At 67.0% G+C, this 56134-nt stretch carries 58 protein-coding genes and 1 other RNA gene (2 of these 59 cut by a window edge); 33 read left to right on the top strand and 26 right to left on the bottom strand.

Translation table 11 applies throughout. The features are described from left to right. Positions 1-620: the 5' portion of an SAM-dependent methyltransferase gene (locus ACFMRZ_RS14435; protein ID WP_400179555.1), read on the bottom strand. It extends 190 nt beyond the left edge of the window; the window shows 620 of its 810 coding nt (coding positions 1-620); it begins with the start codon at positions 618-620; the stop codon falls past the left edge of the window. Positions 621-881: 261 nt separating this feature from the next. On the opposite strand from ACFMRZ_RS14435, the gene trpB reads away from it, so the two are divergent. Together trpB and ACFMRZ_RS14425 are read left to right on the top strand one after the other, a co-directional pair. Next, a complete protein-coding gene (gene trpB / locus ACFMRZ_RS14430; RefSeq protein ID WP_280367312.1) occupies positions 882-2132 on the top strand; it encodes a tryptophan synthase subunit beta in 1251 nt (416 codons plus the stop codon). A 10-nt stretch (positions 2133-2142) separates the two neighbouring features. Beyond that, positions 2143-3210: a threonine aldolase family protein gene (locus ACFMRZ_RS14425; RefSeq protein WP_400179554.1), complete on the top strand. Its 1068-nt coding sequence runs from the start codon at positions 2143-2145 to the stop codon at positions 3208-3210. A gap of 8 nt (positions 3211-3218) precedes the next feature. Here the strand turns inward: ACFMRZ_RS14425 and ACFMRZ_RS14420 are convergent, their stop codons facing one another. The 3 genes from ACFMRZ_RS14420 to ACFMRZ_RS14410 all read right to left on the bottom strand — a co-directional run bounded on the left by ACFMRZ_RS14420 (position 3219) and on the right by ACFMRZ_RS14410 (position 5436). Beyond that, entirely contained in the window at positions 3219-3818 is a 600-nt protein-coding gene (locus ACFMRZ_RS14420; RefSeq protein ID WP_280273968.1) for a metallophosphoesterase, read from the bottom strand. After that, entirely contained in the window at positions 3815-4495 is a 681-nt protein-coding gene (locus tag ACFMRZ_RS14415; protein ID WP_400179553.1) for a DNA polymerase beta superfamily protein, read from the bottom strand. Before ACFMRZ_RS14415 ends, ACFMRZ_RS14420 begins: the two co-directional genes overlap by 4 nt. A 155-nt stretch (positions 4496-4650) precedes the next feature. Then, positions 4651-5436 (bottom strand): maleylpyruvate isomerase N-terminal domain-containing protein, encoded by a 786-nt coding sequence (locus ACFMRZ_RS14410; RefSeq protein ID WP_400179552.1) that lies wholly within the window; start codon positions 5434-5436, stop codon positions 4651-4653. A gap of 149 nt (positions 5437-5585) precedes the next feature. Here ACFMRZ_RS14410 and ACFMRZ_RS14405 point away from each other — a divergent pair, with 149 nt between their 5' ends. After that, a complete protein-coding gene (locus ACFMRZ_RS14405) occupies positions 5586-6803 on the top strand; it encodes an oxygenase MpaB family protein (protein WP_400179551.1) in 1218 nt (405 codons plus the stop codon). Positions 6804-6806: 3 nt separating this feature from the next. Here the strand turns inward: ACFMRZ_RS14405 and ACFMRZ_RS14400 are convergent, their stop codons facing one another. Further along, complete coding sequence (locus tag ACFMRZ_RS14400) at positions 6807-7205, bottom strand: hypothetical protein (protein WP_400179550.1); 399 nt, start codon at positions 7203-7205, stop codon at positions 6807-6809. Positions 7206-7323: 118 nt separating this feature from the next. On the opposite strand from ACFMRZ_RS14400, the gene ACFMRZ_RS14395 reads away from it, so the two are divergent. From ACFMRZ_RS14395 to ACFMRZ_RS14385, 3 genes are all read left to right on the top strand, one after another. Then, complete coding sequence (locus ACFMRZ_RS14395; RefSeq protein ID WP_400179549.1) at positions 7324-8085, top strand: DUF6319 family protein; 762 nt, start codon at positions 7324-7326, stop codon at positions 8083-8085. A 224-nt stretch (positions 8086-8309) separates the two neighbouring features. Next, positions 8310-10055, top strand: coding sequence for a sodium:solute symporter family protein (locus ACFMRZ_RS14390; protein ID WP_400179548.1), 1746 nt, complete (start codon positions 8310-8312; stop codon positions 10053-10055). 12 nt (positions 10056-10067) lie between these two features. Then, positions 10068-10313, top strand: a complete 246-nt coding sequence (locus tag ACFMRZ_RS14385) for a hypothetical protein (protein ID WP_280273961.1) — start codon at positions 10068-10070, stop codon at positions 10311-10313. 24 nt (positions 10314-10337) lie between these two features. Here the strand turns inward: ACFMRZ_RS14385 and ACFMRZ_RS14380 are convergent, their stop codons facing one another. The 3 genes from ACFMRZ_RS14380 to ACFMRZ_RS14370 form a co-directional block, all read right to left on the bottom strand. Then, the gene (locus ACFMRZ_RS14380) at positions 10338-11141 is read right to left on the bottom strand and encodes an NAD(P)H-binding protein (protein WP_400179547.1); all 804 of its coding nucleotides are present in this window, start codon (positions 11139-11141) and stop codon (positions 10338-10340) included. Between the two features lie 5 nt (positions 11142-11146). Continuing rightward, positions 11147-12064, bottom strand: a complete 918-nt coding sequence (locus tag ACFMRZ_RS14375; RefSeq protein WP_400179546.1) for an NAD(P)H-binding protein — start codon at positions 12062-12064, stop codon at positions 11147-11149. A gap of 219 nt (positions 12065-12283) precedes the next feature. Continuing rightward, positions 12284-12853, bottom strand: coding sequence for a TetR/AcrR family transcriptional regulator (locus ACFMRZ_RS14370; RefSeq protein ID WP_400179545.1), 570 nt, complete (start codon positions 12851-12853; stop codon positions 12284-12286). Between the two features lie 34 nt (positions 12854-12887). On the opposite strand from ACFMRZ_RS14370, the gene ACFMRZ_RS14365 reads away from it, so the two are divergent. Further along, positions 12888-13691 carry a DMT family transporter gene (locus ACFMRZ_RS14365; RefSeq protein WP_400179544.1) on the top strand — a complete coding sequence of 268 codons (804 nt, stop codon included), beginning with the start codon at positions 12888-12890 and terminating at the stop codon, positions 13689-13691. Positions 13692-13949: 258 nt separating this feature from the next. Here ACFMRZ_RS14365 and ACFMRZ_RS14360 read toward each other — a convergent pair whose 3' ends face one another. From ACFMRZ_RS14360 to ACFMRZ_RS14340, 5 genes are all read right to left on the bottom strand, one after another. Beyond that, positions 13950-15434 carry a PepSY-associated TM helix domain-containing protein gene (locus tag ACFMRZ_RS14360; RefSeq protein WP_400179543.1) on the bottom strand — a complete coding sequence of 495 codons (1485 nt, stop codon included), beginning with the start codon at positions 15432-15434 and terminating at the stop codon, positions 13950-13952. A 643-nt stretch (positions 15435-16077) separates the two neighbouring features. Then, on the bottom strand, positions 16078-16659 hold the full coding sequence (locus tag ACFMRZ_RS14355) for a hypothetical protein (RefSeq protein WP_400179542.1): 582 nt from the start codon (positions 16657-16659) through the stop codon (positions 16078-16080). 80 nt (positions 16660-16739) lie between these two features. Beyond that, entirely contained in the window at positions 16740-18347 is a 1608-nt protein-coding gene (locus ACFMRZ_RS14350; protein ID WP_280369796.1) for an acyl-CoA synthetase, read from the bottom strand. 198 nt (positions 18348-18545) lie between these two features. Beyond that, positions 18546-20198: an acyl-CoA synthetase gene (locus ACFMRZ_RS14345; RefSeq protein ID WP_400179541.1), complete on the bottom strand. Its 1653-nt coding sequence runs from the start codon at positions 20196-20198 to the stop codon at positions 18546-18548. 117 nt (positions 20199-20315) lie between these two features. Further along, positions 20316-21686, bottom strand: coding sequence for an FAD-binding oxidoreductase (locus ACFMRZ_RS14340; RefSeq protein ID WP_400179540.1), 1371 nt, complete (start codon positions 21684-21686; stop codon positions 20316-20318). A gap of 212 nt (positions 21687-21898) precedes the next feature. On the opposite strand from ACFMRZ_RS14340, the gene ACFMRZ_RS14335 reads away from it, so the two are divergent. Both ACFMRZ_RS14335 and ACFMRZ_RS14330 read left to right on the top strand, forming a co-directional pair. Further along, a complete protein-coding gene (locus tag ACFMRZ_RS14335; RefSeq protein WP_400179539.1) occupies positions 21899-22534 on the top strand; it encodes a hypothetical protein in 636 nt (211 codons plus the stop codon). A gap of 88 nt (positions 22535-22622) precedes the next feature. Next, a complete protein-coding gene (locus ACFMRZ_RS14330; RefSeq protein WP_400179538.1) occupies positions 22623-24053 on the top strand; it encodes a serine/threonine-protein kinase in 1431 nt (476 codons plus the stop codon). 316 nt (positions 24054-24369) lie between these two features. On the opposite strand, the gene ACFMRZ_RS14325 is transcribed toward ACFMRZ_RS14330, so the two are convergent. Beyond that, entirely contained in the window at positions 24370-25266 is an 897-nt protein-coding gene (locus ACFMRZ_RS14325) for a phosphotransferase family protein (RefSeq protein WP_400179537.1), read from the bottom strand. Next, the gene (locus ACFMRZ_RS14320; RefSeq protein WP_400179536.1) at positions 25263-26588 is read right to left on the bottom strand and encodes a helix-turn-helix domain-containing protein; all 1326 of its coding nucleotides are present in this window, start codon (positions 26586-26588) and stop codon (positions 25263-25265) included. The genes ACFMRZ_RS14325 and ACFMRZ_RS14320 overlap by 4 nt, the downstream gene beginning before the upstream one ends. 432 nt (positions 26589-27020) lie before the next feature. On the opposite strand from ACFMRZ_RS14320, the gene ACFMRZ_RS14315 reads away from it, so the two are divergent. Continuing rightward, complete coding sequence (locus ACFMRZ_RS14315) at positions 27021-27566, top strand: hypothetical protein (protein ID WP_400179535.1); 546 nt, start codon at positions 27021-27023, stop codon at positions 27564-27566. Between the two features lie 12 nt (positions 27567-27578). Next, positions 27579-27776 carry a hypothetical protein gene (locus ACFMRZ_RS14310; protein ID WP_400179534.1) on the top strand — a complete coding sequence of 66 codons (198 nt, stop codon included), beginning with the start codon at positions 27579-27581 and terminating at the stop codon, positions 27774-27776. A gap of 78 nt (positions 27777-27854) precedes the next feature. On the opposite strand, the gene ACFMRZ_RS14305 is transcribed toward ACFMRZ_RS14310, so the two are convergent. After that, positions 27855-29096 carry an acyl-CoA dehydrogenase family protein gene (locus ACFMRZ_RS14305; protein ID WP_280272840.1) on the bottom strand — a complete coding sequence of 414 codons (1242 nt, stop codon included), beginning with the start codon at positions 29094-29096 and terminating at the stop codon, positions 27855-27857. A gap of 27 nt (positions 29097-29123) precedes the next feature. Further along, positions 29124-30515: an acyl-CoA dehydrogenase family protein gene (locus ACFMRZ_RS14300; protein WP_400179533.1), complete on the bottom strand. Its 1392-nt coding sequence runs from the start codon at positions 30513-30515 to the stop codon at positions 29124-29126. A gap of 145 nt (positions 30516-30660) precedes the next feature. Between ACFMRZ_RS14300 and ACFMRZ_RS14295 the strand changes: the two genes are divergently transcribed. Continuing rightward, entirely contained in the window at positions 30661-31251 is a 591-nt protein-coding gene (locus ACFMRZ_RS14295; protein WP_400179532.1) for a class I SAM-dependent methyltransferase, read from the top strand. Between the two features lie 26 nt (positions 31252-31277). Here the strand turns inward: ACFMRZ_RS14295 and hisN are convergent, their stop codons facing one another. The 3 genes from hisN to ACFMRZ_RS14280 form a co-directional block, all read right to left on the bottom strand. Beyond that, positions 31278-32063 (bottom strand): histidinol-phosphatase, encoded by a 786-nt coding sequence (hisN, locus tag ACFMRZ_RS14290; RefSeq protein WP_400179531.1) that lies wholly within the window; start codon positions 32061-32063, stop codon positions 31278-31280. A 54-nt stretch (positions 32064-32117) separates the two neighbouring features. After that, the gene (locus tag ACFMRZ_RS14285) at positions 32118-32924 is read right to left on the bottom strand and encodes an SDR family oxidoreductase (RefSeq protein ID WP_400179530.1); all 807 of its coding nucleotides are present in this window, start codon (positions 32922-32924) and stop codon (positions 32118-32120) included. 347 nt (positions 32925-33271) lie between these two features. Next, entirely contained in the window at positions 33272-33859 is a 588-nt protein-coding gene (locus ACFMRZ_RS14280; protein WP_400179529.1) for an NADPH-dependent FMN reductase, read from the bottom strand. A gap of 331 nt (positions 33860-34190) precedes the next feature. On the opposite strand from ACFMRZ_RS14280, the gene ACFMRZ_RS14275 reads away from it, so the two are divergent. From ACFMRZ_RS14275 to ACFMRZ_RS14200, 16 genes are all read left to right on the top strand, one after another. Next, positions 34191-35048 carry a helix-turn-helix domain-containing protein gene (locus ACFMRZ_RS14275; RefSeq protein ID WP_400179528.1) on the top strand — a complete coding sequence of 286 codons (858 nt, stop codon included), beginning with the start codon at positions 34191-34193 and terminating at the stop codon, positions 35046-35048. Between the two features lie 114 nt (positions 35049-35162). Then, positions 35163-36281, top strand: coding sequence for a peptide chain release factor 2 (gene prfB / locus ACFMRZ_RS14270; RefSeq protein WP_280272847.1), 1119 nt, complete (start codon positions 35163-35165; stop codon positions 36279-36281). 144 nt (positions 36282-36425) lie between these two features. Further along, positions 36426-37277, top strand: a complete 852-nt coding sequence (locus ACFMRZ_RS14265) for a mechanosensitive ion channel family protein (RefSeq protein ID WP_280272848.1) — start codon at positions 36426-36428, stop codon at positions 37275-37277. 298 nt (positions 37278-37575) lie between these two features. Further along, complete coding sequence (gene ftsE, locus ACFMRZ_RS14260) at positions 37576-38265, top strand: cell division ATP-binding protein FtsE (protein ID WP_280272849.1); 690 nt, start codon at positions 37576-37578, stop codon at positions 38263-38265. Further along, positions 38265-39170 (top strand): permease-like cell division protein FtsX, encoded by a 906-nt coding sequence (gene ftsX / locus ACFMRZ_RS14255; RefSeq protein WP_280272850.1) that lies wholly within the window; start codon positions 38265-38267, stop codon positions 39168-39170. Before ftsE ends, ftsX begins: the two co-directional genes overlap by 1 nt. Before the next feature lie 76 nt (positions 39171-39246). Further along, positions 39247-41385 carry a DNA helicase RecQ gene (recQ, locus tag ACFMRZ_RS14250; protein ID WP_400179527.1) on the top strand — a complete coding sequence of 713 codons (2139 nt, stop codon included), beginning with the start codon at positions 39247-39249 and terminating at the stop codon, positions 41383-41385. Positions 41386-41453: 68 nt separating this feature from the next. After that, positions 41454-41708: a hypothetical protein gene (locus ACFMRZ_RS14245; RefSeq protein ID WP_400179526.1), complete on the top strand. Its 255-nt coding sequence runs from the start codon at positions 41454-41456 to the stop codon at positions 41706-41708. Positions 41709-41787: 79 nt separating this feature from the next. Continuing rightward, positions 41788-42033, top strand: a complete 246-nt coding sequence (locus ACFMRZ_RS14240; protein WP_400179525.1) for a hypothetical protein — start codon at positions 41788-41790, stop codon at positions 42031-42033. A gap of 303 nt (positions 42034-42336) precedes the next feature. Continuing rightward, positions 42337-42984 carry a slipin family protein gene (locus ACFMRZ_RS14235; protein ID WP_280360807.1) on the top strand — a complete coding sequence of 216 codons (648 nt, stop codon included), beginning with the start codon at positions 42337-42339 and terminating at the stop codon, positions 42982-42984. 84 nt (positions 42985-43068) lie between these two features. Next, positions 43069-43542 carry an SsrA-binding protein SmpB gene (smpB, locus tag ACFMRZ_RS14230; protein WP_187687280.1) on the top strand — a complete coding sequence of 158 codons (474 nt, stop codon included), beginning with the start codon at positions 43069-43071 and terminating at the stop codon, positions 43540-43542. Positions 43543-43653: 111 nt separating this feature from the next. Then, positions 43654-44024: a transfer-messenger RNA gene (gene ssrA, locus ACFMRZ_RS14225) on the top strand. A gap of 177 nt (positions 44025-44201) precedes the next feature. Further along, positions 44202-44570: a type II toxin-antitoxin system RelE/ParE family toxin gene (locus tag ACFMRZ_RS14220; protein WP_400179524.1), complete on the top strand. Its 369-nt coding sequence runs from the start codon at positions 44202-44204 to the stop codon at positions 44568-44570. Continuing rightward, on the top strand, positions 44567-44896 hold the full coding sequence (locus ACFMRZ_RS14215) for a helix-turn-helix domain-containing protein (RefSeq protein ID WP_400179523.1): 330 nt from the start codon (positions 44567-44569) through the stop codon (positions 44894-44896). Before ACFMRZ_RS14220 ends, ACFMRZ_RS14215 begins: the two co-directional genes overlap by 4 nt. Positions 44897-45048: 152 nt before the next feature. Beyond that, entirely contained in the window at positions 45049-45777 is a 729-nt protein-coding gene (locus tag ACFMRZ_RS14210; RefSeq protein ID WP_400179522.1) for a dual OB domain-containing protein, read from the top strand. Next, positions 45774-46388: a DUF488 family protein gene (locus ACFMRZ_RS14205; protein WP_400179521.1), complete on the top strand. Its 615-nt coding sequence runs from the start codon at positions 45774-45776 to the stop codon at positions 46386-46388. Before ACFMRZ_RS14210 ends, ACFMRZ_RS14205 begins: the two co-directional genes overlap by 4 nt. Beyond that, entirely contained in the window at positions 46385-46825 is a 441-nt protein-coding gene (locus ACFMRZ_RS14200; RefSeq protein ID WP_400179520.1) for a DUF488 family protein, read from the top strand. Before ACFMRZ_RS14205 ends, ACFMRZ_RS14200 begins: the two co-directional genes overlap by 4 nt. Before the next feature lie 141 nt (positions 46826-46966). On the opposite strand, the gene ACFMRZ_RS14195 is transcribed toward ACFMRZ_RS14200, so the two are convergent. After that, positions 46967-47281: a hypothetical protein gene (locus ACFMRZ_RS14195; RefSeq protein WP_400179519.1), complete on the bottom strand. Its 315-nt coding sequence runs from the start codon at positions 47279-47281 to the stop codon at positions 46967-46969. A gap of 164 nt (positions 47282-47445) precedes the next feature. On the opposite strand from ACFMRZ_RS14195, the gene ACFMRZ_RS14190 reads away from it, so the two are divergent. Both ACFMRZ_RS14190 and ACFMRZ_RS14185 read left to right on the top strand, forming a co-directional pair. After that, positions 47446-48411 (top strand): helix-turn-helix transcriptional regulator, encoded by a 966-nt coding sequence (locus tag ACFMRZ_RS14190; protein ID WP_400179518.1) that lies wholly within the window; start codon positions 47446-47448, stop codon positions 48409-48411. 11 nt (positions 48412-48422) lie between these two features. Continuing rightward, complete coding sequence (locus ACFMRZ_RS14185) at positions 48423-49256, top strand: 2OG-Fe(II) oxygenase (protein WP_400179517.1); 834 nt, start codon at positions 48423-48425, stop codon at positions 49254-49256. Here ACFMRZ_RS14185 and ACFMRZ_RS14180 read toward each other — a convergent pair. Both ACFMRZ_RS14180 and ACFMRZ_RS14175 read right to left on the bottom strand, forming a co-directional pair. After that, positions 49244-49939, bottom strand: coding sequence for a DUF899 family protein (locus ACFMRZ_RS14180; RefSeq protein ID WP_280272856.1), 696 nt, complete (start codon positions 49937-49939; stop codon positions 49244-49246). The two genes, ACFMRZ_RS14185 and ACFMRZ_RS14180, sit on opposite strands and share 13 nt — an antisense overlap. A gap of 99 nt (positions 49940-50038) precedes the next feature. Beyond that, positions 50039-51232 (bottom strand): hypothetical protein, encoded by a 1194-nt coding sequence (locus ACFMRZ_RS14175; RefSeq protein ID WP_400179516.1) that lies wholly within the window; start codon positions 51230-51232, stop codon positions 50039-50041. Between the two features lie 243 nt (positions 51233-51475). Here ACFMRZ_RS14175 and ACFMRZ_RS14170 point away from each other — a divergent pair, with 243 nt between their 5' ends. Both ACFMRZ_RS14170 and ACFMRZ_RS14165 read left to right on the top strand, forming a co-directional pair. After that, positions 51476-52087 (top strand): TetR/AcrR family transcriptional regulator, encoded by a 612-nt coding sequence (locus ACFMRZ_RS14170; RefSeq protein WP_400179515.1) that lies wholly within the window; start codon positions 51476-51478, stop codon positions 52085-52087. A 14-nt stretch (positions 52088-52101) separates the two neighbouring features. Next, a complete protein-coding gene (locus tag ACFMRZ_RS14165; RefSeq protein WP_280272859.1) occupies positions 52102-53700 on the top strand; it encodes an MDR family MFS transporter in 1599 nt (532 codons plus the stop codon). A gap of 64 nt (positions 53701-53764) precedes the next feature. Here ACFMRZ_RS14165 and ACFMRZ_RS14160 read toward each other — a convergent pair whose 3' ends face one another. Continuing rightward, entirely contained in the window at positions 53765-54343 is a 579-nt protein-coding gene (locus ACFMRZ_RS14160) for a TetR/AcrR family transcriptional regulator (RefSeq protein ID WP_400179514.1), read from the bottom strand. A gap of 78 nt (positions 54344-54421) precedes the next feature. Here ACFMRZ_RS14160 and ACFMRZ_RS14155 point away from each other — a divergent pair, with 78 nt between their 5' ends. Further along, on the top strand, positions 54422-54880 hold the full coding sequence (locus tag ACFMRZ_RS14155) for a cupin domain-containing protein (protein ID WP_400179513.1): 459 nt from the start codon (positions 54422-54424) through the stop codon (positions 54878-54880). A 54-nt stretch (positions 54881-54934) separates the two neighbouring features. Here the strand turns inward: ACFMRZ_RS14155 and ACFMRZ_RS14150 are convergent, their stop codons facing one another. Both ACFMRZ_RS14150 and ACFMRZ_RS14145 read right to left on the bottom strand, forming a co-directional pair. Continuing rightward, a complete protein-coding gene (locus tag ACFMRZ_RS14150) occupies positions 54935-55696 on the bottom strand; it encodes a 3-hydroxyacyl-CoA dehydrogenase (protein ID WP_280272862.1) in 762 nt (253 codons plus the stop codon). Positions 55697-55970: 274 nt separating this feature from the next. Further along, positions 55971-56134, bottom strand: partial view of an SRPBCC family protein gene (locus tag ACFMRZ_RS14145; RefSeq protein ID WP_280272863.1) — the end only. 268 nt of this gene lie beyond the right edge of the window; only the last 164 of its 432 coding nucleotides appear in the window; its start codon lies off the right edge, out of view; its stop codon occupies positions 55971-55973.

Here is a 56134-nt window from a genome sequence, read left to right as displayed (position 1 = left end):
TGGTCGCCGAGGCGGGCGGCATCCTCCGGGCGCTGTGCCGAGGTCAGGTGCGAGATGGCCACGTGGCTGCCCGCCGGCACCGCCTCGCGCAGTGCCGTCACCCGCTCCCTCGGCAGGTCGGCGTCCTGCAGCAGATGCAGCACCGCGACCAGCAGCAGCCCCACCGGCTCGGTGAAGTCGATCAGGCCGGAATCTTCGGTCCGGGCGAGCAACTCGTCCGGCTTGCGCAGGTCCGCCTGGATCGCGTCGGCGCGGTCGTTGCCCACCAGGATGGTGCGCGCGTGCGTGACGGCCACGGGATCGATATCGACGTAGAGCACTCGGATGGCGGGATCGATCGCCTGCGCCACCTCGTGCACGTTGCCCGCGGTCGGGATGCCCGAGCCGACGTCGAGGAACTGCCGGATGCCGCGGTCGGCGAGGAAGCGCACCGCCCGGCGCAGGAATGCCCGGTTGCTCAGGGCCAATCGGGGCAGGTCGGGCACGAGCCGCTTGCCCGCTTCCGCGGCGAACCGGTCGACCTCGAAATTGTGCGACCCGCCCAGCAGGGCGTCGTACATCCGAGCCGGACTCGCCCGGCTCATGTCCACGCCCTCGGGCGCCCACGCCGGCCTCTCCACTGGCAACCCCTCTTGTGCCTGCTCCCCGGGCCGCCCCCGAGCGGGCGGTCCGGGCCCTGCGGATGCTGTGTGAACGTTCACCCGCACGGGTGTACTGCGCATATTAGCCCGCGTTCCTGTGAGCCGGATCGGCGCGAAGGTCAGCCTTTTAACTTCACTAACAAACTGTTAACTATTTCATTGCCAACAGGGCATAGCGCCGGTCGCCCGGGTAAGACAGAGTGCACGATGTGGGTTCGGCAGTGAGACGTGTTGGTATTGATGGTTGTTGATCACGGCGTGGCGCAGGAATCCTGCGAGCCCGCTTCGCTCCCGGACGAGCAGGGACGATTCGGCCGCTTCGGCGGACGGTATGTACCCGAGGGACTGATGGCCGCGCTGGCCGAACTCGATGTGGCCTATCGGCAAGCGTGCGCGGATCCACGGTTCGGCGTCGAACTGGGGGAGTTGCTGCGCGACCGCGTGGGCCGCCCCACGCTGCTGCACCGGGCGCCGCGTTTCGCGGAATCGCTACCGGCGCCGGGCATCCGGGTCTATCTGAAGCGCGAGGACATGACCCACACCGGCGCACACAAGATCAACAATGCGCTCGGGCAGGCACTGCTGGCCCGGCGCATGGGCAAGACCCGGATCGTGGCGGAGACGGGCGCGGGCCAGCACGGCGTGGCGGTGGCGACGGTGTGCGCGATGCTCGGATTGTCCTGTGTGGTCTACATGGGCGCGCACGACATGCGGCGGCAGGCGTCGAACGTGCTGCGTATGCAGCTGCTCGGGGCGCAGGTGCGGGCCGTGCACGCCGGGCGGCGGCGGTTGAAGGACGCCGTCAGCGAGGCGGTCCGGGACTGGGTCACCAACGTGGACACCACCCACTATCTGTTCGGCACCGCCGCCGGTCCGGCGCCCTACCCGCGGATCGTGCGGGACTTCCAGACGACGATCGGCGTGGAGGCCCGGGCACAGATTCTGAAAGCCGAAGGGCGGCTGCCGGATTACGTGCTCGCCTGCGTCGGCGGCGGCAGCAACGCCATCGGGCTGTTCCACCCCTTCCTCGACGATCCGCAGGTCCGGCTGATCGGGGTGGAAGCGGCCGGGCGCGGCATCGAAACAGGTTGGCACGCGGCCACATTGAGCGTCGGCACGCCCGGTGAGATGGACGGCTCGTTCAGCTACCTGCTCCAGGACGAGGACGGCCAGATCGCCGGGACGCACAGCATCGCGGCGGGGCTGGACTATCCGGGTGTCGGCCCGGAACTCAGCCACCTCAAGGACAGCGGCCGGGTGAGCTACCCCGCGGTGACCGATGCCGTCGCCCTGCGCGGGATGGACGCCCTCACCCGCACCGAGGGCATCATCACCGCCCTGGAGTCCGCCCACGCCGTGGGTCACCTGATCGAGCTGGCCGAACGCGGTGCGCTGCCCGCCGGGGCGGTCGTGCTGGTCTGCCTGTCCGGACGCGGCGACAAGGATCTGGAGATAGCCGCACAGCAGCTGGGTATCGACGCCCCGCACTAGTCTGGACGGGGTGACCGACGCACTTCGCCGACACGACACCACCGCGCGCGCCTTCGCCAGCGACAACTGGGCCGGTATCCATCCGGACGTGCTGACGGCCCTGGCCGCGGCCAACGGCGGGCACCAACCCTCCTACGGCACCGACGAATACACCACCGCGCTGCGCCAGATCTTCGCCCGCCATTTCGGCGACGCCGCGCAGGTCTATCCGATGTGTACCGGCACCGGTGCCAATGTCGTTGCGCTGCAAGCGTTGCTGCCGCGCTGGGGCGCGGTGATCACCGCCGAGTCCGCGCACGTCAACTCCGACGAATGCGGCGCCGCGGAGAAGGTGGCCGGAATCAAGATCTATCCGGTGATCGCGCCCGGCGGCAAACTCACACCCGAACTCGTCGACACGCAGGCGTGGGGCCGCGGCAACGAGCACCGGGCCCAGCCGCTCGCGCTCTCGATCACGCAGACCACCGAGCTGGGCACCTGCTATTCGGTCGAGGAGATCCGGGCGCTCTGCGACCACGCGCACGGCCTGGGCATGCTGGTGCACATGGACGGCGCCCGGCTGTGCAACGCGGCGGCGATGCTCGGCCTGGGGTTGCGCGAGTTCACCACCGACGCCGGGGTGGACATCGTGTCCTTCGGCGGCACCAAGAACGGCCTGATGCTCGGCGAGGCGGTGGTCGTCCTGCGGCCGGACCGCATCCACGACATCACCTACCTGCGCATGCTGACCACGCAGCTGGCCTCCAAGATGCGCTTCCTCTCGGTCCAATTCGAGGCGCTGCTCGGCGGCGACCTGTGGTTGCGAAATGCCCTGCACGCCAACGCCATGGCCACCCGGCTGGCCACCGCGGCGCGGGTGGCGGGAGTGGAGATCGCCTATCCGGTGCAGTCCAATGCCGTCTTCGCGATCCTGCCCCCGGACGTCACCGCCCGCCTGCGCCGGCGCTTCCCGTTCCACGTCTGGGACGAGGACACCGGCGAGGTCCGCTGGATGTGCGCCTTCGACACCACCCCGGCGGACGTGGACGCCTTCGCCGCCGCCCTCGCACAGGAGATGAGCGCTGCGCCCGCCGGCTGAGCGTCGGGTCAGGCCGCGGCGCCCGCGAGGACGTCCGCCACCCACGCCAGCGGCACCGGTTTCAGACCGTGCGCGTCCAGCCCCACGTGGATCTGCCGCCCCCGCACCCGGTCGCGGCTGTGCGTGTGGCCGTGCAGCAACCAGCGACCGGCATTGTCGCCCGTGGCGGGCAGCCGCCACTCCTCGAACCGGCTCTCCGGGCTGTGATCGCCATCCCCGCTGCCCTGGAACGGGAAGTGCGACAACAGGATCCGAGTGCCACCGACCTTCCGGATGGCGGACTGCTGCACGCTGTCGAACGCGGTGTCGAGGTAGATGCGCTGCCACCGGTGCGCCTCGCTGCGCATCGGGTGGCAGCCGTCGTGATTGCCCGTGATCAGGTGCTTGCGACCCGGCCGCCGCGACACCCAGTCCAGCGCGGCGAGTTGCGCCTGCTTGCCGCCGACGGAGATGTCGCCGAGCACCCACACCGGATCGTCGGCGCCGATCAGCCGGTCCCAGTGGGCCGCCAGCGCGGCATCGTGTTCGGGCACCGACCCGAAGCCGCGCAGCTCGGCGAGGAGCCGGTGCCCCACGTGCAGGTCGGCGGTGAACCACACCTCGCTCATGAGTCCTCCCGGTCCAGGTGCGCGCGGCGGATGCGTTGCAGCAGATCCTCCAAGGGTTCCTCGTCCGGCCGCTGCGGCAGCGCGCTCACCGCGGCGTCGAAGCGCGACTCGTAGGCGGCGAGCAGATCCCGTGCCGCCCGCGCCTCGGGATCGCTTGCGACACTGCGGCCGAAGGCGAAGTACGGCTCCGGATCCGGCACCCGGATCGGCAGCGTACCGGTGGTGTAGAGCCGATAGCCCTGCCGCAGCAGCCGCATCGTGTGGCGTGCGTGCTTCTCCCGCCGCGCGGCCGCGCCACCGCGAGTGAGCAGCCGCAACTGTGAACTCGCGTAACCGAAGAACGCGTCCCGCACTCGCCGCGCGGACGGGAAGCAGCTCCGCAACGCGACCAGCTCCGAGCCGAATTCGGTGGTGGCCGTGTACTCGTCGAGCCACAGCAGCTCCATGGCCGTCGGGTTGCACGACAGCATCAGACCCATCGCCTTGCCGACCTCGTGGTAGGTCGCGTCCGCGCCGTCGCGCCCCTGCCTGGTCGAGCGCTCGCGGCTCGGCGGGTGCAGGCCGAGCAGGGTCCGGGTCGGGGCCGCGAAGATCCCGGCGTAGTCGACATCGCTGGCGGGCGTGCTCAGGCCGTAGGCGGTCGAGCCGACGACGCCCTCGAGTAGCAGGTCCTTCATGCTGGTAGCCCCCGATGAATCCGATCGCCGTCCGACGCCCGAAGCACGCAATACCCCGGTCGGACGGGCCTCGGCGCCTCCTCCGTCGCCTCGGCCATACCGACTGTAGCGTTCGTTGTCGCGGATCGGCATCCGATTATCCGGCGGTCGCGGTCTCACACCAGATTTATGGAATCCAGCACTCGCGTGCCGAGTTCGACGTCACCCGTGACGGCGACCGCGCACGTCCGCCAGGCCAGGCGGCGGGTGCTCCACAACGGGAATTCCTCTGCGAGAGCGGCGATTCGGGCGGCGGTCGTGGTGATCGGGCCGGGCCGCACCCGGATCCGCCCGCCGCGCGGCTCCAGACACCAACTGCCGCCGCCCGGGCCGGTGAGGGTGAGTGCGACGGGGGAGTCCAGCCAGCTCAACGCTTCTCGATGGGAGCGTTCCAGCAGCACGGTGAGCCAGGTCAGCAGCGAGGCCATGCGGCGCGGGTCGGTGGGCGGGATCGGGCGGTCGAGGGCCACCGCGAGGTCGTGGCGCACGTGGGTGTGCCAGTCGAAGACGAGCATGGCGGGGACGAGACCCAGTGGGTACCAACCCAATTCGCCGACGCGGAACGGAATCCGGTCGATGCCCGGCGCCGTCAGCACCGTCAGGGCGGCGCACCCGCGACCGCTCCACTTGGTGAACTCCGACGTCACGTGCTTGGTCGAATGCGAGCGCCGGACGTCTACCAGTTGCGTGTTCAGGCGTTCGAGATCGCGGGTGGTCGCGAGCGCGAACGCGGTCGGCGTGACGATCGCCCGCGCGGTGACGGTCAGGTGGATGAGCACGTCGGCAACCGACCATCCCGGCGCCGTGCTCGGGGCGGCCAGATCCGCCACGCTCAGCTCCGCACAGAAGTCGAGCACGGCCTGCCGCTCGTCGCGCAGCGCGAGCAGGTGCCGCGAACTCATCGCGTGCCCTCCCCGACCGCCGAACACTTCATGAACAGCGCACGCTACCGCGTGGGCGGGCAACCGTCGCGCGATCGCACTCTTGACGCAATGAGAGAAATTCGAGTAACTTCTCTCATAACCCGGCGTCAGCTCGAAGGAGAGCAGCGATGAACCCAGCCGTGCCGCACCGGCATCCCGATACGCCGCGCCAGGTTCCGGGCCTGCGCCCGTTCGCGCGGCTGATGCGGATCGGCAATCCCTCCCCGGGGCAGTGGCAGGCGCTGGGTGCGGCGCTGCTGGTCGGCGACGAGCCGATGGACCGTGTCGTCGACTGGATGTACGCCGAGGGCATGGAGCGCACTCGCCCGCTGTTCGAGCAGGCGTTGCGCGAGGGCATCGACGCCGTGCCGCGGGCGCCGGAACCGTTGCGCGAGTTCTTCCTCCGATACGAGCCGGTGCCGGACTGGGTGGACTGGGATCAGATCCGCCGCGCCGAGCGGGTATTCCGGATGGGCGGCACCGACGGGCTCTACATCGCGCGGGACGTCTCGCTGCTGGGCGGCTACCTGGCCTCCGGATTCAACAAGACCCTCATTCGCACGGGCGCGCTGGAGAAGGGCCCGGCGAAACGCTTCGCCGAGACTCTGCAGTGGGCGCTCGACGTCACCTCCGACGACGGCATGCGGCCGCTGGGTATCGGCTATCGCTCCACCCTGCACGTCCGGCTGATCCACGGGTTCGTGCGGCGGCACGTCGCCGCGCTGCCGGACTGGGACACCGACGAGTGGGGTGTGCCGATCAACCAGACCGATATGGCGGCCACCCTGGTCGGCGCGCTGATCGCGCCGTTCATCGGGGCCATGCCGATGGGCATCGTCCCCGTGCGCGCCGATCTCGAGGCCGGGGCACACCTCGCCCGCTACGTCGGCTGGCTGATCGGGGTGCAGGACGAATGGCTGCCGGACGGGTTCCGGGACGCGGTGCGCATCCTCTACCACTGCATGACGGCCATCACGAACCCCGACGAGACCACTCCGCAGCTGGCGATGCCGATGGGTGACGATCCGCTCGGCTGGCACTACCGCAATTTCCCGGCGCTGCGCGGCCGTATCGCGCGGGCGCAGCACCTGTCGGTCGCCAGTACTTTCCTCGGCGCCAAAGCGATGCGGCAGCTCGGCCTGCCTCCGTACATGCCGCCGTGGTATCCGCTGCTGCGAATCCCGGTGAACCTCACCAGAAGTGGCGCCGCGCTGCTGCTGCCCGGCGGCACTGAACGCGCCGCCGCCCGCGGCCGCCGCGAGCAGGAGGCGTTCCTGCGGCAGCTGATCGGCGAGCGGCCCGCGGTCATCGGCGACTCGGCGAAGCATGTGAGCCACGCCGCCTGAGTTTCAGCGCAGGAGCGGATATACCTGCGACCCGCCGTCGCCGGCGACGGTCTCCAGCCGGGTGAACACCCCGGCTTCGGGCGCGGACAGCCGGACCGCCACCGGCGTCGATTGTTGCTGTCCCGAGGCGCAATTCGGGTCACAGGCGCCCAGACGCTGGATTCCCGCGCCGTGCGCCGAGCCGGAAGTCCAGCTTTCCCAGCGGATATCGGTGACCGCCAGGTTGCCGTCGGCGCAGGTGACGATGATTTCGGCGGGTTCGGTGTGTGGCCGGGAGGTGCAGTCCCGGACGTGTGCGGCCCTCGCGCCGCCGGATTGCGGTGCGGCGGACTGCCCTCCGTCGGCGGCACATCCGGCGACGGCGAGTGCGGCGGCTACGGCCGCGACGCGAAGCGAGCGCATACGATTCTCCTGTGGGTCGAGATCGGCGGTCCGACAATATTGCCGGGCGATGTGGACTTGTCGGTGGCATGGGGCATGCTCATGGCACGCAGATGTCCACTAGCGCCCGGAGAGCACCATGTCGTCCCGTCGAACCAAGTCGCAACCCTTGTCGGACATCGAGATTCGGCAGATAGCCGCCGAGATCTCCGACGGCCACCCGCCGATGGTGTGGTTCACCGCGGATGCGGTGGGTGTGCCGGAGGGTCGTTCGGGCAAGGTGGTCGCACTCGGTGATCCCGCCGAGGGCGATTTCCTGCAGGTGCGCCCCACCGGCTCCAAGGATGTGCTGTCGTTCTCGCCGACCGAGGTCACGCTGACCAAACCGGTCCGCGCGAAACCGCCGGCCACGAAGCAGACCGCCAAGAAGACAACGGCAACCAGGAAGGACACCGCAGTGAGCATGCCGTCGACCGTCAACCCTGCGCCGACGCCGCCCAGCCCGGCCCCGGTGCAGCCCGCTGTCACCGAGGCGCCGAAACCGGCCGCCCCGGCCCCGAAACCGGCCGCCAAGCAGAGCCAGGGCGCCGCCCCGCGCCCGGCCCGCGAGAAGAGCGCCACCACCGCCCGCAAGTCCAAGACCCCGGAGGTGACGGTCACCCTGTCCGGCACCGCCGACGGGGAGTGGACCGTGGATGTGGCGCACGGCAAGAAACGCACCCGCGGTCTGTCGGTCCCCGGCGCCACGGTGGCCCAGGCCGCGAAAATCCTGCACCCCGAGGTCGCCGAGGTGGTCGACACGGTGCTGGAGTCGGTGCGCAGCAGTCAGCGCGCGAAAGTGGAACAGCTGCAGGCGGAATTGGAGCAGGCCCGCCGCCTGCTCGACGACCTGTCGGGCTGAGCGGGCCGCTCGGCGGCGTGCCGAGCGCGGCGTGCGGGGACGGCCGATGCCGTGTGGTGTCGGACGTCCGGTCGGCGCGGGCGCTCGGCGCCACATACTCGCGGCACGGCACCGACACGGCTCCGCCGAGTCGCTGGTTCTGCTCCTGTGAGCGTTAACAACCCGCTAGGATCCGGATTCGGCCGATTGGTCGTCCGGTGATCCCGTGGACAGGAGATAGCTATATGTCGCCCGCCGCTGCTGAGCCGCCAGGAGTGTTCGACGCTGTGCTGGCAGGGGGTCCCGCACACTCGCTCCTCGCCGAGGGCACCCAGCTCCGCCTGGATGCCGCACCCGTCGACTACATCCTGGTCGCACTGTATTTCGTCTTCGTTCTCGGCATCGGCCTGCTGGCCCGTCAGCGGGTGTCGTCGAGTATCGACTTCTTCCTGTCCGGCCGTTCGCTGCCGGCCTGGGTCACCGGCCTGGCGTTCATCTCCGCCAACCTCGGCGCGGTCGAGATCATGGGCATGTCGGCCAACGGCGCCCAGTACGGCATGCCGACCATGCATTACTTCTGGATCGGCGCGGTCCCGGCCATGCTGTTCCTCGGCGTGGTGATGATGCCGTTCTACTACGGCTCCAAGGTGCGCAGCGTGCCCGAGTTCATGCGCCGGCGCTTCGGTACCGGGGCGCACCTGGTCAACGCGATCAGTTTCGCGATCGCGCAGGTGCTCATCGCGGGCGTCAATCTGTATCTGCTCGGCTCGATCCTGAACGTGCTGCTGGGCTGGCCGCTGTGGGTGTCGATCATCGTGGCCGCCGTGATCGTGCTGTCCTACATCACCCTCGGTGGTCTGTCGGCGGCGATCTACAACGAGGTGCTGCAGTTCTTCGTCATCGTGGCCGCGCTGTTGCCGCTGACCCTGGTCGGCCTGCACCGCGTCGGCGGCGTCGGCGGGTTGAAGGACAAGGTGCTGGGGCAGCCCGACGGTGCGGAGCAGTGGCACTCGTGGCCGGGCAACGAGTTGAGCGGATTCGGCAACAATGTCCTGTCGGTGGTCGGCATCGTGTTCGGTCTCGGCTTCGTGCTGTCGTTCGGCTACTGGACGACCAACTTCGTCGAGGTGCAGCGCGCGCTGGCAACGCATTCCATCTCCGCGGCCCGGCGCACCCCGATCATCGGCGCCTTCCCGAAGATGTTCATCCCGTTCATCGTCGTGATCCCCGGCATGATCGCCGCCATCCTGGTCCCGCAGATCGCCGACCTCAAGGCCACCGGCTCGGGCGACGCCACCTACAACCAGTCACTGCTGTATCTGATGAAGGCGGTGCTGCCGAACGGTCTGCTCGGTGTGGCGCTCGCGGGTCTGCTCGCGGCGTTCATGGCCGGTATGGCGGCCAACATCTCGGCGTTCAACACCGTATTCAGCTACGACCTGTGGCAGCAGTACGTGCGCAAGGACGCGCCGGACCAGTACTACCTGAACATCGGCCGCCTGGCCACGGTCGGCGCGACCGTGATCGCGATCGGCACGGCGTTCATCGCCGGCAACTTCTCGAACATGATGGACTACCTGCAGACACTGTTCAGCTTCTTCAACGCGCCGCTGTTCGCGACGTTCATCCTCGGCATGTTCTGGAAGCGGATGACGCCCACGGCCGGTTGGGTCGGCCTGGTGTTCGGCACGCTGTCCGCGGTGGTGGTCTTCATCCTGCATCAGACCGACGTGTTCCACCTGTCGGGCCAGGGGTCGAGCTTCCTCGCCGCCGGTGTGGCGTTCGTGGTCGACATCGTGCTCAGCGTCATCGTCACCCAGGTGACCACGCCGAAGCCCGCGGCCGAACTCGTCGGCCTGGTCTACTCCGAGACGCCGAAGGAACAGCTGAGCGATCCCGACGCCGCCTCGCTGCCCTGGTACCAGCGCCCGGTCCTGCTCGCCGGCATCGCCCTGGTGCTGGTGATCGCGCTGAATATCCTCGTCCGATAAGGAAGTGACGCAATGCTTTTCGACATCCGAACCATAGTCGGCACCCTGATCGGCCTCTACGGCGTGATCCTGGTGGTGACGGGATTGGTGAGCAATTCCGACGCCGACTTGGCCCGCTCCGGCGGCTGGAACACCAACCTGTGGTCAGGGATCGGCATGGTCGTGGTCTCCGTGGCCTTCCTCGCCTGGGTAATCCTGCGCCCGGTCAAGGAACTGGTCCACCAGACCGACACCCAACCCACCGAGACCCCCGAGTAAGGCGGCCGACCTGCGCACGACAGATCAGCGGAACAGCGCGGCGTTCGCGGCGGCCCAGGAGGCGAATGTGGTGGCACGGCCGGTGAGGTCGGCGACCGTGCCGGTGGCGATCTGCGGGTGATCGACTCGGGCGGCGAGGCCCTCGACAAACCACCGCGCGAAGAATTCGCCCATCGTCGGCTCGAGGCGGGCGGTGAGTTCGTCGGGGGACACCGTCACGAACGACAGCTCGCGGCCGATCGCCTCGGCCAGGAACCGGAGACGCGCTGCCCTGGTGAAGGTTTCGGGGCCGGTGAGTGTGTAGGTCGCGCCGAGGTGCCCGTCGCCGAGCAGCACGGTCGCGGCGACACGAGCGATGTCGTCCATGGCGATGGGGGCGTCGGCGGAGTCCGGATATGGTTCGCGCACTTCGCCTGTCGCGCGAATCTGCTCCGCCCAGTCGGTGGCGTTCTCCATGAATTCGTACGCGTGCAGGTGAGTCCAGCCGACGCCCGACTTCTCGACCGCCCGCGCGATGGGCTGCCAGGTGGAGGTCTCGTCGCCGGACAGATCGACGATGTGCTCGATCCCCGCCGCGCGGGCCGAAGCGACTACCTCGGTGACGGTTTCGAGAGCCGGTGCGAGATACATCCGGTCGACACCCTCGAAAGCACGGGGAAGGGAGGACGGTCTCCGCAGGTAGCCCTCGACCACCTCGACCTCGGGCGGGAAGGCCGTGCGTTCCGGATGGTTCGACAGCGCGCGAATGTCGTCGGCGCCCAGGCGTACCAGGTGGTCGACGACCATGCGGCCGATATTTCCGGTGGCACCCGTAACGAGAATCTTCATAACTCCTACTCCGGCAAGGGGATTGACGGCGATTGAAAGTCGGCCCGGTGATCGATGGCCCACTGCGCGAAGCTGCGCGGTGACCGTCCGGTGATCCGGTGGAAGGTGTCGGTCGGTGGAACCGACCCGGTCCCGGTGACCGAGTCGGCCCGTAGCTCGAGCATCCAGTCGACGTACTCGTCCGGGTACCCGTTGCGGAGCCAGTGCTCGCGCGCCTGCCCGGGAGTCAGTTCCTCGAATCGGATGACGTCGTCGATCGCAGCGGCGATGGCCCGAACCTGTTCGGCCTGAGTGACTTTGGCCGGACCCGTGAGGGTGTACGCCGCGCCGACGTGCGCGTCCGTCAGTAGGGCCGCAGCGGCGACCTCGGCGATATCGGCTTCGTGAATCCACGGGTAGCCGGACGCGGGGTACGGTTCCCGGACGACGCGCTCGGTGCGAATGGACTCCGCCCAGCTCAGGGCATTGACCGCCAGCAGGCCGGGGCGCAGATGAGTCCATTCGGCGCCGGTGGCCTCGACCCACTGTTCGAGTTCCCGATGGGCCTGCCGCTCTACCGCCAGATGTCGTTTCAAGTGCTTCAGGCCGGGATCGGCGGGCTCGTCGCCGGTGAAACCGGCCGCGGCGGCGGAATGCACCACGAAGCGGCGCGTGCCCGCCCGCGCCGCTCGGTCGATGAAGTGACCGCCGGGCGTATCGACGTCGTAGATGTGTGGGAACAGATAGACGCGCTCGACACCCTCGAGCACGTCGGGCCAGGTGTCGGGCTTCTCGAAGTCCCCATATCTGACATCCACCGCGCCGGGAAGGTGCGCGGCGTGCGGCGTGCGGGTCATGGCCCGCACCGCTTGCCCGGCGTCGACGAGCCGGTGAACGAGGCAGCGGCCGATATTTCCGGTCGCGCCGGTAACGAGAATGGTCATAGCACTCCTGGTCGTAACGTGCGGATCAGCGGAAGTCGCTCGCAGGCCTGTGCCCAGAGTCGTCGGGTAATCCCTGCTCGAACCGCTGTCTGCGCGAAGGTAGCGCGCGGAGAAGCGCCCGCGCACATGGTTGTCGGTCTTCCCACACACTGTTGCGCGCAGCGATTTTGTGCCATCTCCGGACGGAACGGCGCGAAAACCCTTGTGGGCAAAGGTCTTTCAGCCGAGCAGCGATACAGCCGCGTCGCGGGCCTGCGCGATCGGGTTCGGGGTGACGTGCATGCCGTGGCACACCAGGGCGCCTTCGTGCAGCAGGGTGATGGTATCGGCCACGGTGTCCGGGTCCGGCGTTCCGGCCTGCTCGGCGAGGGCGCGGAACAGGCCGCGCATCCATTGCTTCTGGGCGACGGCCACCGCGTAGCCAGGGTGGTCGGACGGCAGTTCGGCATGCGCCCGCACCATGCTGCAGCCCTTCGCGCCGCGCGTGCGCATCCATTCCTCGGAGGTGTCGAACACGGCGCGCACCCGCGTCGCGGGATCGTCCGGAAGCGGGGAAAGCCGCTGCCCCAACAACTCTCGCCATTCGCGGTCGCGGTCGCACAGGTACTCGGCCACGAGGCGTTCCTTCGACCCGAAGCGGTCGTAGAGCGTGCGCTTGGTGACCCCCGACTCGGCCGCGATCCGGTCGACGCCGACCGCCGTGATGCCGTTGTCGTAGAACAGCCGCGCGGCCGTCGCCAGGATCTGCCGCGCGCGGGGCGTCCACTCGATCGCGTCCGTCGTCTCCACGGCCTCGACTATACAGATCTGTATAGTCGAGACCATGGGTTTACAGATCAGTGAAGTTCGGTACGGGCGAGCGGCGATGGTCGTCCTGTCGGCGCTGTTCGTGGTCTGCTGGAGTTCCGGATTCGTGGGGGCCAAGCTCGGCGGTGCGGATGCCCCGGTTGCGACGGTCCTGATGTGGCGATTCGTTCCGCTCGCCCTGATCCTGGCGCCGCTGGCAGTGCGGGTCGGCGGGCTACCCGGGGCCCGTGCGCTGGGCTGGACCGTCGTCGTCGGCCTGTTGTCGCAGACCGGCTACCTCACGACTGTGTATTGGGCCATCTCGCTCGGCGTGAACACCGGCACCACCGCGCTGATCGACGGTATCCAGCCATTGGTCGCCGCGGCGGTGGTCGGGCCGTTGCTCGGGGTCGTGGTCGATGCCCGGCAGTGGGCCGGATTGGCGCTGGGGCTGGCCGGAGTCGTGCTCGTGACGGTGTCCGATGCGGTCGAGGCCACCGGTGTGCCGTGGTGGGCCTATCCGATCCCGCTGGCCGGCATGGTGGCATTGATCGCCGCCACCGTCGTGCAGCGGCGGATCACCGCGCGACCGCCGATGCTCACCGGCCTGGCTATCCAATGTTGCACCAGCGCGGCGGTTTTCACCGTGTTCGCTATGGTGCGGGGAACCGTGACGCCACCGGCGGAGCCGCGCTTCTGGCTGGCGACGGGGTGGTTGATCGTCTTCGCCACCCTGGGCGGCTACGGGTTGTATTGGTACCTCGTCGACAAACTCGGTGTCACACAGGTCAATTCGCTGATGTTCCTGATGGCGCCGACCACCGCCGTCTGGGTGCGGTGATGTTCGGCGAGTCCTTCACGGCAGTAACAGCGGTGGGCCTGGTCATCGCCACGTCCGCTGTTGTTGTCGTGAACATGCCGCGCGGCAACGCGGGTGACGGCGTTCGCCGCCGGGGCGGCGGGTGTGGTCGGCCCCCTCATGCGTGCCCACCACACCCGCGTTCACCGACTTCCGTTTCTCCCGCGGCCCGGTGCCGGCACAGCGACGGGCAAGGCTTGGGCATTGCGCCGAAGCCGTTGTGCGGGAAGGGTTATGGAGTCAGCTGGCCGTGCGGCGGCGGGACAATCCCACTATCGCGTCGACGGCCAGGAATGCCAGCAGGCTGATGCCCAGCAACGGCGCGAACCAGCCGATCGCCACGGCGACGGCCGGCACCGTCACCATGAGATACAGCGGTGCGCGGCGCAGCACTCCGCGGCGCGGCGGCTTGCCGAAGGCGAACCGCCCGCCCGCCCGGGTGGGACGGCGGCGCCACCACATCAGGTAACCGCGCACGAGCACGGTGATCAGGGCGATCATCGTGACCAGCAACAGCAACTGATTGGCCAGACCGAACAGCATGCCCATGTGCAACTGGATGCCCCAGTTGGCGAGCTTGGCCATCAGCGGCCAATCGCTGTACCGGAGCATGTCGGTCACGTCGCCGGTGCGTCCGTCCACGGCGATCGAATCCTGCGTGTACACCCCGGACAATCGCCGTTCCTGCGCCACGAAGGCGGTGCCGTCCGCGGCCGGGATACTGATTTCCAGCGGCCCCTCCAGTCCGTGCCCTCGCGCGACCGCGTATACCTTGTCCGCCTGCGCGGCCCGGTCCGCGGGCACCGGTGCGCCCATCTCGTGGTGGCCGCCGTGTCCGGCGTGCTCACCTCCGGCGGCCACGGCGGGACCGGCAGTTCCCGGCAGGGTGGCGCTCACGGCCGGTTTGGTCCAGCTGAGTTCGGCACGCAGCTTCTCGATGTGATCACCGGCGTATGTCGACCAGGTCATGCCGGTCGCGGACAGGAAGAGCAACGGCAGCAGAATCCAGAAGCCCACGGCCGCATGCCAATTCAGCGTCCGATTGCGTCCGGTGCCGGACCGGTCGGGCCGCGCCAGCCAGCCGAGGGACCGCCGTTCCCGCCGTGACCGCACCCGCCGTATCCAGAGCACGAGCCCCGCCAGCGCGATCACCCACATCCACGAAGCGGCCATCTCACTGTAGAGACGCCCGGTCTCGCCCAAATGCAGATTCCGGTGCAGCAGATCGATCCAGGTGCGGGTGGGCAACGCACCCGAACTGCCGTATACGACGCCGGCGCCGACCGTTTCGGCCGTCGCCGGATCGACGAAGACCGCCCGTCGCTCGGACTCGCCCAGCGCCGGGTCGGTGAACACGACCCGCGTGGTATCGCTCGGATCCTGCGCGGGTGCAACAGCATTCAACGCCAGCCCCGGCTCCCGCGCCACCGCCGCCGCGATCTGCTCCGACAGTGGCCGCGCCGCCCCGGTCGAATCCACGTGCAGCAGATCGCGATCCACGATCGACTCCAGCGTGGGCGAGATCGCGTACAGCGCACCGGTGACCGCCGCGATCAGAATGAACGGCGCAACGAAAACTCCGGCATAGAAATGCAGCCGCATCGCCAGGGCGAATATCGCCCCACGCCTACCGCCGCCGCGATCCGGCGGCGCGGGCGCGCCGGACGCCTCCGGCGCACTCTGTGGTGGTTCCGTCGCGGGAACCGGTGAATCGGTAATGCTCAAGGGAAGTGCTCCTGTTCAAGAGGCACCCGCACGCACCGCTGCCGCCCGATGGCCTTGGGCTACCGGCCCGGATGGCAACTCATGCTCGCCACCACCGCCTCGGCAAGCGGGCATCCGACTCGCGCTCGCCGCCACAGCTCTGCAACTCGCGTGGCGGCTCGTGGTCGCCACTGTGGTCGTGCTGACCGAGCGGCAGGCTTGTGCTCACCAACGTGGCGTCGCCACTCGGCCGACCGACTCGTGCTCGCCCTGCTGCCGAGGCACCGGACTCGTCCGCAACGCGGGCCGGTGTCTGGTCGGCACCGTGTCCGTGCTGCGGCCTTGCGCCCGGTCGCGATCCGGTTTCCGATGTGTGCGGAGATGGCACGGCGAGTGCGGCCGATCGTCGTCAGTGACGGGATCGTGCCGTGGTCACCGTGTCGCACATGTGGTTGCCGGATATGGTGCGGAGGAGCATTCATCCATGCAGCGAAAGGCCCCGGCGTACCGGAATTTCCGGCCTGCGGACATCACCTCGCCCTGAGAAGAGCATTGTGATCTCGAAAACCGTTCCAGCGTAGGGATTTTGCAGCTGGATGATCAGCCTGGACGTTCACGCGAGACAGTGTTGGATACGAAACGTGCGTACGGGTGTAGGGAATGTTCAGCCTCGAACAAGCAGCGGCGGGCCGCGCGTGCGGAAAGCGTCGGCGGCGAAGACCCGCAGGATCACTCGGTCGCGATGGGCGGTCCGCAGCGGTCGCGGGCCCGCGATCACGGGCGACCGCAACAGCTTCGGCAGCACCCGCGACAGTGCCGTACCGATCCGGTACGCCGCCTCGGCCGCATGGATCACCACCGCGGCGCACAACGCGGCGGCGATATGGGCGCACAGCATCACCGGTGTCCACATCGACTCACCATGTGACATACCCGCCATCCCGAACGACAGCACAGCGTGGCCGAGCAATTGCCCGCCGACCAGTGCTGCGGCCAGTGCGGACCGCGTATGACGCAACGGCCTCAGCCCGGCCACCAGCGCGCCGACCACGGTGCAGGCGGCCACGAGCAGCGCCACGGTGGCGGTCCCCACCGGCATCCCGCCCGATGCCCAGCCGTGCGCGGCCACGGACAGCGCGCCGGAAACCGACCCGGCCGATCCCCCGCGCAACCGCGCTGCCGCCGTGCGGCGCATACGCACCGCCGCGGCGTCGCGGGCCGGGGATCGGCCGGAGTCGATAATCACCTGCTGATAATAACGGATTGTTTACCGTCAATTACCCGACCTCGCACAGCAATTCCGCGCGGGACTACCCCGCGCCGGAACTACTCGGCGTCGGTCTCCATCTCCACGAGCGGTTTGCGAAGCAGTTTGCCGGTGGCATTGCGGGGGAGTTCGTCCAGGAAGATGACCTCGCGCGGGACCTTGTAGCGAGCGAGGTTGGCCTTGACGAATTCCTTGATCTCCCGCGGGTCGCGGGCGGAGTCGGGTCCTGGGACGACGATGGCGCGCAACCGCTTACCGAATTCCCGATCCTCGACGCCGACGACGGCGGCCTCGAGCACGTCGGGCCGGTTGGCGATGAGATGCTCGACTTCCTGCGGGAAGACGTTCTCGCCGCCGGAGACGATCATGTCGTCGTCGCGGCCGTCGATGAACAGCAGCCCATTCTCGTCGAAGTGGCCGACGTCGCCTGAGGACATCATGCCGTCGACGGTCTCCTTGGTGCGGCCGTCGGTGTAGGCGGTGAACGAGTGCGCGTTGGCGATGAAGATCGTGCCGGTGACGTGCGGCTCGGTGATCTTCTTACGATTCTCGTCGTACAGGGCCAGGCGAATGCCGACCGGTGGGCGCCCGGCCGTGGTCGGCGCGATCCGCAAATCCTGGGGGCTCGCGACCGTGATCACGGCGCATTCGGTGGAGCCGTACACGTTGTAGAGGACGTCACCGAAGTAGTCGAGACTGCGCGTGACCACGTCCGGCGGGATCGCCGAGCCGGCGGCGAACAGCATGCGCAGCGACGACATGTCGTACCGGGCCAGCGTCTCCGCGGGCAGGTCGAGCATGCGTTGCAGCATCGTCGGCACCACCACGAGCGACGACGCCTGATACTTCGTGATGTTGGCGAGCGTCTTCTCCGGATCGAAACGCCGCTGCTGGAACACCATTCGGTTGCCCAGTGCCAGCCCGAGGGTGAACTGCGACAGTCCGGTGGCGTGGAAGATCGGCGCGGCCACCACCATGGTGCCGTTGCGCGGCAACGGAATTCGATCGAGGAACTGCGCGGAGATGAAGGGGCTGACCTTCTCCCGCGGTGCGCCCTTGGGCGTGCCGGTGGTGCCGGAGGTCAGGATGATCATCCCGCCCGGCTTCTCCGGAGCCGGTACCGGATCACCGGACCTGTTCTCCCGCAACGAATCCAGCGTCGGAATGGCCGGATCCACCCCGTCCTTCTCGTCCACCCACGTCAGAATGCGCGGGATGTCCGCCGGGATCGCGCTCATCAAGTCGACGAACTCGCTGTCGTGCAGGACCGCCTTCACCTGCTCGCGCGCGGCGACGTCGGCGAACTGCGGCTTGGCGAAACCGGTGTTCATCAGCACCGCGCGCACCCCGAGCTTGCCGGTGGCGGCCAGGCTGAGCACCATGCCGCGGTGGTCGCGGGCGAGCAGCCCCACGACATCGCCCTGCCCCAGACCCAGTGCGGCCAGGCCGCGCGCGACCTGATTGGACTGGGCATCGATCTCCGCGAAGGTGAGTTCCCCGCGTTCGTCGACGATGGCCGGTGCGTGCGCGTTGGTCTTGGCGGCGTGCATGATCACGCCCGCGAACGGGCCGAATTTGCCGACATTGAGCGCCGAGCCGATCGCGTGATCGGGCCGCAGCGGACTGAACAGGCCCCGCTTGCGCATGGCGTTGACGCTGAGAGCCATATCTCCGGCCTTGCGGAGAGCCCCGCTGACTGACGGAAGGACAGCTGACATAGGTACAACCTTCCGCGGATACCGCCGATCGGGCTGGCGGGACCGCAACATCGAGATCCAGTGCGCTGCTAACCCTAGCAAGCAGGTCAGACGGGATGTGGTCGGTGTCTCTGTAACCGAGAGTACGCGTATAACTGGACGGTCGATCTACCGTGTGGCGGGGTATTCGCTCAGCACTCGCCGCAGCAGTTTGCCGGTTGTATTGCGGGGGAGTTCATCGAGGAAGACGACCTCGCGCGGCACCTTGTAGCGGGCCAGGTTGCCCTTGACGTATGCCTTGATCTCGTCGGCATCGGGTGTGACGCCCGGCTCGGGCACCACGAACGCGCGCAGCCGTTTGCCGAACTCCGCATCGTCCACTCCGATGACGGCGGCGTCGAACACATCGGGCCGCTCCAGCAGTAGGTTCTCGACCTCCTGCGGGAAGACGTTCTCGCCGCCGGAGACGATCATGTCGTCGTCGCGGCCGTCGACGAACAGCAGGCCGTGCTCGTCGAAATGGCCGACATCGCCGGAGGACATGTAGTCGCCGATGATCTGCTTGTGGCGGCCGTCGGTGTAGCCCTTGAACGGCGCGCCGGAGCGGATGAAGATGCGGCCGGTGACGTGCCGGTCGCGGATGCGGCGGCCGTCGTCGTCGAACAGCGCGACCTCGCAGGTGGTGGGCGCGCGCCCGGCGGTGCCGGGTGCGATGGCCAGGTCCTCCGGTTGCGCCACGGTCGCGACCGCGCATTCGGTCGAGCCGTACAGGTTGTAGACGACCGGGCCGAACGCCTCGGTGGCGCGCAGGGTCAGCTCCGGTGACAGCGCCGAACCGGCCAGCACGATCGACTTCAGCGACGACAGGTCGTACTTCGCCCGGATCGCTGGATCCAGTTCCACCATGCGGTGCAGCATGGTCGGCACCGCGACCAGCATCTCCACCCGATGTTCGGCGATCTTGCGCAGCGTCGTCTCGGCGTCGAAACGGCGGATCAGCACCACCTCGTTGCCGAGACCCGCGGCCACCAGCCAGGTCGCCTGGCCGGTGCTGTGGAAGATGGGCGAGACGATCATCATCCGGCCCTGGCGCGGGAACGGCAGCCGGTCGATCACCTGCACGGTGGACAGCGGCGAAACCTTGTCGCGCGGAGCGCCTTTCGGTAATCCGGTGGTGCCGCTGGTGAGGATGATGAAGCCGCCGGGCTTGTCGGGCAGCGGCAGGGGAGCGCTGGAGTTGGCGGCGATGAGGGCCTCGATGGTGGTGGCGCCCTCGGGCGCCTCGTGGCCCTCGTCGACCCAGGTGAGCACGCGCGGCAGCTCCGGCGGCAGCGCGTCGAGCAGTCCGACGAATTCGCTGTCGTGCAGCACCGCCTTGACGTTCTCGCGCTGGCAGACCTCGGCGAACTGCGGCTTCGCGAAGCCGGTGTTCATCAACGCCAGCCGGGCGCCGAGCTTGCCGGCCGCCGCCATCGCCAGCAGCAGGCCGCGGTGGTCGCGGGCCAGGATGCCGAGCACCGTGCCCGGCGTGATGCCGAGGCCGCGCAACCCGTGTGCCAGCGCGTTCGAGCCCTCGTCCAGCTCCCGGTAGGTCAGCGCGCCGCGTTCGTCTACGGCCGCCACGTTGGCGGGCCAGGTTCGGGCGGCATGCCGGACCATGGTCGCCTGCGGGCCCAGGACGCGCGACTCCTTGATGGTCCGCAGCGTCTCCACCGGATCGCGGGGATCGATGAAACCGCGCGTCCGCAACACGTTCAACCCGCGCAGCGCCTCCACCGTGTGGGCCGTCCTGCGCTGCACTTCCTCCAGAATCGAGGTCACCTCGAACACCTCCGCGTGCCCCACGTGCGACATCGCACGCAACCCGTCCGTGTTGTGGAAGGTAGCAGTCGGGTGTGACCTGGGATACACAAATTCGGCCAAGTCGGGCGGCCCGTTCTACCCGCCGCGCACGCATTTGTCGTACAGGTCGGGGAAGCGGCCGTCGGGGTCGTAGGCGGCCTTCAGCCGGTGATAGGTGCCGCCGCCGTACAGCTGCCAAAATTCTTCTTCGCCGTAGTGGGCCGTCGAGTACAGCGGTTTGCGGCCGCCGAGTTCGGTGATCTTCCGCTCGATCAGCCGGTTGTGGTGGCCCGGCGCCTGGCCGCGGCGTAACCGGACCGGCGCCCAGAAGCCGACGCTGACGAACAGGCGGCCGGTCTCGATCGGATACAGGCTGGCGGGCCTGCGCATGACGAAAGGGCACAGCCAGACCGGTGCGATGCCGACCTCGCGATCGAAGAACTCCAGGAATTCCGGCACCGTCTCCACCGGCAGGTCCGCGTCCTGCAACACCCATTCCACAGGGCGCCCGACCGCGGCGAGGGCACGGTCGACGCGGCCGTCGCGCCGCGCCCACATCTGCAGGCGGCGCAGAGTCTCGGCATTGCGATAGCGCTGCGGCCAAAGTTGCCGCACCACAGGGTTTTCCAGGCCGAACGACTTCGAGGTCCAGTACAGATCAGTGTCCCAGCGCCACAGATAGTCGCGGATGGCGAGGTAATCCTCGGTGTGGGAACGGACGGCGTGGTAGTAGATCCGCCGACCGGTGTAGTCCGACAGGTAGGGCGCGGTGTCGGTGAAGGTGCCCAGGCTGAGATAGACCGCGTCCGGGCCGAAGTAGGTGCCGTCCACGAAATCGACTCGCTCCCCGTCGAACTCGCGGGTCTCGGTGATCTTGCGCAGTGCCGATACCCACTCGCCGGTCGAGCCCGTCCGCACGTGTCGCAGCCGGACGAACTGCTGTGCCGGTTCCAGATCGATCCGTAGCCGGAGGGCGTAGCCGAGACAGCCGTAGGAGTGCGGGAAGGCGTGGAAGAGTTCGGCGTGCTCGTTGTCCGCGGTGGCCGTCACGATGCGTCCGTCGCCGGTCAGGATCTCCATCTCGGTGACGCTGTCGTGCGGCAGACCGGCACGGAACGAGGAGGATTCGGCGCCCGTGCCGACGACCGCGCCGCCGAGGGTGATGGTCTTGCAGTCCAGCACCAGCGGCGGCAGCATGCGCTGGGCGAGGGCTGCGTCGGCGATGGTCTCGTAGGTCGCCATGCCCTCGACCTCGGCCGTGCGACTGCCCGGATCGACAGTCAGCACCCGGTCGAATGTCCGGACGTCCAGGCCGTTTCCGCGCTGGATGCGGGGCCGCCACAGGTTGGAGGTGGACTTGACCAGGTGTACCGGCTCGCCGGCCGGTAGTGCCTCGAACCTGTCGTGCAGTTCGGCGACATCCCGGCGATGGCGGGCGATCGCTATATCGGACGGTATTTCGGACATGGCATCCCCACTCACTTGTCGTGCGAATCTGCCTGCGCTGGTGCGCTTTCAGGCCTGTCTCGACCGCGGAACCCCAGCATGACACGCACCTCCGACACATTCCGCCGATTCCGCGTGTCCCGACTTTTCGGCCCGGCGCGTCTCCGGCCGGAACGCAGCCCGGGCCGCCGGGAGCGCACCGCGCGGCCGCATCACCGCTTAGTGTGAGCGGCATGCGTATCGCGGTGTTGACGATGCTCGTGCTCCTGGCAGCCGGTTGCTCCCTGACGAAAGACGGCGAGCCACATCCCGTTTCCGATGCCGTCACGCAAGCGCCCGCCCGCGGCGCCTCGTTCGCCGACGTCGCCGCCTGGGTGCAGGCCGGAAAACCGGTCGACACCGCACAGTTCGGCACCGCCACCCGAGACGGCAAGTCCACACCGCTCAACGGCGACATCGCCTTCGTCAGCCCCACCGGAAAGATCAAGTGCACCACCGATTTCCGCGGCCGCGTCGACGACTTGAGCTGTCTGGTGGAGCTTCAGCACCCGCCTACTCGCCCCCCTGGCGAGTACATCGGCAACTGGGTTCCCAACTGGATCGACTACTCGGGCGCAGCCCTCTCCGTCGGCTCCCTGCACGGTGACCCGGGCCCCTTCATCCTCGGGGACGGCGCGCCCCTGCCCTACGGCAGCCGCATCACCGCCAAGGACTACACCTGTCGCCTCGAAACAGACGGCCTCGTATGCATTCACACAGTGGTGAAATCCGGTGCGCGAATAAGCGATGCGGGCGTTGTCCCGTTCGGATGCCTGCGCGAGAAGACGGCCGACCCGAAAGAGAATGTCGGCCAGGTCTTCGGTTGCTGAGTGCCGCCGTCCTCGTCGACGCTGAGAGGTCGCTCGCTCCGGCACGGTCGGCTACCGTAATCGGAGATTCGGGTGGAGGAGGACGGGGTTGGGTAACACGCTGGCGCACGGGCAGGTCTTCGCCGGCTATCGCATCGAACGGTTGCTGGGTCTCGGCGGCATGGGGGAGGTGTATCTCGCACACGACCGTGATCTGCCGCGGTTCGTCGCGTTGAAGCTGCTCAGCCATGCCATGGCCGGTGATCCGGATGTCCGAGCGCGATTCCAACGCGAGGCGGATACCGTGGCGCGGCTGGCGCATCCGAACATCGTCGCCATTCACGCGCGCGGTGAGCACGAGGGCCGGCTGTGGATCGCGATGGAGTATGTCGACGGCACCGATGTCGCGGCCGTGGTGCGCAATGGTCCGATCCCGCCGGAACAATCGGTGCGGATCATTACCGAAACCGCCCGCGCATTGGACCACGCCCATGCGGCCGGGATCCTGCATCGTGACGTCAAACCGGCCAATATCCTGCTCGCGCGCGGCCCGCAGCAGCGAGTACTGCTCGCCGACTTCGGCATCGCCAAGGCCCTCGACGAGTCCGTCGGACTCACCCGCACCGGCGACGTCTACGCCAGCCTCCAATACGCCGCGCCCGAACAGTTCGACGTCGGCACACCGGTCGATCACCGCACCGACGTATACGCGCTCGGCGGCACGCTCTACCACATGCTCACCGGCGATCACCCGTATCCCGGAACCAATTCCGCCCAGCTCATCAACGCCCACCTGCACCAGCCCCCGCCGGTGCCGAGCCACCGAAATCCCGCGCTGCCACCGGGTTTCGACGCCGTGATAGCGCGTGCGCTGGCCAAGGACCCGCGACAACGGTTCGGCAGTTGTGGAGAACTGGCCGCCGAGGCGGCAAATGCGCTGGCGGGCAGGCCCATTCCGCATCCGGCGGCCTTCACCCCCGCGCACCCGATGGCCTTCACACCCTCGGCATCGTCGGTGCCGAAGCGTCGCCGCCGCGGATTGTTCATCGCCGCCGTGCTGGGCATCGTCCTGGTCCTCGGCGGTGCCGCCACGACTGTTGTTCTGGTGCTGCACAATTCGTCCAGCAAACAGCACGAGCAACAGTCCGCCGAAGCAGCACGCGAGGCGGCCCGCCTGTTCGCCTGCGACTTCGGTCGAACCATGATGACCTACGACTACAAAAATCTCGATTCCTACAAGAAGTCGCTCGACGACGGCGCGGCCGGGGATCTCCAGGCTCAGTTCGACAGCTCGTGGCCCACGCTGCAAGGCGCCATGACCCAGAGCCAGGTGTCTTCTCAGGCCAGCGATGCCCAGTGCTACTTCAAGTCCGGTGACTCGACCCGCGCGGAAATCGCCGCACTACTCACCCAGACGGTCCGCAACGTGAGCACCAGCTCGAGTCCGCAAGCCAAACAAGTCCCGCTCACCATGACCGTCGAATATCTCGACGGCCGCTGGCAATGCACCAAGATGGACACGCCCCAGCCACCGAACTGACCTGCCGGATACCGATTCCCGTCTTATGTCCGCCGATATTCCGAGAGCACCCGCCGGACGGCCTCGGTAACCGGCAGTTCCTCGCTGAGCGCCGTCCAGGTGTACGCATCGTGCTCTTGAAGCAGCACCGGATTCGACTTTCCCACTGGGCAACTCCCAGATACCGCCCATGAAGTCGTCCTCAGGCCGCTGAAGGAGCAGCACCCGACCGGCATGCTGGACGACCCCACCACGACAAGTTGCTGCACGCCGTCGCTGGCTGCGTCGGTGGTCAGTTGCTTAATTAGGGCGAGGTCCACAAAATCTATCCTTGTTCTCATTCCAATACACGCCAATCCAGCCACGGTCGTTCGCCCGCCAAACGCCGAATACACATGAGCCTGTGACCCGCCTGCTCCCGCCAACCCGGATCGGTCGTCGCCGTCTGCACCGCCATCGTCGTCATCCGGAATTCACGGATGTCCCGCAACAGCCCGAAGCCCTCCCACTCCATGACGTCATACCCATACGCATCGCAGAACTCGCGGTACTGATTCGCACTGATCCACCCGAACGACGACCTTTTGATCGCCGTGTGCACCAAATCCCACTCGGGCGGCCCGAGCGACGTTCGCTCCAGGTCGAGAAGGATCACACGACCGTCCTCAGCAGCCACCACGTTGCCCACCCAGGCATCCCCGTGAATGACGCACCACGGCAAGCCAATCGGCAGCTTCTCCCAGCGGCGCCGTAGATTTTTCAGGTGCTCACGCATCCAGTGCCGATCATCATCGGACAGGAAGCTCGCGCCGTCGATCCGCGCGTCCACGCGCACGAATGGTGCGAGCTCGCCTAGGTCGAACGTGCTGGGCGGCGTCAGGCTGTGCAAATTCTTCAGTGCTCCAGCCACCTGGGCTGGCGTGCCGTGGTGGTGAGGCGGCAGCTCTCGCCAAAATGTCACAGCGCGACCGTCTACCTCCACTGGTTGTTCAATGCTGGGCGCGACCCGCACCGCATCAACACCCGACGCCTCTAGCCATCGAGCGACCATTACTTCTCGATGAGCGGCAACCTGTTGTCCTGGCCGGCTGATCCGCACCACGGTGTCTCCGGGCAACCGGTAGATGGCATTTTCACCATGTCGGAGTAGCTCGGCGTCGCCCGGGTCTATCCCGGCCATCAGACAGGCCGATCGAAGAACCCCGGTCGTGCAGTCTCCGGCCGCCTCGCTCATACCGCCGCCACAACGGTGTCGATCCGACTCCGCAGCTCATCGACCTCCACGACGTCGCGGTGCTGCTTGGCAAGACACGCCAGCTCCCGCAGATCATCGGCGGCTCGTCGCGAGCGAATATGGCCGGCGTCGACCAAGGCAGCGGTACCGAAGACCGCGGCCTCCTGCGGGTCACCGGTGGCCATCGCGAGGGACGCCAGCTTGATCCCGGAAATGGCGCGGGATCGCACGTAGGTGTCAGTGTGCCCATCGACGGCAGCCTGGAGACGTTGCTTGGCCTCTGTGGCGAACCGCCCCTGTACGGCGAGATCGAACAGCGCATGGCCGGTGTCGCCCGAGTGCTGAGCGGCATCGTAATAGGACATCCAGGGCGGATCGTTCAGTGGCGATGCCTTCGAGAATGCTTCGTCGGCCTGGCCAATCGCCCACATCGCCTCTTCGACCCGATGAAGTTTGGCCAGCGCTCGCGCCCTGGCGGATTGCAGCATGGCGCGTTCTGTGAACGTCAGCCGATCCGAGCGCACCATCGCCAGTTCGATGTAGGTCAAGCCGTCATCAGGATTGCCACACCAAATCGCTTGGCGAGCTATCGAGGACAAGACTTTTCCCCGGAGATGCCAGTTGTTGGCTTCTTCGGCGCACGTCCAAGCCAGACGGAACATGCTACGGGCGTCGGCGTGGGCGTAGACGTCGAAGGCCATGAACCCGGCCGTGTGCCCCAGAAACCCTACAGCGCTGTGCAATTCGGCTCGGTGATGATCGGGACAGCGGGTGTTCAACAGGCTGACCGCGTAGCGCAGTTGGGCCGATACTGCCTCCCGGACCAGTCCACCGCCGTACACGTGATCCCAAGTGCTGAACTCGTGAGCCGTCCGGCGGATCTGCTCTATCTCGGTGGCGCCCACGGTCGACGGCACAGGGGTGGGCTGGATCGTATCGAGGAGATCCATCAGCGGCGCGGCAGCACCTGTGACCGTGACGCCAAGCGCGGCTCGGAGAAAATCCTGCCGTTTCACATTATCGAGCGTAGCGGCGGACGTGCCAGGCAGCTTGAACCACAACAGATCCGCAGGAATGCCGAGCACCTGAGCCCAACGAATGAGCTTTGACAGGTACTCGGGTGCCGGACCCTTCTCCAGCCGGCTGAGCTGCGCTTGAGTCAGGCCGAGCCAGTTGGCTACAAGCTCCTGCGGCAACGTTCGGCCATGGTACGGATGCGCCCGGTATGCAGCGATGACACGCCCCATGTGCCACATCGCGAACGCGTCGCGCATGTGATCGGTCTGCCAGAACCCGAACGGCACCTGCGGCGGATGGGTCATCTCCTCACGGAGGGCCGCCTCACAGGAGCTGCAGTGTGGCTGTCCGTTATAGCTGTTCAGCCGGTTGCCGCAGCGCATGCAATACCGCTGTAGCTTGGGTGCCCGCGTCATCGTTCTGCCCCTGAGTGTGATCGGGTCGTACGCCGTTTCCCCTGGTCGGGCCGAAATTACCACTGGTTCGCCCCGTCGCCTATACGTTTCGTGTATATCGCGAAACCGCTGGTCAACAGATATTTGGGACATCCGAACGCCACCGAGTGGCGTGGCGAGGCATTCGTGAAATGTATGGCGGTGGCAAGGAATTCGGCATACCGGCGCGGAGTGCCCGTGGACAACGGTGGTTTGGTACCCGGAACCAAGCCGACGCCGTCACGCTTCCCGGCGCACCGGGTACCGCCCGCAGTCCACAGCAGCCGGAAGGTGCCCGAACCGATGCCCTATAACACGCTTGCCATTCACCAGCTGGCCGCCATCACGCAGCCAGAAACCCATGGTAGAGGCGGATCGTCGATGAACGAGCAATCGCTGTTCCCGAACGCCGAGCACCTCCAGCGCGCCTTCCGGGCTGACGTGGTGGCGTCGCCTCCGGTGACGCTGACCGACTCCGCCTCTGCCATGATCCCCTTGCAGCACCAGCGACGCGAGGCGCTCCATGCGATGCATGAACCAGACGCGTTGTCTGCCAACGACCTCCGGCAGGTGGTCCAGAAATTCACCGCTGCGGAGGTGGAGCTGGCGGCGCTCGCCATGGTGATCGACCGGGTTGTCGCCAGTGCTCTCCGGAGCCGTAAGCACGTCGCTGGGGTCTGGCACACAGAAACCGTGGGATCAGTTGTCTCCCGATTGGCCGAGCTGTGGCTGAACTACCTCGATCGGCAGACCCATGAAGACGCCTACTGGGTAGCCCGAACGAGCGATGCCTACAACTGCTTGGTTGCCGAGCTGACCACGGGGCGGCGGTTGCCGCCGGATATGTGAACAGGTAACTGGATGTCAGACCCTTTGGAGCACAACGCCTTTGTCTATGCCGATGGGATGCTGGCCGAGGTTATGTGCCAGGTGCACCTGATGGAGTTGACGTTCGACCGCGCCCTGGAGCTTCGACACGTCCATCGTTTTCACCATCCCGACGAGTGCATCGTGCACCTGGAGGCGGCGCATTTTCTGATGGCCGAGGATGGCTGCTGACCATGATGGCAGCGCGCTGAACGGACAAACCGGTGCGAGCCACGTAACGCTCGCACCGGTTTCCCGTTGTCCTACAACCTACTTCAGCTCAGCACTGCTCAACTCCAGCACCCGCCGCGCCACGATCAGCTGCTGGATCTGCTGGGTGCCCTCGAAGATGTCGAGGATTTTGGCGTCGCGGGCCCACTTTTCCAGTAGGAGGCGCTGGGAGTAGCCGACGTCGCCTGCTAGTTCGACTGCCTTGAGGGTGACGTCGGTGCCCATGCGGCCGGCCTTGGCCTTGGACATGGAGGCCTCGAGGGAGTTGGGCTTCTTGTTGTCGGCCATCCAGCCGGCGCGTAGGGAGAGGAGGTAGGCGGCCTCCCAATCCGCTTCCAGGCGAAGGAATTCCGCGGCGGCGGCGGGCTGGCTGTTGGCGGGGCGGTCGTAGTCGATCTCGACGCCGGCCTCGGTGAGGATCTTGCGCAGTTCCTCGAGGGCGGCGCGGCCGACGCCGACGGCCATCGCGGCCACCAGCGGGCGGGTGTTGTCGAAGGTCTGCATGACCCCGGCAAAACCCTTCTCCACGTTGACTTCCGGGCTGCCGAGGATGTTGTCCTTCGGGATCCGGCAGTCCTCGAGCCGCAACTCGGCGGTGTCGGAGGCCTTGATGCCCAGCTTGTGCTCGAGCCGGGCGACGGTGAGGCCCGGGGCATCCCGCGGCACCACGAACGACTTGATGGCGGCGCGGCCCTTGGACTTGTCGACCGACGCCCACACCACGATGTGGGTGGCGCGCGACCCGGCGGTCACGAAGATCTTGGTGCCGTTGAGCACCCACTCGTCACCGTCGAGCACCGCCGTGGTGGTGACGGCGGCCGAGTCGGAACCGAACGACGGCTCGGTGATCGCCATCGCGGCCCACACCTTGCCGAACCGGTCCAGCTGCTCGTCGGTGGCGACCGCGGCGATGGCGGCGTTGCCGAGCCCCTGGTACGGGATCGACAGCATCAGCCCGACATCGCCCCAGGACGTCTCCAGGGCGTTCATCAGCGCGGACATGTTGCCGCCGTTGGAGTTTCCGAGCAGCTCGGTCGCGTGGTTGTCGGACTTCTCCGCGCCCTCGGCCTTGCCCTTGCGGCCGCCGGTGGCTCCGGAGATGTCCTGCGTGCCGGAGTCGGCCAAGCCTTCCACCATGGCGGCCATGGTGTCCAGCTCGACCGGGTACTCGTGCTCGGCGAGGTCGTATTTGCGCGAGATCGGGCGGAAGATCTCCTGCGCGACCTGATGCGCCTGGTTGGCGCTGGCCCGCAGCTTCTTGGGGAGTTCGAGATTGATCATGATGGTCTCTCCGTTGCGGAAGTCGGGCTAGACGAGAACAACACCCTCGGCGATGCCGATGGCGCGCAGATCGCGGTACCAGCGCTCGACCGGGTGCTCCTTGGTGAAGCCGTGGCCGCCGAGCAGCTGCACGCCGTCCAGGCCGATCTGCATGCCCTTGTCGGTGGCCAGCTTCCGGGCCAGCGCCGCCTCGCGAGCGAACGACAGGCCCTGCTCCGCGCGTGACGCACCCCGCAGAGTCACGAGCCGCATGCCGTCCAGTTCGATCGCGATATTGGCGACCATGAACGCCACCGCCTGGCGATGTGCGATCGGCTCACCGAACGCCTCGCGCTCCTTCACGTACGGGATCACGTAGTCCAGCACGGCCTGGCCGGTGCCGACCGCGAGCGACGCCCAGCCCAGGCGGGCCAGCCGGACCGCGTCGGCGTACTCCTCGGCGCGCTGGGCGGCGTCGCCGTCACCCAGGACCGCGTCGGTGGAGACGGCCACATTGTCCAGGATCAGCCGGCCCAGGCCCGCGGCGCGCAGACCCATGCTCGGGTCGGCCTCGATCACCACGCCCGGGGTGTCGGATTCCACGATGAACAGCGCCGGGCGGCCGTCCAGCTCGGCGGCGACGACGAACAGTTCGGCGTCACCGGCGGCCGGGACCAGGCTCTTCACGCCGTTGAGCCGGTAGCCGCTGGGCGAACGGGTGGCCTTGGTCTGCAGCGCGAACGGGTCGAACAGCGGCCGCGGCTCACTGATCACGACCGAGGCCTGCGGCACGTTCTCACCGGTGAAGGCGCCCAGGTAGGTCTTCTGCTGTGCGTCGGTGCCCCACTGCGACAGCGCGACCGCGACACCCGAGGGCGCCAGGATCGGCAGCGCCAGCCCCATGTCGCCGTGCGCGAGCGCCTCGGCGACCATCGAGTTGGTGACCGCGCCGCGCTCGGCGGCCGCGCCCTCCAGCTCCTCGGGCACATTGATCAGCGTGATGCCGAGTTCGGCGGCGCGCTCGAGCAGATCCTGCGGCGCCTTGGCGGCGCCGTCGGCCTCGTAGGCGGCCGGGCGCAGGATCTCCTCGGCGAACTCGCGCACCGTCTCGACGATCATCTTCTGCTCGTCGCTCGGGGTGAGGTCGAAGTAGTCCTTGGTGCGGGACTCGTTGGCGGGCAACCGCTTCGGCTGACCGCCGCCGGCCACCTTGTTGAACGCGCGGGTGGCCCGGCCCAGGGTGCGGAAGCCGGTCTTGGTGCCTTCGTAGGTGAGCCGGTTGATCGGCTCGCGCAGCTTGTACTTCTCGGCGAGCTCGGACCCGGTCAGGGTCGTCATGACCCGCATGGCCGCGCCCATCCAGTCGCGCTTCTGCGGATTCAGGCCCACGGCGGAATCCGGACGTCGCTTCGTTGCGGTGTCTCGAGTGCTCATAATCACCAGTCTTCTCGGGGTGGGTGGTGGGTGATCGGTCCCAGCATCTTACTGTCGAGTAAGGCTATCTTACTCCAGAGTAAGAAAGGAGTCGAGCGGCAGCACACACAGAGCGATCTCCGCCACAGCTCCGTGCCGATAGTGTCTGTTGATGGGCCAGTTTCATTTCGATCCCGATACCTACGACGACCTGATGGCCGCGGAGGTTCCCGACTACGCCCGGCTACAGGCCGCGGTGCGTGACGCGACGATCGGGGTCGGCCGGGTCGGGCGGGTGCTGGACCTGGGCACCGGCACCGGGGTCACGGCCCGCGGCGTGCTTCAGGTGCACACCGGAGCGACCCTCGTCGGCGTGGACGCGAGTGCGACGATGCTGGCCCACGCTCGCGCGGTGCTGCCGGTCCATGCCGAACTCCGGGTGGGCCGTCTGCAGGATCCGCTGCCGGCCGGCCCGTTCGAACTGGTCGTCTCGGCGCTGGCGGTGCACCACCTCGACGGTCCGGGCAAGGCCGACCTGTTTCGCCGCGTGGCCCGCGAACTCGTGCCCGGCGGCCGATTCGTCCTGGGCGACTTGGTGATTCCCGAAGACCCCGCCGATGTCGTCACCCCGATCGACGGCGCCTATGACACCCCCAGCACCGCCGCCGACCACTCACGCTGGCTGAGCGACGCGGGCTTCTCCGTCGAATCGGCCTGGGAGCACAAGGATCTCGCGGTCTTCGTGGGTGACCTGCCGAGCTGATCCGGGGACGCGGCGGTGCGACTCGGTCAGGGGCGGAGGCGGCTGAGGACTTCGTCGTGGAGGTCGCTGTTGGTGGCCACCGCGCTGCCGCCGTGCGGGCCGTCGGCGCCGTCGAGGGCGGTGAAGCGCCCCCCGGCCTCGCGGACGAGAACGTCCAGGGGCGCCAGATCCCACAGGGACACTTCGGGTTCGGTGGCGATGTCGACCGCGCCCTCGGCGAGCAGGCAGTAGCTGAAGAAGTCGCCGTAACCGCGGGTCCGCCACACCGCGTCGGTGAGATCGATGAGCCGATCGCGCAGGCCGAGATCGCGCCAGCCGGAAAGGCTGGAGATGGCCAGGCTGGCGGCGCCCAGTTCGCGGACCGCCGACACCGCGATCGCCTTCGCCGGCCCGGACTCGAAACTGGTCCAGGCGCCGGAACCGGTTGCGGCCCACCACCTTCGAGACAGCGCGGGCGCGCTCACCACACCCACCACCGGTACGCCGTCGACGAGCAGCGCGATCAGCGACGCCCACACCGGAACTCCGCGCACGAAGTTCTTGGTGCCGTCGATCGGATCGAGCACCCACTGCCGTCCGGTGAATTCGGCATCGCCACCGAATTCCTCGCCCAGCACGGCGTCGCCGGGACGCTCGCGTTCGAGTTCGGCGCGCAGGGCGCGCTCCACCGCGAGATCCGCGTCCGACACCGGTGTCAGGTCCGGCTTGCTGTCGACCTTCAGATCCAAGGCACCGAAGCGGGCGCGGGTGATCGCGTCGGCCGCGTCGGCCAGGCGCAGGGCGAGCTCGAGGTCCGCGGAATGGTCGGTCACGCGGCACACGTTAGCCGGTGCCCGGCCGGGCTCGAGCCTGTGGTCCGACGGCCGTTACCGCGGAATCTCCCAGACCGCGGGCCAGTCCTTGCCGCGGAAGGCGGCGTCGATGCCGCCGTCGCAGAACAACACCGAGCCCACGAAGAACCCGGCCCTGTCCGAGGTCAGGAATCCCACCAGCGCCGCGATCTCCTCCGGTCGCCCGGCTCGGCCGATCGGTGTCGCCGCGAGGAAGCCCTTCATGCCCTCGCCGATGAGAGCGTCGTCGGTGCCCTCCTGGGTCATCGGGGTATCGATGATCCCCGGTGCGATGGCGTTGAGCCGGATGCCGTCCTTGATGTATTCGGCCGACCGGGTGCGGGCATACCAGGCCAGCGCCGCCTTGGTGGCCGGATACGCCTGGATGGCGCCCCACTCGCCGAAGGATTCGGCGATATCGCGGGCCCGCTGCTCGTCTCCGGCCAGGCAGGCGTCGGCGAGTTCGACCGGCCAACCCGGTTGTGTCGTCGTGGAATTGGAGGAGACCAGCACCACCGACGCGTTCCCGGCCGCGCGCAGCAACGGACGCACACCCTCCAGGAGTTCGATGGCGCCGAAGTAGTTGACCGACACCACGAGCCCGCCCGGTCGGCCGGTCGCCGCGGCCACTCCGGCGAAGGGCAGGAAGCCGTCGAGTCGCCCATCGCTGAGCCGCGTGATCTCCGCGACGGCGTGCGCGCGCCCGGCGCCGGTTCCGAGGTCGGCTGTCACCTCGGCATCGCGCAGATCCACGCCGATCACCCGATGCCCGGCCTCGCCGAGATGCGCACTCACCGCCGCACCGATTCCCGACGCGCTCCCGGTCACCGCGAACGTGCTCATCCACCCTCCTCATCGACGGCCGAACCGCCATCAGATCACGCCGTACCGAACCATGCGACACCGTGTCCGGTCAGTGGGTGCCACGCTTGCGAGTGTCCGGTCAGCGGGTGCCACGCTTGCGCCGACGGTGCCGCGGCGGTAGCTCATCGCGTTGCGGGCTCAGAGCTTCGCAGCGCGGTACGGCGGCCCGGTGCAATCGGCGGCCGTGCGGCATCACCTGGTCGGGCCGGGTGTCGCGGTTGCTTCATCGAGTGACGCCCCCCTGATACCGAATGCCCTCGGACGGTGGCGCAGTGGTTCCGCTCTTGCGTTCGGCGGACGGCGCGGGGGAGCCGGTGCCGGACCCATCAGGCGGCGACGCGGGCGGCGGCCAATGCGCTTGCCCACCAGCGCAATTGGTCGAGCATGGCGGTGGCGGCCTCGGCCGGGCCCTCGGGCTCGGTCAGGTTGCCCTCGGCGTCGAACAGGAGGTAGTAGCGGGGGAAGGACACGTAGTCGCGGACGGTGTGGGCATTGAGTTCGTTGAACACCGAGCGCAGGTGCTCGATGGCGAGCAGGCCGCCGGTGAGGCCGCTGTAGCCGACGAAACCGATCGCCTTGCGGTCCCACTGGGTGAAGTGCCAGTCGATGGCGGTCTTCAGCGACGCCGGGTAGCTGCGGTTGATGTCCGGAGTCACGATCACGACGGCGTCGGCCCGCTCGAGACTGTCGGTGAGCGCGGCCATTCCGGCCGGGCGGACCGGATTCGGTTCCATCCTCGGCGAGGTCGCGGGCAGCGCGAGCGGCAATTCCGCCTCGGCGAGATCCACCACGTCGACCTCGAACTCGCCGTGCTCGCGGGCCTGCTCGACGAACCAGTTCGCGACCACGGGTCCGAACCGCCCGTCGCGAACGCTGGCGATGATCACGGCGAGGCGGGGGGTGTTGCTGGACATTCGAGTCTCCTTCACAGGCATTGTCGTATCGCTTGCTACGACTCTGCTGTCCGGCGCCAAGATCAGGGAGCCCGCTGTGAGGGTGGTAGTGAGAGGGATACCCTGCGCGCCGCCTCCGCTGTTAGCGTCGAGAAGGCGGGGGAGAGCGGTGAGCGCGCCGCTGACCCGGGAGGAGCGAGGTGCGGTATGCGGGCGAACAGGGAACGCGACAGTGGGCGGAGACGCCCCGGCGCGCGAATCACGCTCGGCCGGCGCGGCGACCGCATCCGGCCGAGGCATGCGAACCTTCCGCAACCCGGACCTCACGAACGACAGGCGGGAGTGACGGGCTGTGAGTGACAACGAACTCGGCTTGTTCCTGCGCACCCGGCGCGAGGCCGTCACGCCCGCCGAGGTCGGCCTCCCGGCCGGTGCGCGGCGGCGCACCCCCGGACTGCGCCGTGCCGAACTGGCCACGCTGGCCGGGGTCAGCGTCGAATATCTGATCCGCCTGGAACAGGGCCGCGATCGCCGCCCGTCCTCGGCGGTGCTCTCGGCGCTCGCCGATGCGCTGCGTATGACACCCAGTCAGCGCGTGCATATGTATCGGCTGGTCAAGGGCGCGGATCCGGGGTTCCACTGCCTGGGTGGCGCTACGCCGAACCGGGTGGTGCGCCCGGGTGTGCAGGCCGTGCTGGACCAGCTCGAACCCGCTCCCGCCGCCGTGCTCAACCGGCTCGGCGAGGTGCTGGCCTGCACGGACGGGTACCACCAGGTCATGGGTCCGATCGGGCTGCTCGACGGCGGGCTCCCGGCCAGTATCCCGCGCTATCTGTTCACCGACGAGCGGGCTCGCACGGCCTATCCGGATTGGGAGCACTGGGCCGACAAGGCGGTCGCGAACCTCAAAGAGGGCCCCTACCAATCGGATTCGCAGGTTACCGCCTTGATCGAGGAGCTGACCGTCACCGTGGGCGCGGAATTCACCGGCCGCATGGAGCGGATTCCGGGTTTCGCCGACGCCAACGGCATCGCGCGGCTGAATCACCCGGAAGCGGGATCGCTGCGCTTCGCCTACGAACGTCTCGACCTGTCCGCCGACGACGACCAGCACATCCTGATCAGCCTCCCCGCCGACGCCGCCACCGCCGACGCCCTCGACATGCTGATCGGCCGCCGCCCCGGCGGCCTGCGTGCGGTCTCGGGCTGACCGTCCGCCGCGGTGCCGCACCGCTCGGCGCGTGGCTTACCGCGCCTCTCGCCACCTCGCCGCTGACCTCGGCGTATTTCGCGCCGCAGAGCGCGACCGGTAGATTGAACGACCGTGCATCCTGACGTTTCCGCTGATCTCGCCGAACTCGACGCCACGCTGAAGACCGTCGAGTCGGTGCTCGACGTCGACGAGCTGCGTCGCCGGATCGACGAACTCGAACAGCAGGCCGCCGACCCGGACCTGTGGAACGACCAGGAGCACGCACAGCGGGTCACCAGCGAACTGTCGCACTCCCAGGGCGAACTGCGGCGCGTCACCGAACTGCGCCAGCGCCTGGAAGACCTCCCGGTGCTCTACGAACTCGCCGAGGGCGAGGAGGGCGAGGCCCGCACCGCCGCCCTGGCCGACGCCGACGCCGAACGCGCCGCCCTGCACACCGACGTGGAGGCGATGGAGGTCCGCACGCTGCTGTCGGGCGAATACGACAAGCGCGAGGCGCTGGTCAACATCCGCTCCGGCGCCGGCGGCGTCGATGCGGCCGACTGGGCCCAGATGCTGATGCGCATGTACGTGCGCTGGGCGGAGCGGCACAAGTATCCGGTCGAGATCTACGACACCTCCTACGCCGAAGAGGCCGGAATCAAGAGCTCCACTTTCGCGGTGAAGGTGCCCTACGCCTACGGCACACTCTCGGTCGAGATGGGCACGCACCGTCTGGTGCGCATCAGCCCGTTCGACAACCAGGGCCGTCGCCAGACCTCGTTCGCCGAGGTCGAGGTGCTGCCCGTGGTCGAGACCACCGACCACATCGATATCCCGGAAGGCGATATCCGCGTCGACGTCTACCGCTCCTCGGGCCCCGGCGGCCAGAGCGTCAACACCACCGACTCCGCGGTGCGCATCACCCACATCCCGACCGGCATCGTGGTCACCTGCCAGAACGAGAAATCGCAACTGCAGAACAAGATCTCGGCGATGCGCGTGCTGCAGGCCAAACTGCTGGAGCGCAAGCGGCTGGAGGAGCGCGCGGAGATGGACGCGCTCAAGACCACCGAGGGCGCGTCGTGGGGCAACCAGATGCGCTCCTACGTGCTGCACCCCTACCAGATGGTGAAGGATCTGCGCACCAACTACGAGGTGAACAATCCCAGCTCGGTGCTCGACGGCGATATCGACGGATTCATCGAGGAAGGAATCCGCTGGCGGATGCGTCAGGTTGGTGAACAGTAATCCCGGAATTGCGGTGTACCTCGCTATTACGGCGCAATCACGACGTTTCGGGCAGCGCGAGCGCCGTAGTAGCCTGTCTGACGTGTATTTCGGTGGCAGCGTGATTCGTGGTGGTTTCCGGTTCACGCCGGGAAGGACGGTCCGATGAGCACGGATCTCGCCGCCGGCTCGGACATCACGAGCTGGCTGCGCAGCAGCGGGCTGGAGATCGTGCTGCTCATCATCGGCGCGATGCTGTTCAGCCGGTTCGCGACGTTCGTCCGTGACCGGATCACCCGGCGCATCGACGCGGGATTCCAGAGCAGCGACTCGCTGGTCCGCTCGGAGGCGGCCAAGCACCGGCACGCGCTGGCGCAGGTCGTCACCTGGGTGGTGCTGTCCATCGGCTACTTCCTCGTGGCTCTACAGGTGTTGCGGCGCTTGGGATTCGAACTCAGCGGGCTGGTGGCGCCCGCGGCGGTGCTCGGCGCTGCACTGGGTTTCGGCGCCCAGCGCATCGTGCAGGACCTGCTGGCCGGTTTCTTCCTGATCACCGAGCGGCAGTACGGGTTCGGCGATGTGGTGAGCATCGCGGTCACCGGGCAGACGATGCCCGCCGACGGTACGGTCGAGGACGTCACGTTGCGCATCACCACCCTGCGCAACGTCGACGGCGAGGTGATCACGGTGCCCAACGGCCAGATCGTGAAAGTGACCAACCTGTCGAAGGATTGGGCGCGCGCGGCGATCGATGTGCCGGTGCCGGCCACCGCCGACATCACCCGGGTCAACGAGATCCTGCACGAGGTGGGTGCCAAGGCGTTCCAGGATCGGCGGCTCAAGACGCTGCTGCTGGACGAGCCGACGGTGATGGGCCTCGAGGATCTCACGGTCGATCAGATGAACATCCGAATGGTTGCCAGGACCTTGCCGGGCAAGCAATTCGAAGTCGGGCGCGAACTGCGGGTGCGGGTGGCCGCGGCGCTGCGCCGGGAGGGTATGAGTGAAACCGCGTAAGTCCACGGCGATCCTCATCACCGTCTGGGTCGCCACGTTCGTTCTGTACGTTTTCGTCAAGCCGGCTACCCCGGAGCATTCCGGCTTCACGCCGATCGCGAATACCATTCCGAAATCGGTCATTTCGACCCCGGCGGACAGGTGACGCGAATGTGACAGCGATCGCGAGGCCGGTATCGGCCGTGCCTGCTGACGGCGTATTTCGGCCCTCGGGGTGGTCATGCGGCGTGGCGCCGCCGGGCGAGTCGCAAAATGCCCCGGGCGAATGCCCGTTCTTCGCTGGCTACACTGGCTGCTCGTGATAACCCTGCGGAACGTCACCAAGTCCTTCCCGACCTCCACGAGGCCGGCGTTGGACAATGTCTCCGTCGAGATCGACAAGGGCGAGTTCGTCTTCATCATCGGACCATCCGGTTCGGGCAAGTCGACGTTCATGCAGCTGTTGCTCAAGGACGAGAAACCGACGTCCGGCGAGGTGCATGTCGCCGACTTCCGGGTGGACCGGTTGCCCGGGCGCAGGGTGCCCAAGTTGCGCCAGCGCATCGGGTGCGTGTTCCAGGACTTCCGGCTGCTGCAGCAGAAGACGGTGGAGCAGAACGTGGCCTTCGCGCTCGAGGTGATCGGCAAGAATCGCAAGTTCATCCAGCGCGCGGTGCCGGAGGCGCTGGATCTGGTGGGCCTGTCGGGCAAGGCCGACCGGCTGCCCAGCGAGTTGTCCGGCGGTGAGCAGCAGCGGGTCGCGATCGCGCGGGCGTTCGTGAACCGGCCGCTGGTGCTGCTGGCCGACGAGCCCACCGGCAACCTCGACCCGGACACCAGTCAGGACATCATGATGTTGCTGGAACGGATCAACCGCGTCGGCACCACGGTGCTGATGGCGACCCACGACAACCACATCGTCGACGCGATGCGCCGGCGCGTGGTGGAGCTGGACCGAGGGAGACTGGTGCGCGACGAGGCGACCGGCGTGTACGGGGTGGGCCGGTAATGCGCGCGAGCTTCCTGTTCGGCGAGGTCTTCAACGGCCTGCGCCGCAACGTCACCATGACCATCGCGATGATCCTCACCACCGCGGTGTCGCTGACCATGCTCGGCGGCGGCCTGCTCGCGGTGCGGATGGCCGACAAGACCGAGCAGTACTTCCTGGACCGGCTCGAGGTGCGGCTGTACCTGACCGACCAGGTCTCCGCCGGTGACCGGGACTGCTCGCAGGACCCGTGCAAGACGCTGATGGCGGATCTGAAGCAGACCTCGGGCGTGGTGTCGGTGCAGTTCCTCAGCCGCGACGACGCCATTCGCGAGGCCAAGGAGAAGACCTTCAAGGACCAGCCGGAGCTGGCGGCCTACGTCAGCGAGTCGCCGCTGCCGGCCTCGCTGCGGGTGAAGATGGCGGACGCGGGCGAGTATCCCCGCATCTTCCAGGACTTCCAGGGCCGCGAGGGCGTCGGTTTCGTCCGCAACGACAAGGACATCGTGGACCGGCTGGTCAGCCTGTTCGACGGGCTGCGCAACGCGGCGTTCGGCCTGGCGGTGCTGCAGGCGCTGGCGGCGCTGCTGCTGATCGCGAACATGGTGCAGATCGCGGCGTTCACCCGCCGCACCGAGGTCGGCATCATGCGGCTGGTCGGCGCCACCCGTTGGTACACGCAGTTGCCGTTCCTGATGGAGGCGGTGGCGGCCGCGCTGGCGGGTTCGGTGCTGGCGGTGGTCGGCCTGCTCATCTCCCGCCCGCTGGTGATCGACCGCGCTCTCGGAGATCTGTTCGCCTCCAAGGTGTTTCCGCGCATCACCGGTGACGACATCGCCATCGTGACCATGACGATCGTTCCGGTGGGCATCGTGTTCGCGGCGCTCACGGCGTACGGCACCCTGCGGTACTACGTGCGGGAGTAGCGGCGCACCACACGTAGGGGGTGCGGGAGTTCGAATGGGGGTCGCGCTGTCGGCGGAGATCCGTAGGATGGCGTGGGTGAGTTCCCCGGAGACGCTCGAGACGGTGGTCGACCAGCCCGGTGCGGGCACGAATTCCGATGCGGCGCACGAGGTTCTGCGCCGCGTGTTCGGGTACGAGAGCTTCCGGGGGCTACAGGCCGAGATCGTCGGACAGGTGGTCTCCGGCGGTGACGCGCTCGTCCTGATGCCCACCGGCGGCGGCAAATCGCTGTGCTATCAGATCCCGGCGCTGGTGCGGCCCGGTGTCGGCGTGGTGATCTCGCCGCTGATCGCGCTGATGCAGGACCAGGTCGACGCGCTCACCGCGCTCGGGGTCCGGGCCGGGTTCCTCAACTCGACCCAATTCCCCGACCAGCGGCGCGCGATGGAGGCGCAATTCGTCGCCGGTGAGCTGGATGTGCTGTACCTCGCGCCCGAGCGGCTGCGCATCGACTCGACCCTGCAACTGCTGGACCGGGCGAAGGTGTCGGTGTTCGCCATCGACGAGGCGCACTGTGTCTCGCAGTGGGGCCACGATTTCCGGCCCGATTATTTGTCGCTGTCGGTCCTGCACGAGCGCTGGCCCGATGTGCCTCGCATCGCACTGACCGCGACCGCCACCGAGGCCACCCGCAAGGAGATCGCCGAGCGTCTCGATCTCACCGCCGCGAAGCATTTCGTCGCCGGATTCGACCGGCCCAACATCCAATACCGCATCGAGCCGAAGAACCGGCCCGATCAGCAGCTGCTGAGCTTCATCAGCAGCGAGTATCCGGGCGAGGCGGGCATCGTCTACTGCCTGTCGCGCAATTCGGTGGAGAAGACCGCGGAGTTCCTCAGCCGCAACGGTGTCGAGGCGCTGCCGTATCACGCCGGGCTGGACGCGCGCATCCGCGCCGCGAACCAGGCGCGGTTCCTGCGCGAGGACGGTCTGGTCATGGTCGCCACCATCGCCTTCGGCATGGGCATCGACAAGCCCGACGTGCGCTTCGTCGCCCACCTCGATCTACCCAAGTCGGTCGAGGGTTACTACCAGGAGACGGGCCGCGCCGGGCGCGACGGACTGCCCTCCACCGCGTGGATGGTCTACGGCCTCAACGACGTGGTGCAGCAGCGCAAGCTGATCGACAACTCCGAGGGCGACGCCGCGCATCGCCGTCAGTTGCAACTGCACCTGGACGCCATGCTCGCGCTGTGCGAGACGGTGCAGTGCCGCCGCACCCAGCTGCTGGCGTACTTCGGCCAGCGCGGCGAGCCGTGCGGCAACTGCGACACCTGCCTGAATCCACCGGAGTCCTGGGACGGCACCGTCGCCGCGCAGAAGGTGCTCTCCACGGTGCTGCGGCTCAAGCGGGAGCGGGGGCAGAGTTTCGGCGCGGGCCACATCGCCGACATCCTGGTCGGCAAGTCCAACCCGAAGGTATTGCAGCACAACCACAACGAACTCAAGACCTTCGGCGTCGGTTCCGAGCTGCGCGACACCGAATGGCGCGGGGTGATCCGGCAGCTGCTCGCGCAGGCGCTGCTGGCCGTGCACGGCGAGTACGGTGTGCTCACTCTCACCGAGCCCAGCAACGAGGTGTTGTTCTCCGGGCGCAAGGTGCTGTTGCGCCGTGAGCCGGAGCGGGTGAAGGCCGCGAAAGCCCCGCGCGCCAAGACATCCCGCATGGCCGCCGCCGACCTGCCGCCGGGCGACGCCGACCTGTTCGAGCGGCTGCGGGCCTGGCGCGCGGCGGTAGCCAAGGAACAGGGCGTCCCGGCCTACGTCGTCTTCCACGATGCGACGCTGCGTGAGATCGCCGCGCGCAAACCGGCCGACCTCGCCGGGCTCGGCGCGATCAGCGGCATCGGCGAGAACAAGCGGGCCAAGTACGGCGAGGGCGTGCTCGAGGTGGTGGCGGGCGATTCGGCGCCACAAGGTACCGCGAAGGCGGCGGAGTCTCCTGCCGATCGCGCGGTACCGGCCGCTGGTTCACCGACGAGCACACGGTCCCGTGCCCGCGGCGCGTCGTCGCGACGAACGCCGCCGACCGAAGCACCGGCCGACCGGCAGAATCCGCAGCCCGTGCGGGATCCCGAATCGCAGCCCGCGCAGGAGCACGAACCGCCGCCCGAGTGGGATCACGAGCCGCCGTCGGACTGGGATTTCGAACCCCCGCCCGACGAAAGGTTCTGAGCGCCGAGGCAACTCCTCGACCCGGGGCCCGCGTTTATCCCGGCCCCGAATCTGGGTACCGTTCCGGTATGGCACTCGGTGACGACGACGCGGTCCACGGGGATGGTGTTTCCCCCAGTCGAAGTGCCTTCGCACCGTCGGAGAACACGGTCCGGATCGCGCCGTCGCCGCCGCAGGTGAGCGGGACCGCCTTGGCGGCCACGCCGCGGTGGCGTCGATTCCGGCGCCAAGCGCTGGGCCGCCCACGGGTCTCGACCATGGTGCTGGTGTCGGTGTGGTTCGCCGTGCTGGTCCTCTATCTGCAGGTCCGGCCGGGAGGGTAGGGAGGTGCCGCCGGTGCCTGAGACATACCGACTGCCCGAAACGCTCGCGTTGCGCGGGCCGGCCGGATAACGTGCCGCCATGACGCACGACCAGGGTGGTGGCGATCGCTCCGATCAGTCCTCCGATTCCGGCTCGGGCTCCGGTTCCGGCGATGCGCCCGACGCCGCTCGGCCGCAGGTCGGCCGAGTCACGGAAGGCACCGTCGAGGCCGGTTGGCTGCGCCCGCACGCCCGCCGGGCGCTGGGCCGTCCGCGCGTATCCACGATCATCCTGATCGCGCTGTGGATCGCGGTGTTCATTCTCTACCTCCAGGTCCACACGTAGCGCGCCGTAAATTCGCTCGCGTGGCGGAGTCCGGTTCTCTACCGTTGATCTCGGCCGCAACAAGGGGCGCACCGGAATCTCCGATCCGCGTTCCCCGTGTCGGTGCGGCCACGCCATTCAGGTTGGCGCAGACATCAAGTCTGTTGGGGTTCGATTCCTCTACCAGCGGTGCGTCCTGTCCGGTCGCATGCGGTGCCGCGGCCCTGCGGGCACTCCGTCACGACGGAGCGCGCCCCCGCCGCGCTGCCGTGTCCGGGCAGGGCGTATCCGCGTGAATGTTCATGCGGGGGAAGGAGTTTCGTGATGTTCACGACCGTGATGGAGTGGCAGCGCACGCTGCTGTACCGCGACGGCAAGCTCGAGAAGGTGCTCGAGCCGGGCCGGCACCGCTACGACCAGCGCCGGTGCACGCTGGTCGCGGTCGACATGCGCCCGCGCCAGCTGCAGGTGTCGGGACAGGAACTCCTCACCCGCGACGGTTTGTCGCTGCGCGTCAGCTTCGCGGTGAACTGGGTGGTCACCGATCCGCTCGCGTTCACCACGGGCGCGCAGTACTCGGAGTCGGTGCTGTACGCGGCGGTCCAGGAGGCCGCGCGGGACAAGGTCGCCGCGCACACGCTCGACGAGCTGATCGCCGACCGCGGTCTGCTGGCGGGCGCCGACGAGGTGGCCGCAGCAGTCGCCGACCTCGGCATCCGGGTCTCGAGCGTGCGGGCCCGCGACCTGATGCTGCCGGGCGAACTGCGCAAGGCGGCGCTGGAGACCGTGCTCGCCAAGGAGCGCGGCCGGGCCGACCTGGAGCGCGCTCGCGCCGAGGCGGCCGCGCTGCGCTCGCTGGCCAACACCGCGCGCCTGCTCGAGGAGAACCCGTCGCTGCTGCGGCTGCGGACCCTTCAGGTCGCGTCGACCCCGGGCACCCAGGTGGTGCTCGACCCGCGGGAGCGGAGCTGAACACCAGATCGGGCGATGTCGTGCGTGCGCCGTGAGCGAACGCGCGGAATATTCGATTGCCCGCGGCCATTACTGTCTAACGCTATGAAGGAGCAGGGGCGAAAGGTGATCGCCACGAACCGCAAGGCGCGGCACAACTACACGATCCTGGAGACGTTCGAGGCCGGGGTCGCGCTGGTCGGTACCGAGGTGAAGAGCCTGCGTGAGGGTAAGGCGTCGCTGGTCGACGCCTATGCCACCATCGACGACGGCGAAGTGTGGCTGCGCGGTCTGCACATCCCCGAGTACGGGCACGGCACCTGGACCAACCATGCCCCGCGCCGCACTCGCAAGCTACTGCTGCACCGCCGCGAGATCGACAAACTCACCGGCAAGACCAAGGAGAGTTCGCAGACCTTGGTGCCGCTGTCGATGTACTTCTCCGACGGCAAGGTGAAGGTGGAGCTGGCGCTGGCCAAGGGCAAGCAGGACTACGACAAGCGCCAGGACCTGGCCCGGCGCACCGCCGAGCGGGAGGTGACTCGCGAGCTGGGCAGGCGCATCAAGGGCATGCGGTGACCCGACCGCCTCGTCCGGTGGTGCGGATGGGGCGGGAATGTACGAGTGAGTGGCAATGTTATGATGGAGAGCCCGGCCACCAGCCGGGAAATCTGGATCGATGATCGAGACGGGGCTGAACGGTTTCGACTGCGTACGTCGATTCAGGGGAAGCGTGTCGGTGCAGGCAGGAGACCACCGTAAGCGTCGCTGTAACCCTATAAGCGCCGATTCTCATCAGCGCGACTACGCTCTCGCTGCCTAAGCAGTAGAGCGTGTCTGTCAGCCCGGGTTCGCCCTCGGCCCGGTCACTGGCATCAGCTAGAGGGCTCTACCGTCCGCCTCGGTCGCGGAGGCGGACGGGACATCGCACAGCGACTGGGATCGTCATCTCGGCTTGTTCGCGTGACCGAGAGATCCGAGCAGAGACATAGCGAACTGCACACGGAGAAGCCCTGAAGAAGCGGCGGAGGACCCGGGTTCGATTCCCGGCAGCTCCACTTCACGAGAACCCGCAGGTCAACGACCTGCGGGTTTCTTCTTTCTGGCGACTGGATCGAGCCGCAGGGGCGAATTGTGCTTTTACCTGCGGATTTGCAGAGACAGCGGTTCGATTCCCGCCATGTCCCCTGATGCTGCATCGAACCCCGACCGGCATAAAGATTAGTTATAATCGTTCGGTGCGATGGAGCATCCTGCTGCTTGAGCCAGTCAACGACTGGTTCCTCGACCTGGTGAAGAACGAGCCGATGATCGCCGACAAGATTGAGGAAGCGCTGGACGAACTGGCCGAGCGTGGACCGGAGTTGGGAAGACCGTTGGTCGATCGGATCCAGTCCAGCAAGGCGCTGCACAACCTCAAGGAACTTCGCCCTCGAACACCAGCGGGTTCCGAGATCAGGATGCTGTTCGTCTTCGACCCGAGGCGAGAGGCGATCGTCCTGGTCGCCGGGGACAAATCCGGCCAGTGGAACCGTTGGTATCGAGATGCGATCCCCCTTGCTGAACAGCGCTATAAAGACTACCGAGCAACGAAGGAGGAGTCATGAAGGGTGTGCCTTGGGAAGAGGCCAAGCGGCGAGCTCGTGAAATTGACCCGACATGGGATTCCCCTGAGCGCGTCACGGCGCGGGACGAGAGCCGCGAGCAGATGCGCGCGGAGCAGCGCGGACATCAGCTCGCCGAACTTCGCAAGCAGTGCGGGGCGACGCAGGCCCAGGTCGCTGAGCTGATGGGAGTTTCGCAGGCCAGGGTGTCGCAGATCGAGCATGGCAAGATCACGTCCATGGATTTGGTTCGTGACTACATCGTCGCGCTTGGAGGAACTCTGGATGTTGTTGCTCATGTTGGTGATTGGAGCGTCAAAGTCGCCTAGCCCAGCTTTGGGCTCGGTGTTCGATGCCTTGGTGACCCGTAATTGCATAGGTCTCGGGTGGGTGATGCGTCCCGACTACGGTAGTCGCGATCCTGTTGTGTGCCCTGGCGCTACGATCGCAAGTGGTAGCGCTGGGAGTCTGGAGGATGTGCGTGACGGTGATCAAAGTGCTTGTGTGTCTGGCGAATTCCTACAAACATGGAGGCCGATGTGTGGCGGGAATTGAGATCGAGTCGACTCGTCCGTTCGCTCTCCCCAGGAATCGGGCGACGTGGATTCGTCCTGTCAGCGACCGTCCAGGTCATGCAGTGAATGAGAAAGAGCGGCAATATAGCGGCGGGGTTGAGCCACAGGTGCTCGACGTCGTTTCTGTAGCGCTTGTCAAGCATCAGCCGAACGACTTCCAGCAGGAGAACTGGTTGCTCGATCCCGCCATCCGCTGGCAAAAAGTGGGGCGGATCGGGTGGGACGAGCTGTGTTTGCTGGAGCAGCGCCCGAGTAGTTTGTGGATCAACGGCTACCACTCGTACTCTGGCATAAACGACCGTGTGCCGGTCGAGCAAGAGCATAAAGTGAAAGGGTCGCTCAAACTCATACGTGTCGATGAGGTGATGATAGAGGTGGGGCCCCCTCCTCCATACTCGAAGGACGGAAGGCCGTCTGTGCGTGCCCGGTTTCGTTTTGCAGGCGCGGATTATTCGCTGAAGGTGACTGACCCGGTACACCGAGAGAGATTTCGGTCGAAGGGGCTGGGGAAGTACCGATTAAGTGAGTCCTTCGTGACCGTGAGTATCGCTGAGAAGTTTGATGATGGCTACATCTACAAGGTCGTGGCGGGAATGGTTGACTGCGGTGATAGCAAAGTAAGTGGCGGGCGATGACGATCGGCGCGATGCTCACGATAGGTCACTCCACACACGATCTTCCCGGTCTAGTGAGGTTGCTCCGTCAGCATGACGTCACAGCGGTCGCCGATGTGCGCTCGGTTCCAGCCAGCCGCTTCGCGCCGCAGTTCAATCGGAACGCGGTGGAGCGTGGTCTGCGTGAGGCAGGAATCAAGTATGTGTTTATGGGTAAGGAACTCGGAGCGCGCACGGAGGATGCCAGCTGTTACGTTGATGGGCAGGTGCAGTACGCTCGCCTCGCCCGGACATCCGAGTTCACCAGCGGCATCGAACGCTTGGTGAACGGGGCCCAGACCGAGCGGATCGCAGTTATGTGTTCCGAGGGTGAGCCGTTGGACTGCCATCGGACGGTGCTCATCGCACGGGTGCTCGCCGAGCGCGGCCTTTCGATCGATCACATTCATGCTGATGGGCAGCTTGAGAGTCACAGCTCGGCAGTGGAGCGCCTCATGGTCAAGTTCGGGCTGGCCGAGCCTGATCTGTTCCGCACGGTAGCCGAGCGTCTGGAAGAGGCGTTGAATCGTCAGGAGCGCCGAATCGCCTACGTCGATGAGGAGATTCGCACGGAAAGGGCAGCAGAAGTGTGAAAATTCATACCATAGGGTTCACGAAGAAGTCTGCTGAGAGGTTTTTTGGCCTCTTGCGTGCGTCGGGTGCGGTGACACTAATCGATGTCCGGCTGAATAACGTCTCGCAACTGGCTGGTTTTGCCAAGCGCGATGACCTTAGGTACTTCCTCCGTGAGCTCTGCGATATGACCTACACTCACCGGCCCGATCTGGCACCGACCCAGCCGATGCTCGACGATTACAAGAAGCAGAGCGCCGGCTGGGCGGAATACGAAGACCGATTTCTGGAACTGATGGAGCAAAGAGGCATCGAAAAGACCATTTCGGGAGAGGAGTTCGACAATGCGGTCTTGCTCTGCAGCGAGGACAAGCCACACCACTGCCACCGCCGATTGGTCGCGGAATACCTCGCGCGACACTGGGACGGTGAGGTGACAATCGAGCACCTATATTGATCGTGCGTCCCTTGTGATCAGCTGGCCTGCTCACATAATTTGTCCATCCCGGTTCATCGCCAGTCGGACATCGAGGGCGCAGGACCTCCACCCTCCTCTAGGGCGGATCATCACATTGTTTTGTCGGAGGATCTTCGCCACCTACCGTTTGGCCATGTGATGCTCGACCGTCAGCTCTGCCATGGACGCGCCCGCGATGTACTTGCCTATGATCTCGGCGACCTCGTCCGATCCAAACTGCTTCTTCCTCACACCAGGCCTGCTCGGGCGGGGTGGCATCGGTGTATATGGTCCGCTTCTTTCGGTCTGCTTCTGCAGTTCAGCGAAGTCCTGCACAATGTCGGTCCGGTTCGAGTGGGTTCCCGCGAGGTCCACAAAGGCGAGCAGTCGCAGGTTGTCGGCCTGCGACTGCTCGCTTTTTCGTCGATGAGTGCGGGCCGGCCGGCGGACGTCCATCACTCCCCTCCTGTGGCGATGGACGTCGAGGGCGGTGTCACTTCCCTCCGCGCGGCCGTGGTACCGCTGCGTAGCGGCGGAAATGACGTTATGTGGTGCGGCCCAGCCGTTTTTATGGAAATCTGCACGATCGAGTATGAAAAAGTGCACGGTTGCGAGGTGACGTGAACGATCTTGATGTTGAGCTCACGGGCTTCTCTTCCGAGGACACCGACCAGGACGAACGCCCGGGCGCGTGGCGAGGGTTCGTCACCGGGCTCCAAGGGGAGTTCAACTTCCACTTCCCCCGGCAAGAGGCGTTCACAGCGTCGAGCCGGGTCCAGCGCCAAGGCGCCCGAGTGATCGGCGAGTTCACCTCCACCCGCATGCGGTACGACCGGACCGCCCGTAACGCGGCGGCCGATGGAGATCCGAGCCTCAGGCTGGTACTACCGCTGCATGGTCATATCGGACTGAGCACGGATGGCGAAACCGTGGACCTGGCGCCCGGCGAAGTCGGGGCCTTTCGCATGGACTTCGCGATGACCATGGAATACAACACCGGAATGGTCGGCATTATGGCGACTGTTCCCGATGGAGTACTGCCGCGGCGCCTCGCGGGCAAGGTGCCGCCGAACCTCGGGCAACGGCCCATGGCCGCCATGCTCGCTTCCCACATACAGCAGTTGAACGCGCTCCGAGAGAGCATGACGTCTCTGCAGTTCATGCAGGGTACTGACCTGATGTATCAGATGCTCCGTTACGCCCTTGCCGAGGAGGAAGCGGACGCACGGGACGATTTGCTTCCGATTGCGATGAGAGCCCGGCGGTACGCTCGGGCGTACTCGGATGATTCTGATTACTCTGTGCACTCGCTGGCCGCCGACTGTCATTGCTCCCTTCGGCAGCTGCACAAATCCCTCGGTGATATCGGACCGGGTGAGCTGCTGCGCACCATCAGGCTGGAAAAGGCATGGGACAGGTTGCGGGATCCGCTCTACAGGAATGTTCACGAGGTTGCCATGGCGTCGGGCTTCAAGCACCCCATCACCTTTCATCAGGCGTTTCTCGGTCACTTCGGTATCACGCCGGGAAAAGTACGTGAAAATTATTCCCACCGGTGGAGATCCGGTACGGGCGTCGATGCATAGAATCAGGCCATATGGCGGTGTCATTGGATGCTTCGTGGCGGAACTGGCTGCAGCTGAATCTCGCGCGGGGGTGTTCCGTCGAATCGGTGATCGAATCGATGGTCAGCGGTGGTTTCGACAAGGATGTGGCGTCCGCGGCCGTGCGGTCTTGTCTGGCGGGAGAGATTCCGGGTTCCTCGGGTTACCGGTACGACACGTGTCCGGTGTCGGCCGATCGGGTTGTTCATGCGCACGATCGCGCTATTCATTCGGTGGTGCGGCTGGAGCGTCCGCAGCTGATCCTGTTCGATGATGTGCTTTCCGCCGAGGAATGTGACGAGGTGATGGAGCTCTCGAAAGACAAACTGCGGCGGTCCACGATCATCGATTCCGACACCGGGCGTGCGGAGGTGATCAAGAATCGATCCAGCGAGGGTACCTTTTTCAAGCTGTGCGAGAACCCTTTGATCGAGCGGTTGGATCGGCGGATCTCGGCGTTGATGAATTGGCCGATGGAAAACGGTGAGGGTCTGCAGATCCTTCGATATGGAGTAGGCGGTGAATACCGTGCCCATTTCGACTACTTCCCGCCCGACCAGCCCGGCCACGTAACCCATATCGCTCGCGGTGGCCAGCGCACGGCGACCCTCGTCGTCTATCTGAACGACGTGGAGAGCGGTGGTGAGACCGTCTTCACCGACGCCGGTGTCTCGGTTTCTCCCCGCAAGGGCCGCGCGGTCTATTTCCGATACTTCAACGATCTCGGGCAGCTCGACCCGGCGACGAAACACGCCGGGGCGCCGGTCCTCGCGGGCGAGAAATGGATCATGACCAAATGGATGCGCCGCTACAGCTACTCCGGTTGAGAGTCGCCGTAGGCGGCGGCTATTTCCTGTGAGCTGCTCCAGCGGGAGTAGGCGGGGGATTGAGGCCAGCCGGCCGGGGAGTCCTGCCATTCTTCCTGACGGCCGTAGGGCAGGAGGTCTATGAGGGCGAAGGAGTGGCTCAGTTGCTCGGTGCCGCGGCCGTCGGTGTGCCAGGTGCGGTAGACGGTGTCGCGGTCGCGGAGAAACACATTGACGGCGAAGCCCGCGCCGGGTGGGGCGCCGACGTCGGTGCCGAAGGGGCTGTTCGCGGTGGAATACCATGGCATTTTGTTGCCTACCCGGCGCTTGTAGGCGAGGGCCTCGTCGATCGGGCCCTGGGTGACGACGACGAAACGGGCGTCGTAGTTGTTCAGGAACTCGAGCCGGGTGAATTGCGAGGTGAAGCCCGTGCAGCCGCCGCACTGCCATTTCTCGCCGGGGAACCACATGTGGTTGTAGACGATCAACTGTGATCTGCCGTCGAAGACGTCGGCCAACCGGACCGGGCCCGTCTCACCCTCCAGGGTGTATTCGGGCATTTCGACCATCGGCAGGCGGCGGCGCTGGGCGGCGATCGCGTCGAGTTCGCGGGTGGCGGCCTTTTCGCGTTTGCGCAGGGTGTCGAGTTCGCGCTGCCAGGCATCGGCGTCGACAACCGGCGGCAGTGCTCGGGTCGTGCTCATGGGTCCTCCTCTTCGCATACTGCAAGGTGTAGGTGTAGACCCGGTGAGTCCACCGAATTCATCGGTGGTTCTTTGCGCCGCCACACGGCAAGGAGCCGTTCACAATCCGACGGCCGCCGCCCGCAGTTTGGACATGACATCGGCGGTCGGCCATTTCCGGGCCTCGTAGCGGGGCGGGGCCATGCCGGGTACCGGGGTGAGGCCGGCGATGTCGGCGGCATCCGTGAAGGAGACCTCGAACAGGTGCACCGGCTCGTCGTGCCGGTCGACGCCGTAGATGCTGAGGTAATCCGCTTCGGGCAGCAGCCATTCCACGCCCTCGCCCCACACCGCGACCGTGCACGGGCCGTCGTCGCCGTCGACATAGCTCAGCGCTCCGACGTAGGCGGGGTCGAGATCGTAAGGGCCGTAGTCGAAGTCGCGCTCGTAGGTCTCGTTCAGCCAATGCGTCTGCAAGCCGTATTCGGTGACGGCCAGGCCGCAGCGGGCGCGGATCGCGGCGGGCAACTGCGGGTGCGGTCCCCCGCGATCGAACGGGACGATCCGATCGTGCTCGTCGAGGGTGTAGCCCTGCGGTGAAAGTGGCCGTGTCGCATCGCCGTAATGCTCCTCGACCATCTCGAAGACCTGGCCGAGGATTTCCGGATCGTCGGGCGCGACGATGAGCGTGTCGTAGTCGGGCATGAACGCGACCGGGCGATGTTCGGCCGTGCGATGGGTCGCCAGCCAGCCGGACAGCAGCGGCCAGGAGGCGACGTAGGCGTCGCCGTCGTCGACATAACGGACGAAGACTCCGGGCTCCTGTACCGGTGGAGTGATCTTCGCGAGATTCTCGTGCGCGGCCGCGAACAGCTCGTCGGGCGTGATTCCCCACTCCCGCAGGGTCGCTTCGAGAATGATCGAGCGGGCCGCGGGCTGATCGTAGGCGACCATCTCCCGCACGAACGGGAAAGCCGGGCGCGATACGGGGCGCATGTCCGGGGGTGCGTCGAGCCCGAAGGTGATGGGCCGCAGGATCGGCCGTAGTTGCGACCGCGCGTCGGGCCAGCCCGGGAGTTCGCCGGTGCTGTCGCGCAGCACGGTCACGAAGCGGACGATCGCCTCGTCGCGTTCCTGATCCGACAGCCCGCGGCTGTCCTGGAACAGATTGCCGAGATACAGCTGGGTGTCGTCGCTGAGTTGGATGGCGAATTCCGCCGGGTCGTACTGCGCGTGCGGGTCGCCGAGATCGCTGATCTGCCGCAGCACGACCTGCGCGAACCTGTCGAACTCGTCATCGTCGAGAGAATTCACGGGGCGAGCCTAGCGGGGGTGCGGCAAGCGATGCACCGCAAGACTTTTCGCTCGTGGAAAGGGTCGTGCCGGTGTCGGCATCCGGTCCGTAAACGCCGTGAAATCCTTTGTGCCGGAGAAGGTTAGAGGCATTCTCGCGATGGAAGGGCTGCCGACCGGCACGCAGCGTATCTCCGGCTCCGTGGCCCACCTCACACCAACTTGCAGTTTCTGAAAATTTTCAGTTTGTGCTAAATTTTTGGGGTGTCCGAGGGGAAGACCGCGGTGGGGCTGCGGGAGCAGAAGAAGCGGCAGACACGGCTGGCCTTGTGTGTGGCGGCGCGGCGGCTGACGCTGGAGCGGGGGTTGGATGCCACCACCGCCGAGGATGTGGCGAAGGCGGTGGGGGTCTCGCCTCGGACGTTCTTCAACTATTACGAGACCAAGTTGGATGCGGTGGTCGGTCCGGTGGGGGAGATCGGCACGCCGGATACGCGCGAGCAGTTCGTCGCCGGTGGTCCTACGGGAGTGCTGATCGACGATCTCACGTGGCTGTACGCCTCCGGTTACGAGCCCGACAATGAAGTGCGGGAAAGTGTTTCGCTGGTGGCGGAGATCATCAAGCAGGAGTCCCGGGTGCTGGCGGCGTTCGTGGCCGCCGGCGCGCGGTACGAGAAAGCGGTCGGGGAACTGCTCTCGGCGCGGATGGGGGCGGATGTCTCGACCGAATTCGCGGCGCTCACAGCGCATCTCATGTCGGCGCTGAGCACCAGGGCGGCAATGTCGCTGGCCGACAACCCGGATCGTTCGCTGGCCGAAGCTCTGCACGATCAATGTGACCTCGCGGCCCGCTTGTTCGACAGCGGGCGACAGTAGAAGGAGACCGAACGATGACCACGACGGCCGACGCGTCGCCGCCCCCTATCGTCCTGACCCAGAAGCGGGTCTGGCTCATATTCTCCGCGTTGATCGCGGGCATGTTCCTGGCCAGCCTCGACCAGACCATCGTGGGCACCGCCATGCCGACCATCGTCGGCCAGCTCGGCGGTGTCTCCGAAATGGCTTGGACGGCAACGTCCTACCTGCTCGCCACCACGATCGTGATGCCGATCTACGGCAAGTTCGGCGACCTGTTCGGGCGCCGCTGGCTGTTCCTGTTCGCGATCGGGGTGTTCACCGCGGCGTCGGTCGGTGCGGCGCTGTCCACCGGATTCTGGGAATTCATCGTCTTCCGCGGCCTGCAGGGCGTCGGCGGTGGCGGACTGATGATCCTGGCGCAGGCCATCATCGCCGATGTGGTGCCCGCGAAGGATCGCGGCAAGTACATGGCGCCGATGGGTGCGGTCTTCGGCCTCACCTCGGTCGCCGGTCCGCTGCTCGGCGGGCTGTTCGCCGACCATCTCGGCTGGCAGTGGTGTTTCTGGATCAATGTGCCGGTCGGTCTCGCCGCCATGGCAATCGCCTTCCGCTACTTGAGCATTCCGAGTCATCGCCCGAAGACCAAGCCGGACTACCTCGGTGTCGTGCTGATGTCGTCGGCGACGGCGCTGCTGATCCTGATCACCGACTGGGGCGGCAAGCGGCACGCCTGGGACTCGCCGACGATCCTGTCGATGATCGCCGCGCTGGTGATCGTGGTGGCGGCGTTCATCGCGGTGGAGGCGCGGGCGGAGGAACCGATGCTGCCGCTGTGGTTGTTCCGCAACCGCAGCTTCGTGCTGACCTCGGCGATCGGCCTGGTGGTCGGCCTGGTGATGTTCGCGGCGCTGGCGTTCCTGCCGACCTACCTCCAGATGGCCACCGGCGCTTCGGCTTCCGTGTCCGGCCTGCTGCTGATCCCGATGATGGTCGGCATGATGGCGACGCTGACCACCTCCATGGCCGCCATCACCCGCACCGGCCGCTACCGGATCTATCCGCCGGTGGGTGCGCTGATCATGGTCGTCGGCATGCTGTGGATGACGCGGCTGAACGCGGACACCTCGATGTGGGTGGTCGGCGCGATGCTGTTCGTGATGGGCGCCGGGCTGGGCCTGATCATGCAGGTCATCGTGCTGGTGGTGCAGAACGCGGTGCAGCCCAACCAGATCGGCACGGCGACCAGCGCCAACAACTACTTCCGGGAGATGGGCGGCGCGATCGGCGTCGCGGTCTTCGGCTCGATCTTCACTCACCGGCTCACCGAGGGACTCACCGACGTGTTCCGCGAGCACTACCAGGAGGCGGCGCAGTCCGGGCTGCAGCCGGGAGCGCTGGTGCCCTCGGCGGTCAAGAATCTGCCGGAGGGCTTGCACGATGCGATCGTCGGCGCCTACGTCGACGCGCTGGTGCCGGGGTTCTGGTACCTGATTCCCGGTGCGGCCCTGGCCTTCCTGCTCGCGCTGTTCATCCCGCACCTCACACTGTCCGACGAGGCCGGGATGGTCGCGCGCGGCGAAGCGGTGCTGGAGGAGGACGAGCAGAACAAGGCGCTCACCACCGAGCACTGAGTCGCCGGCGGCGCCGTCGGGCCGAATCCCGTTGTGGGACCGGCCCGTACGGCGCCGCACCGCATCACACGGGTCGGGCCCGCAGTCCGTTGAGAGCGAGGTCGACCAGCCGTCGCCAGTCGCCGCTGCCGGTGCGCACGGTCGCCGAGATCGCGCCGACCAGAAGGTAGACGTCGGCCGCCGAACAGTCGTCGCGTAATGTGCCCGCCTCGCGGTCCCGGCGGACGATGTCGTCGATGACCGCCTCGAGCCGCGTGCGCGTGGCTCCGCGCGGCGCGCTGCCGGGTGCGCGGCGAGCCGACTCGATGGCCGCGGACAGGCCGTGGTCCCCGGACAGCACCTCGCCGACATGATCGAGGTAGCGGACCAGCCCCTGCCCGGCGGGAGCGCGCTCGAGGCACTCGGTGCGGGCGAAGGACTCGATCTCGTCGAAACGCTGCTCGGCGGCCGCGTCGATCAGCTCGGCGAGCGTGGGGAAGTGGCGGTAGACGGTACCGATACCGACCCCGGCCGCACGGGCGACCTCCGGCAGCTGCACCTGGGAACCCCGCTCCGCGAACAACATTCGCGCCGTCTCCAGAATGCGATCGCGGTTACGGGCCGCGTCGGCGCGCGGCCTGCGCGGGACTTCCGGTCTTGACACTCGCCCTTCCTCCCGGTCTAGACTCGAAACGGAATAGGAGTCCGATTCCGTTTATTTCCATCGAGAGGGTAGCACGCGATGTCTCACGATCGATTCCTCTGCCTGGCCCGCGGCGACACCCGCCCCGGCCGGGTGGCGCTGCCGCCCACGTTCGCGGTGAAGGCCACAACCGAGGACACCGAAGGAAGGTTCTCGCTGTTGGAGGTGTCCTTGGCGAGGGATATCCCGCGGCACACCCACCACGTCGCCGACGAGGCGATCTACGTATTGGACGGGCAACTCGGCGTCGACTTCGACGATCGGTCGTTCACTGCCGTCGCCGGTACGTTCGTGCTACTGCCGCACGGGATTCCGCACGCGTTGCGGTGCGTATCCGATCCGCCGCCGCGGGTGTTGCAGATCTCGTCGCCGGGCGGATGGGAGTGCTATCTGCAGGATCTGTTCGAGGCGGGGCCCGGGGTGCTGACCGACGGCGTCCTGGACCCGGTGAAGATCAACCCGATCGCCGCTCGCTACGACATCCGGTACGAGGAATAGCCCGAAGGCCCGGCGTGGACCGGGCCTTCGACGTTGTGCCGGAGCGGTTTTCGCTCAGCGAGGCGCCATGCGGATGGCGCCGTCGAGACGAATGGTTTCGCCGTTGAGCATCGGGTTCTCGACGATGTGGCGGGCGAGGGCGGCGTACTCGGTGGGGTTGCCGAGCCGGGACGGGTGCGGGACCTGGGCGCCGAGGGATTCGATCGCCTCGTCGGGCAGGGTCGCGAACAGCGGGGTGTGGAACAGGCCGGGAGCGATGGTGTTCACGCGGATTTTCAGGCTCGACAGATCCCGCGCGATCGGCAGTGTCATGCCGACGATGCCGCCCTTGGAGGCGGAGTAGGCGGCCTGGCCGATCTGGCCGTCGAACGCGGCGACCGAGGCGGTGTTGATGATGACGCCGCGCTCCTCGCCGACCGGCTCGGTGGCCGAAATCCGTTCGGCGGCAAGACGGATGACGTTGAAGGTGCCGATCAGGTTGACGTTGACGACCTTGGTGAAGTCGGCCAGCGGGAAGGCGCCCTTCTTGCTCACGGTCTTGATCGCATTGCCGATGCCGGCGCAGTTCACCGCGATCCGCAGTTCGCCGAGGCCCTGGGCGGCGTCGAGGGCGGCGGTGACCTGCTCCTCGTCGGTGACGTCGGCGGCGGCGAACACCACGCTCTCGCCGAGTTCCTTCGCGATGGCCTCGCCGTCGGAGGACGGCAGGTCGATGATGACCACCTTGGCGCCTTGGCCGTGCAGTTCTCGCACGGTCGCCAGGCCCAGCCCGGAGGCGCCGCCGGTCACCACCGCGACGGCGTTGTTGATCTGCATGAGACCTTCCCTTCTGTCTGCGTCCGCGCCAGATTAACCGGCAGCGCGTCGCTAAGTAAATAGCGATTCGCACCTGTCCGACGTAGACCACACGTCTGGTAGCCCCTCGACGATGCCATCATCTGCGCAGGTGCGCGGACAAATATGCCAGTCGTCAAGGCGTGCGCCAGTGTGCTGATGTTCTGTCGAGTTCGCTTCTCTGTCCGATATCCCTCAACTGAAACATGTTACAGTTTCGGCGGGATCTCGCCAAACGCCGGCTGATTCGGTGGGCTCAGGCGTACAACTCGACGAAGCGCGCGAGCGAACGATCGATGTCGCCCTTCAGCGCGCGGGCCACCCCCGCGCCGATCGGGCCGAACAGCGGTCGCCCGCCCAGCTCGATGTCGACGGTGACCTCCGACCCGTCGCCCTTCGGCGCCACCCGCAGCTCCAACC

Origin of the sequence: Nocardia sp. N2S4-5 (assembly GCF_044628355.1) — a bacterium.
Taxonomy (GTDB): Bacteria; Actinomycetota; Actinomycetes; order Mycobacteriales; family Mycobacteriaceae; genus Nocardia; species Nocardia wallacei_B.
Note: the sequence above shows the minus strand (reverse complement) of the source record. Positions and strands in the feature narration are given on the sequence as shown.

Coding starts and splice junctions, on each gene's coding strand:
- trpB (WP_280367312.1), top strand. CDS start 882: ATGGTTGTTGATCACGGCGTGGCGCAGGAATCCTGCGAGCCCGCTTCG.
- ACFMRZ_RS14420 (WP_280273968.1), bottom strand. CDS start 3,818: ATGAGCGAGGTGTGGTTCACCGCCGACCTGCACGTGGGGCACCGGCTC.
- ACFMRZ_RS14415 (WP_400179553.1), bottom strand. CDS start 4,495: ATGAAGGACCTGCTACTCGAGGGCGTCGTCGGCTCGACCGCCTACGGC.
- ACFMRZ_RS14410 (WP_400179552.1), bottom strand. CDS start 5,436: ATGAGTTCGCGGCACCTGCTCGCGCTGCGCGACGAGCGGCAGGCCGTG.
- ACFMRZ_RS14405 (WP_400179551.1), top strand. CDS start 5,586: ATGAACCCAGCCGTGCCGCACCGGCATCCCGATACGCCGCGCCAGGTT.
- ACFMRZ_RS14400 (WP_400179550.1), bottom strand. CDS start 7,205: ATGCGCTCGCTTCGCGTCGCGGCCGTAGCCGCCGCACTCGCCGTCGCC.
- ACFMRZ_RS14395 (WP_400179549.1), top strand. CDS start 7,324: ATGTCGTCCCGTCGAACCAAGTCGCAACCCTTGTCGGACATCGAGATT.
- ACFMRZ_RS14390 (WP_400179548.1), top strand. CDS start 8,310: ATGTCGCCCGCCGCTGCTGAGCCGCCAGGAGTGTTCGACGCTGTGCTG.
- ACFMRZ_RS14385 (WP_280273961.1), top strand. CDS start 10,068: ATGCTTTTCGACATCCGAACCATAGTCGGCACCCTGATCGGCCTCTAC.
- ACFMRZ_RS14380 (WP_400179547.1), bottom strand. CDS start 11,141: ATGAAGATTCTCGTTACGGGTGCCACCGGAAATATCGGCCGCATGGTC.
- ACFMRZ_RS14375 (WP_400179546.1), bottom strand. CDS start 12,064: ATGACCATTCTCGTTACCGGCGCGACCGGAAATATCGGCCGCTGCCTC.
- ACFMRZ_RS14365 (WP_400179544.1), top strand. CDS start 12,888: ATGGGTTTACAGATCAGTGAAGTTCGGTACGGGCGAGCGGCGATGGTC.
- ACFMRZ_RS14350 (WP_280369796.1), bottom strand. CDS start 18,347: ATGGCTCTCAGCGTCAACGCCATGCGCAAGCGGGGCCTGTTCAGTCCG.
- ACFMRZ_RS14340 (WP_400179540.1), bottom strand. CDS start 21,686: ATGTCCGAAATACCGTCCGATATAGCGATCGCCCGCCATCGCCGGGAT.
- ACFMRZ_RS14335 (WP_400179539.1), top strand. CDS start 21,899: ATGCGTATCGCGGTGTTGACGATGCTCGTGCTCCTGGCAGCCGGTTGC.
- ACFMRZ_RS14325 (WP_400179537.1), bottom strand. CDS start 25,266: ATGAGCGAGGCGGCCGGAGACTGCACGACCGGGGTTCTTCGATCGGCC.
- ACFMRZ_RS14320 (WP_400179536.1), bottom strand. CDS start 26,588: ATGACCCATCCGCCGCAGGTGCCGTTCGGGTTCTGGCAGACCGATCAC.
- ACFMRZ_RS14315 (WP_400179535.1), top strand. CDS start 27,021: ATGCCCTATAACACGCTTGCCATTCACCAGCTGGCCGCCATCACGCAG.
- ACFMRZ_RS14310 (WP_400179534.1), top strand. CDS start 27,579: ATGTCAGACCCTTTGGAGCACAACGCCTTTGTCTATGCCGATGGGATG.
- ACFMRZ_RS14305 (WP_280272840.1), bottom strand. CDS start 29,096: ATGATCAATCTCGAACTCCCCAAGAAGCTGCGGGCCAGCGCCAACCAG.
- ACFMRZ_RS14295 (WP_400179532.1), top strand. CDS start 30,661: ATGGGCCAGTTTCATTTCGATCCCGATACCTACGACGACCTGATGGCC.
- ACFMRZ_RS14285 (WP_400179530.1), bottom strand. CDS start 32,924: ATGAGCACGTTCGCGGTGACCGGGAGCGCGTCGGGAATCGGTGCGGCG.
- ACFMRZ_RS14280 (WP_400179529.1), bottom strand. CDS start 33,859: ATGTCCAGCAACACCCCCCGCCTCGCCGTGATCATCGCCAGCGTTCGC.
- ACFMRZ_RS14265 (WP_280272848.1), top strand. CDS start 36,426: ATGAGCACGGATCTCGCCGCCGGCTCGGACATCACGAGCTGGCTGCGC.
- ftsX (WP_280272850.1), top strand. CDS start 38,265: ATGCGCGCGAGCTTCCTGTTCGGCGAGGTCTTCAACGGCCTGCGCCGC.
- ACFMRZ_RS14245 (WP_400179526.1), top strand. CDS start 41,454: ATGGCACTCGGTGACGACGACGCGGTCCACGGGGATGGTGTTTCCCCC.
- ACFMRZ_RS14240 (WP_400179525.1), top strand. CDS start 41,788: ATGACGCACGACCAGGGTGGTGGCGATCGCTCCGATCAGTCCTCCGAT.
- ACFMRZ_RS14235 (WP_280360807.1), top strand. CDS start 42,337: ATGTTCACGACCGTGATGGAGTGGCAGCGCACGCTGCTGTACCGCGAC.
- smpB (WP_187687280.1), top strand. CDS start 43,069: ATGAAGGAGCAGGGGCGAAAGGTGATCGCCACGAACCGCAAGGCGCGG.
- ACFMRZ_RS14215 (WP_400179523.1), top strand. CDS start 44,567: ATGAAGGGTGTGCCTTGGGAAGAGGCCAAGCGGCGAGCTCGTGAAATT.
- ACFMRZ_RS14205 (WP_400179521.1), top strand. CDS start 45,774: ATGACGATCGGCGCGATGCTCACGATAGGTCACTCCACACACGATCTT.
- ACFMRZ_RS14195 (WP_400179519.1), bottom strand. CDS start 47,281: ATGGACGTCCGCCGGCCGGCCCGCACTCATCGACGAAAAAGCGAGCAG.
- ACFMRZ_RS14185 (WP_400179517.1), top strand. CDS start 48,423: ATGGCGGTGTCATTGGATGCTTCGTGGCGGAACTGGCTGCAGCTGAAT.
- ACFMRZ_RS14180 (WP_280272856.1), bottom strand. CDS start 49,939: ATGAGCACGACCCGAGCACTGCCGCCGGTTGTCGACGCCGATGCCTGG.
- ACFMRZ_RS14165 (WP_280272859.1), top strand. CDS start 52,102: ATGACCACGACGGCCGACGCGTCGCCGCCCCCTATCGTCCTGACCCAG.
- ACFMRZ_RS14155 (WP_400179513.1), top strand. CDS start 54,422: ATGTCTCACGATCGATTCCTCTGCCTGGCCCGCGGCGACACCCGCCCC.
- ACFMRZ_RS14150 (WP_280272862.1), bottom strand. CDS start 55,696: ATGCAGATCAACAACGCCGTCGCGGTGGTGACCGGCGGCGCCTCCGGG.